The sequence below is a fragment of the Streptococcus sp. 1032 genome, from assembly GCF_013277015.1.
In the GTDB taxonomy this organism is placed as follows: Bacteria; Bacillota; Bacilli; order Lactobacillales; family Streptococcaceae; genus Streptococcus.
In genome coordinates, this window is record NZ_VMMD01000017.1 from 1 (window position 1) to 57671 (window position 57671).

General features: G+C 40.6%; 49 protein-coding genes and 2 pseudogenes (1 of these 51 running past the window's edge). 7 read left to right on the plus strand and 44 right to left on the minus strand.

Annotation, left to right across the window (positions count from 1 at the left end):
• The 5 genes and pseudogenes from HT711_RS11265 to HT711_RS06255 form a co-directional block, all read left to right on the plus strand.
• Positions 1-416 (plus strand): annotated as a pseudogene (locus tag HT711_RS11265) (hypothetical protein); the annotation flags it as partial.
• Between the two features lie 210 nt (positions 417-626).
• Positions 627-1574, plus strand: coding sequence for an Rpn family recombination-promoting nuclease/putative transposase (locus HT711_RS06240; RefSeq protein WP_173234821.1), 948 nt, complete (start codon positions 627-629; stop codon positions 1572-1574).
• A gap of 210 nt (positions 1575-1784) precedes the next feature.
• The gene (locus HT711_RS06245) at positions 1785-2687 is read left to right on the plus strand and encodes an Rpn family recombination-promoting nuclease/putative transposase (RefSeq protein ID WP_173234823.1); all 903 of its coding nucleotides are present in this window, start codon (positions 1785-1787) and stop codon (positions 2685-2687) included.
• A 221-nt stretch (positions 2688-2908) separates the two neighbouring features.
• The gene (locus HT711_RS06250; protein WP_173234270.1) at positions 2909-4627 is read left to right on the plus strand and encodes a phospho-sugar mutase; all 1719 of its coding nucleotides are present in this window, start codon (positions 2909-2911) and stop codon (positions 4625-4627) included.
• A 111-nt stretch (positions 4628-4738) separates the two neighbouring features.
• Positions 4739-5086 (plus strand): thioredoxin, encoded by a 348-nt coding sequence (locus HT711_RS06255; protein WP_173234268.1) that lies wholly within the window; start codon positions 4739-4741, stop codon positions 5084-5086.
• Between the two features lie 275 nt (positions 5087-5361).
• Here HT711_RS06255 and HT711_RS06260 read toward each other — a convergent pair whose 3' ends face one another.
• The 6 genes from HT711_RS06260 to HT711_RS06285 form a co-directional block, all read right to left on the minus strand.
• Positions 5362-6201 (minus strand): amino acid ABC transporter substrate-binding protein, encoded by an 840-nt coding sequence (locus HT711_RS06260; RefSeq protein ID WP_164226888.1) that lies wholly within the window; start codon positions 6199-6201, stop codon positions 5362-5364.
• A 9-nt stretch (positions 6202-6210) separates the two neighbouring features.
• Positions 6211-6840 carry an amino acid ABC transporter ATP-binding protein gene (locus tag HT711_RS06265; RefSeq protein WP_173234266.1) on the minus strand — a complete coding sequence of 210 codons (630 nt, stop codon included), beginning with the start codon at positions 6838-6840 and terminating at the stop codon, positions 6211-6213.
• Between the two features lie 9 nt (positions 6841-6849).
• Positions 6850-7491, minus strand: coding sequence for an amino acid ABC transporter permease (locus HT711_RS06270; protein WP_031222863.1), 642 nt, complete (start codon positions 7489-7491; stop codon positions 6850-6852).
• A gap of 145 nt (positions 7492-7636) precedes the next feature.
• Positions 7637-8866, minus strand: a complete 1230-nt coding sequence (locus tag HT711_RS06275) for a tetratricopeptide repeat protein (protein ID WP_173234264.1) — start codon at positions 8864-8866, stop codon at positions 7637-7639.
• Positions 8856-10022 carry an AI-2E family transporter gene (locus HT711_RS06280; RefSeq protein ID WP_119920095.1) on the minus strand — a complete coding sequence of 389 codons (1167 nt, stop codon included), beginning with the start codon at positions 10020-10022 and terminating at the stop codon, positions 8856-8858. Before HT711_RS06280 ends, HT711_RS06275 begins: the two co-directional genes overlap by 11 nt.
• A gap of 223 nt (positions 10023-10245) precedes the next feature.
• Positions 10246-12222 (minus strand): peptide ABC transporter substrate-binding protein, encoded by a 1977-nt coding sequence (locus HT711_RS06285; RefSeq protein WP_173234262.1) that lies wholly within the window; start codon positions 12220-12222, stop codon positions 10246-10248.
• A 193-nt stretch (positions 12223-12415) separates the two neighbouring features.
• Between HT711_RS06285 and HT711_RS06290 the strand changes: the two genes are divergently transcribed.
• Positions 12416-13429, plus strand: coding sequence for a lactonase family protein (locus HT711_RS06290; protein ID WP_173234260.1), 1014 nt, complete (start codon positions 12416-12418; stop codon positions 13427-13429).
• Between the two features lie 45 nt (positions 13430-13474).
• Here HT711_RS06290 and HT711_RS06295 read toward each other — a convergent pair whose 3' ends face one another.
• The 22 genes from HT711_RS06295 to HT711_RS06400 all read right to left on the minus strand — a co-directional run bounded on the left by HT711_RS06295 (position 13475) and on the right by HT711_RS06400 (position 37881).
• Positions 13475-13894 (minus strand): F0F1 ATP synthase subunit epsilon, encoded by a 420-nt coding sequence (locus tag HT711_RS06295; protein WP_000068041.1) that lies wholly within the window; start codon positions 13892-13894, stop codon positions 13475-13477.
• Between the two features lie 10 nt (positions 13895-13904).
• Positions 13905-15311 (minus strand): F0F1 ATP synthase subunit beta, encoded by a 1407-nt coding sequence (gene atpD, locus HT711_RS06300; protein WP_000094360.1) that lies wholly within the window; start codon positions 15309-15311, stop codon positions 13905-13907.
• A gap of 85 nt (positions 15312-15396) precedes the next feature.
• A complete protein-coding gene (locus HT711_RS06305; protein WP_000301222.1) occupies positions 15397-16275 on the minus strand; it encodes a F0F1 ATP synthase subunit gamma in 879 nt (292 codons plus the stop codon).
• Between the two features lie 15 nt (positions 16276-16290).
• Positions 16291-17796, minus strand: coding sequence for a F0F1 ATP synthase subunit alpha (gene atpA / locus HT711_RS06310; protein ID WP_023941010.1), 1506 nt, complete (start codon positions 17794-17796; stop codon positions 16291-16293).
• A 14-nt stretch (positions 17797-17810) separates the two neighbouring features.
• Positions 17811-18347 carry a F0F1 ATP synthase subunit delta gene (locus HT711_RS06315; protein ID WP_023941011.1) on the minus strand — a complete coding sequence of 179 codons (537 nt, stop codon included), beginning with the start codon at positions 18345-18347 and terminating at the stop codon, positions 17811-17813.
• Complete coding sequence (gene atpF, locus HT711_RS06320) at positions 18347-18841, minus strand: F0F1 ATP synthase subunit B (RefSeq protein ID WP_023941012.1); 495 nt, start codon at positions 18839-18841, stop codon at positions 18347-18349. The genes HT711_RS06315 and atpF overlap by 1 nt, the downstream gene beginning before the upstream one ends.
• Before the next feature lie 13 nt (positions 18842-18854).
• On the minus strand, positions 18855-19571 hold the full coding sequence (gene atpB, locus HT711_RS06325; protein ID WP_000392851.1) for a F0F1 ATP synthase subunit A: 717 nt from the start codon (positions 19569-19571) through the stop codon (positions 18855-18857).
• A gap of 34 nt (positions 19572-19605) precedes the next feature.
• Positions 19606-19806, minus strand: coding sequence for a F0F1 ATP synthase subunit C (locus tag HT711_RS06330; protein WP_001054562.1), 201 nt, complete (start codon positions 19804-19806; stop codon positions 19606-19608).
• A gap of 441 nt (positions 19807-20247) precedes the next feature.
• Positions 20248-20658: a GNAT family N-acetyltransferase gene (locus tag HT711_RS06335; RefSeq protein WP_173249872.1), complete on the minus strand. Its 411-nt coding sequence runs from the start codon at positions 20656-20658 to the stop codon at positions 20248-20250.
• A gap of 99 nt (positions 20659-20757) precedes the next feature.
• Positions 20758-22122: an amino acid permease gene (locus tag HT711_RS06340; RefSeq protein ID WP_173249873.1), complete on the minus strand. Its 1365-nt coding sequence runs from the start codon at positions 22120-22122 to the stop codon at positions 20758-20760.
• A 74-nt stretch (positions 22123-22196) separates the two neighbouring features.
• A complete protein-coding gene (gene greA, locus HT711_RS06345) occupies positions 22197-22679 on the minus strand; it encodes a transcription elongation factor GreA (protein WP_000818760.1) in 483 nt (160 codons plus the stop codon).
• A 61-nt stretch (positions 22680-22740) separates the two neighbouring features.
• Complete coding sequence (gene mltG, locus HT711_RS06350; RefSeq protein ID WP_173249874.1) at positions 22741-24405, minus strand: endolytic transglycosylase MltG; 1665 nt, start codon at positions 24403-24405, stop codon at positions 22741-22743.
• Between the two features lie 123 nt (positions 24406-24528).
• Positions 24529-25086, minus strand: coding sequence for an N-acetyltransferase (locus HT711_RS06355; protein WP_240148990.1), 558 nt, complete (start codon positions 25084-25086; stop codon positions 24529-24531).
• On the minus strand, positions 25083-25544 hold the full coding sequence (locus tag HT711_RS06360; protein WP_173249875.1) for a GNAT family N-acetyltransferase: 462 nt from the start codon (positions 25542-25544) through the stop codon (positions 25083-25085). Before HT711_RS06360 ends, HT711_RS06355 begins: the two co-directional genes overlap by 4 nt.
• Positions 25545-25553: 9 nt before the next feature.
• Positions 25554-26888, minus strand: coding sequence for a UDP-N-acetylmuramate--L-alanine ligase (gene murC / locus HT711_RS06365; RefSeq protein ID WP_173249876.1), 1335 nt, complete (start codon positions 26886-26888; stop codon positions 25554-25556).
• 10 nt (positions 26889-26898) lie between these two features.
• A complete protein-coding gene (locus HT711_RS06370) occupies positions 26899-27516 on the minus strand; it encodes a cystathionine gamma-synthase (RefSeq protein WP_173234244.1) in 618 nt (205 codons plus the stop codon).
• 47 nt (positions 27517-27563) lie between these two features.
• Positions 27564-30662 carry a DEAD/DEAH box helicase gene (locus HT711_RS06375; RefSeq protein ID WP_173234242.1) on the minus strand — a complete coding sequence of 1033 codons (3099 nt, stop codon included), beginning with the start codon at positions 30660-30662 and terminating at the stop codon, positions 27564-27566.
• A gap of 92 nt (positions 30663-30754) precedes the next feature.
• Positions 30755-31921: a MalY/PatB family protein gene (locus tag HT711_RS06380; protein ID WP_173249877.1), complete on the minus strand. Its 1167-nt coding sequence runs from the start codon at positions 31919-31921 to the stop codon at positions 30755-30757.
• Between the two features lie 7 nt (positions 31922-31928).
• Entirely contained in the window at positions 31929-33023 is a 1095-nt protein-coding gene (locus HT711_RS06385) for a cystathionine gamma-synthase (RefSeq protein ID WP_173249878.1), read from the minus strand.
• Positions 33024-33340: 317 nt separating this feature from the next.
• Positions 33341-33796 carry a hypothetical protein gene (locus HT711_RS06390; RefSeq protein ID WP_173249879.1) on the minus strand — a complete coding sequence of 152 codons (456 nt, stop codon included), beginning with the start codon at positions 33794-33796 and terminating at the stop codon, positions 33341-33343.
• 299 nt (positions 33797-34095) lie between these two features.
• Complete coding sequence (locus tag HT711_RS06395; RefSeq protein ID WP_173249880.1) at positions 34096-36054, minus strand: peptide ABC transporter substrate-binding protein; 1959 nt, start codon at positions 36052-36054, stop codon at positions 34096-34098.
• Between the two features lie 204 nt (positions 36055-36258).
• The gene (locus HT711_RS06400) at positions 36259-37881 is read right to left on the minus strand and encodes a polysaccharide biosynthesis protein (protein ID WP_173249881.1); all 1623 of its coding nucleotides are present in this window, start codon (positions 37879-37881) and stop codon (positions 36259-36261) included.
• A gap of 105 nt (positions 37882-37986) precedes the next feature.
• Here HT711_RS06400 and HT711_RS06405 point away from each other — a divergent pair, with 105 nt between their 5' ends.
• The gene (locus tag HT711_RS06405; protein ID WP_173249882.1) at positions 37987-39432 is read left to right on the plus strand and encodes a UDP-N-acetylmuramoyl-L-alanyl-D-glutamate--L-lysine ligase; all 1446 of its coding nucleotides are present in this window, start codon (positions 37987-37989) and stop codon (positions 39430-39432) included.
• 48 nt (positions 39433-39480) lie between these two features.
• Here HT711_RS06405 and HT711_RS06410 read toward each other — a convergent pair whose 3' ends face one another.
• From HT711_RS06410 to HT711_RS06485, 16 genes and pseudogenes are all read right to left on the minus strand, one after another.
• Complete coding sequence (locus tag HT711_RS06410; protein ID WP_000051193.1) at positions 39481-39672, minus strand: CsbD family protein; 192 nt, start codon at positions 39670-39672, stop codon at positions 39481-39483.
• A 99-nt stretch (positions 39673-39771) separates the two neighbouring features.
• Complete coding sequence (locus HT711_RS06415) at positions 39772-40422, minus strand: DUF1803 domain-containing protein (protein WP_164226748.1); 651 nt, start codon at positions 40420-40422, stop codon at positions 39772-39774.
• A pseudogene (locus tag HT711_RS06420) lies at positions 40406-40917 on the minus strand (YiiX/YebB-like N1pC/P60 family cysteine hydrolase). Before HT711_RS06420 ends, HT711_RS06415 begins: the two are co-directional and overlap by 17 nt.
• Before the next feature lie 86 nt (positions 40918-41003).
• Complete coding sequence (locus HT711_RS06425) at positions 41004-41939, minus strand: manganese-dependent inorganic pyrophosphatase (protein ID WP_033685374.1); 936 nt, start codon at positions 41937-41939, stop codon at positions 41004-41006.
• A gap of 85 nt (positions 41940-42024) precedes the next feature.
• Positions 42025-42309, minus strand: a complete 285-nt coding sequence (locus HT711_RS06430) for a GIY-YIG nuclease family protein (protein WP_016398576.1) — start codon at positions 42307-42309, stop codon at positions 42025-42027.
• Complete coding sequence (locus tag HT711_RS06435) at positions 42299-43048, minus strand: tRNA1(Val) (adenine(37)-N6)-methyltransferase (protein ID WP_173249883.1); 750 nt, start codon at positions 43046-43048, stop codon at positions 42299-42301. The genes HT711_RS06430 and HT711_RS06435 overlap by 11 nt, the downstream gene beginning before the upstream one ends.
• A gap of 52 nt (positions 43049-43100) precedes the next feature.
• Complete coding sequence (locus tag HT711_RS06440) at positions 43101-43463, minus strand: S1 RNA-binding domain-containing protein (RefSeq protein WP_023943268.1); 363 nt, start codon at positions 43461-43463, stop codon at positions 43101-43103.
• 1 nt (position 43464) lies between these two features.
• Positions 43465-44865, minus strand: coding sequence for a bifunctional Cof-type HAD-IIB family hydrolase/peptidylprolyl isomerase (locus tag HT711_RS06445; protein WP_173249884.1), 1401 nt, complete (start codon positions 44863-44865; stop codon positions 43465-43467).
• Between the two features lie 82 nt (positions 44866-44947).
• Complete coding sequence (locus HT711_RS06450; protein ID WP_173249885.1) at positions 44948-45451, minus strand: GNAT family N-acetyltransferase; 504 nt, start codon at positions 45449-45451, stop codon at positions 44948-44950.
• Positions 45452-45550: 99 nt separating this feature from the next.
• Positions 45551-45790, minus strand: coding sequence for a 30S ribosomal protein S18 (gene rpsR / locus HT711_RS06455; protein WP_000068664.1), 240 nt, complete (start codon positions 45788-45790; stop codon positions 45551-45553).
• A 31-nt stretch (positions 45791-45821) separates the two neighbouring features.
• The gene (gene ssbA / locus HT711_RS06460) at positions 45822-46292 is read right to left on the minus strand and encodes a single-stranded DNA-binding protein SsbA (RefSeq protein ID WP_000609606.1); all 471 of its coding nucleotides are present in this window, start codon (positions 46290-46292) and stop codon (positions 45822-45824) included.
• Between the two features lie 11 nt (positions 46293-46303).
• The gene (gene rpsF, locus HT711_RS06465; protein ID WP_173249886.1) at positions 46304-46594 is read right to left on the minus strand and encodes a 30S ribosomal protein S6; all 291 of its coding nucleotides are present in this window, start codon (positions 46592-46594) and stop codon (positions 46304-46306) included.
• Positions 46595-46757: 163 nt separating this feature from the next.
• Positions 46758-54473: a Rib/alpha-like domain-containing protein gene (locus tag HT711_RS06470; protein ID WP_173249887.1), complete on the minus strand. Its 7716-nt coding sequence runs from the start codon at positions 54471-54473 to the stop codon at positions 46758-46760.
• 441 nt (positions 54474-54914) lie between these two features.
• Positions 54915-56261 carry an asparagine--tRNA ligase gene (gene asnS, locus HT711_RS06475; protein WP_161683683.1) on the minus strand — a complete coding sequence of 449 codons (1347 nt, stop codon included), beginning with the start codon at positions 56259-56261 and terminating at the stop codon, positions 54915-54917.
• Between the two features lie 15 nt (positions 56262-56276).
• Positions 56277-56642: a VOC family protein gene (locus HT711_RS06480; RefSeq protein ID WP_173249888.1), complete on the minus strand. Its 366-nt coding sequence runs from the start codon at positions 56640-56642 to the stop codon at positions 56277-56279.
• Positions 56635-57671: the 3' portion of a pyridoxal phosphate-dependent aminotransferase gene (locus HT711_RS06485; RefSeq protein ID WP_173249889.1), read on the minus strand. The gene runs 151 nt beyond the window's last position; 1037 of the gene's 1188 nt are visible here — the last part of the coding sequence; the start codon falls outside the window, past its right edge — the gene reads right to left on this strand; it ends in the stop codon at positions 56635-56637. The genes HT711_RS06480 and HT711_RS06485 overlap by 8 nt, the downstream gene beginning before the upstream one ends.

The following is a 57671-nucleotide window of genomic DNA, read 5'->3' on the forward strand; positions in this document are numbered from 1 at the left end:
ACCATCTGGTCAAGATGGCATTCTTGGAATTAAAAAAATACAGAGAAACCAGCAAAGACGAGGTTCGCAAGCCGTGGTTGGAGTTTTTCGGGAACAAACCCTTTACCCAAGAACCCGAGCGAGCCATCAGCCAAGCAGACCAACTGCTGGACTATAAAAGCTGGTCCGAGGAGGACAGGAAAATGTTTAGTCAACTACGTATGCGCGAAGAACAAGCCTTGTTAGCGCAGGACTATGCCTTGGAACAAGCTGAAGAAAAGGGTTTGGAGCGGGGACTAGAGCGTGGGCGAGCTGAAGGCGGTTTCGCAATGTTAGCAAATCTCGTTCACCAGCATCTTTTAACACCTGAGATTGCCAGCCAGCAGTTAGGCATGACTGTGGCTGAGTTTGAGGCACTGTTGAAAGAACATAAGTGAGAAATCTGTAAGCGTTATGCAATCTTAAAACAACCTAAAAAAGATAGCTAAATTTCTTGATGGAAAGAGTTTGGCTATCTTTTTTTACTTAATGTATTGCTATTTTCAGGAAAGTTTGAACTTTTCCCTTTCTTTTCCGAATAAATAGATAGAAGCATAGAATCTAGCAAATTAGATTAAAAAATGTGCTATAATGAAAGGAGAAAGAATATGACCTTACGTCATCCGGGCATTAGCCCAACTAATGACTTGGTTGCTAAAAAGATTTTTAGTAATCCAGAAATCACTTGTCAATTTATTCGCGATATGCTGGATTTACCAGCCAAAAATGTGACCATTTTGGAGGGAAGTAACATTCATGTCTTGCCTTCCCTGCCCTACTCGGCGCAGGATTTCTATACCAGTATAGATGTGTTAGCGGAGTTGGACAATGGCACTCAAGTTATCATTGAGATTCAGGTGCATCATCAGAATTTTTTCATCAATCGCCTGTGGGCTTACCTGTGCAGTCAGGTCAATCAAAACCTTGAAAAAATTCGCCAACGAGAAGGTGATACACACCAGAGCTATAAACACATCGCACCAGTATACGCTATCGCAATTGTGGACAGCAACTACTTCTCAGATGACTTAGCTTTTCATAGCTTTAGCATGCGCGAGGACACGACAGGTGAAGTCTTAACCATCACAAATAACGGTCAAGAAAACCATCTGGTTAAGATGGCTTTCTTAGAACTTAAAAAATACAGAGAAACCAGCAAAGACGAGGTTCGCAAGCCGTGGTTGGAGTTTTTCGGCAACAAGCCCTTTACCCAACAACCAGAGCGAGCCATCAGCCAGGCAGACCAACTGCTGGACTATAAGAGCTGGTCCGAGGAGGACAGGAAGATGTTTAGTCAACTACGTATGCGTGAAGAACAAGCCTTGTTAGCACAGGACTATGCTTTGGAACAAGCTGAGGAAAAGGGCTTGGAGCGTGGTCGCGCAGAGGGGATTGAACAGGGCATCGAAAAAGGTTTAGAACAAGGACTTGAACGTGGAAAACTTTTTGCCTTCCTAGATATGGTCCGCCAAGGTCTTCTGACTTCTGAGGTAGCCAGCCAGCAATTAGGCATGACTGTGGCTGAGTTTGAGGCACTGCTGGAAGAACATAAGTGAGAAATCTGTAAGCGTTATGCAATCTTAAAACAACCTAAAAAAGATAGCTAAATTTCTTGATGGAAAGAGTTTGGCTATCTTTTTTTACTTAATGTATTGCTATTTTCAGGAAAGTTTGAACTTTTCACTCTCTTTTACGAATAAATAGATAGAAGCATCAAATCTAGCAAATTAGATTAAAAAATGTGCTATAATGAAAGGAGAAGAAATATGACTGTACGTCATCCGGGCATTAGCCCAACTAATGATTTGGTTGCTAAGAAAATTTTCAGCAATCCAGAAATCACTTGTCAATTTATCCGCGATATGCTGGACTTGCCAGCAAAAAATGTAACCATTTTGGAAGGAAGCAATATTCACGTCTTGCCTTCCATGCCGTACTCGGCCCAAGATTTCTATACCAGTATAGATGTTTTAGCTGAACTAGACAATGGCACTCAAGTTATCATCGAAATTCAGGTGCATCATCAGAATTTTTTCATCAATCGCCTGTGGGCTTACCTTTGCAGTCAGGTCAATCAAAACCTAGAAAAAATTCGTCAACGAGAAGGTGATACTCATCAGAGCTATAAACACATCGCACCAGTATATGCTATCGCAATTGTGGACAGCAATTACTTTTCAGATGATTTGGCCTTCCATAGTTTTAGCATGCGAGAGGACACGACAGGTGAAGTCTTAACCATCACAAGTAACGGTCAAGAAAACCATCTTGTTAAGATGGCGTTCTTAGAACTTAAAAAATACAGAGAAACCAGCAAAGATAGCGTTCGCAAGCCGTGGTTGGAGTTTTTCGGGAATAAACCCTTTACCCAGCAACCTGAGCGAGCCATCAGTCAAGCAGACCAACTGCTGGACTATAAGAGCTGGTCCGAGGAGGACAGGAAAATGTTTAGTCAACTACGTATGCGAGAAGAACAAGCCTTGTTAGCACAGGACTATGCTTTGGAGCAAGCTGAGGAGAAAGGGTTGGAGAGAGGGCGTGCAGAAGGCGGTTTCGCTATGTTAGCAAATCTAGTTCGCCAACATGTATTAAGCACTGAATTTGCCAGCCAACAGCTGGGTATGTCAGTATCTGAGTTTGAAGCCTTGCTGGAAGATTATCACCAATAAAAGATACTGGGTAAAAGTCTTCTCATAATAAAANNTTTTATTATGAGAAGACTTACTTTTTTTACTGAGATTGAATTTTCCCTAGCCTCAACATCATATAAACCCCAAATTCAATCCGACCTGGTTTGAAAAGATTTTCGAAGCAGATAAGGTTTTACTAAAACTAAAAAAAATGATATAATCAAACTGATTAAATGTTTTAAAAATAAAGGAGAATTTTAATGTCTTACCAAGAAAATTACCAGAAATGGGTTGATTTTGCGGAGCTTCCTGACTATCTTCGTCAAGATTTGGAAAATATGGACGAAAAAACAAAGGAAGATGCCTTCTATACAAATCTTGAATTTGGTACTGCAGGTATGCGTGGTTTGATTGGTGCTGGTACAAACCGCATCAACATCTACGTTGTTCGCCAAGCTACTGAAGGATTGGCTCGTTTGATTGAGTCAAAAGGTGGAAACGAAAAAGAACGCGGTGTCGCAATTGCCTACGATAGCCGTCACTTCTCACCTGAGTTTGCCTTTGAATCTGCAGCAGTTCTTGCTAAACACGGTATCAAATCTTATGTATTTGAAAGCCTTCGTCCAACTCCAGAACTATCATTTGCAGTTCGTCACCTCAACTGTTTCGCAGGTATTATGGTCACAGCCAGCCACAACCCTGCTCCATTTAACGGTTACAAGGTTTACGGTGAAGACGGTGGACAAATGCCTCCACACGACGCAGACGCTTTGACTACTTATATCCGCGCAATCGAAAACCCATTTGCGGTAGAAGTTGCTGATGTGGAAGCTGAAAAAGCTTCTGGCTTGATCGAAGTTATCGGTGAAGCTGTTGACGTAGAATACCTTAAAGAGGTTAAGGACGTAAACATCAACCCAGCCTTGATTGAAGAATTCGGTAAAGACATGAAGATTGTCTACACACCACTTCATGGTACTGGTGAAATGTTGGCTCGTCGTGCTCTTGCCCAAGCAGGATTTGACTCAGTTCAAGTCGTTGAAGCGCAAGCAACTGCTGATCCAGACTTCTCAACTGTAAAATCTCCAAACCCAGAAAGCCAAGCAGCCTTTGCCCTTGCTGAAGAACTTGGTCGTCAAGTTGGTGCAGATGTTCTTGTGGCAACTGACCCTGATGCTGACCGTGTTGGTGTTGAAGTTCTTCAAAAAGATGGTAGCTACCTTAACCTATCAGGTAACCAAATCGGTGCTATCATGGCTAAATACATCTTGGAAGCCCACAAAAATGCTGGAACTCTTCCTGAAAATGCAGCCCTTTGCAAATCTATCGTATCAACTGACTTGGTAACGAAGATTGCTGAAAGCTACGGCGCAACCATGTTCAACGTTTTGACAGGTTTCAAATTTATCGCTGAAAAAATCCAAGAATTCGAAGAAAAACACAACCACACTTACATGATGGGATTTGAAGAAAGCTTCGGTTACTTGATTAAACCATTCGTACGTGATAAAGACGCTATCCAAGCTGTTCTTGTCGTTGCTGAACTTGCTGCCTACTACCGTTCACGTGGTTTAACCCTTGCTGACGGTATCGAAGAAATCTATAAAGAGTATGGCTACTACGCAGAAAAAACTATCTCTGTTACCCTTTCAGGTGTTGATGGTGCTGAACAAATCAAAGCAATTATGGCTAAATTCCGCAACAATGCTCCAAAAGAATGGAACGCAACAGCTATCACTGTCGTAGAAGACTTCAAGGCACAAACTGCTACTGCTGCTGACGGTACTGTTACAAACTTGACAACTCCTCCAAGTGATGTGTTAAAATACACACTTGCTGACGGTTCATGGATTGCCGTTCGCCCTTCAGGGACAGAACCAAAAATCAAGTTCTACATTGCAGTTGTAGGGGAAACAAACGAAGAATCACAAGCTAAGATTACTAATATCGAAGCAGAAATCAATGCTTTTGTAAAATAAAGTCCTATAAAAGATGAGACCAAACAATCTCATCTTTTTTTCGTATCAAATCTAAGCAATTTTAGAAACTTTATGGCATACTAGACTTATCAATGAAAGCGAGGTAATCTCATGGAACAATTTTTAGATAATATCAAAGACCTTGAAGTCACTACAGTTGCGCGTGCGCAAGAAGCTCTTGATAAGAAAGAAACTGCAACCTTCTTCATCGGTCGTAAAACTTGCCCTTACTGCCGTAAATTTGCAGGTACATTGTCAGGTGTCGTAGCTGAAACCAAAGCTCACATTTACTTCATCAACAGTGAAGAACCAAGCCAACTCAATGAGTTGCAAGAATTCCGCTCACGCTATGGAATTCCAACTGTACCAGGCTTCGTTCACATTGCAGATGGACAAATCAATGTCCGTTGCGACTCTTCAATGTCAGCACAAGAAATCAAAGATTTCGCAGGATTGTAAAAAATCAGCTAACAAGTCTTAAAATCACAAAAACGCATAATATAAGGTGCCAGAAACCCTTGATATTATGCGTTTTATTGTTCCTAAAACAGTTGCATCAGCATTTCATTACAGAACATTTTAATTTTGGAAGTCAAATCAATTTTTAACAATGGTTTAAAATCACAGTGGGCTATTTATTCAATTATGCAGATTCAATCGCTATTATCGTTTTCCTAGATTATAAAAAAACTACGTTTTGCTAATCAAAACGCAGTCTCAGCCACTATTTTATATTACTGTCCTTCTTTTACTTCTTTGGTTGCTACATCTTCTCCAAACCATTTTTGGCTGATTTCTTGGAACTTTCCTTCTTGGTATAGTTCGATTAAGGCCTGGTTTAATGCTGTTAATAATCTTTTATCAGCTGGTCTAACTCCGACCGCAAAAGATTCACTTTCAAATCCTGCTGAAAAAACATTATAGTCATTTAATATCCCTTCAGACTGAAGATAATAATTGGCATACACTCGGTCAATTAACAGAGCATCAATCCGGTCATTTTTCAAATCAATCAAGGCCTCATTAAAACTCTGGTACTGATTAGCCTTCTGGTCTTTGACACGATTTTTCAGTAAATCTGGCTGGGCTTCGAAGTCTAAATAACCAGAGGAACCAGCTTGGGCACCCAAGATCTTATCCTTCATATCCTCTACTGAATGAATTTGCTGGCTTTTCTTCGCAACCAGAACTTGCTGATTTTCCATATATGGAATGCTAAAGGCAACCTTCTCTCGGCGTTCATCAGTGGCAGAATAGCCATTCCAGATGGCATCTATAGTTCCATTTTGCAGTTCCGTCTCCTTCATATCCCAGTCAATTGGCTGAAATTGCACCTTAAAACCTAATTTTTCAGAAACTGCTTGTGCTAAGTCAATATCAAAGCCCGTATATTGGCCATTCTTTTCTTCAAAACCCATGGGTACAAAGGTATTGTCAAAACCAATGGTTATACTGCCTTGCTCTTGATACTTATCCCAGTTATCTTGCTTTGGATCACTAGCCTTCTGAGTACAAGCTGTTAAAAAGAGAGTCAGGAGAGAAAACAATACTAAAACAATTTTCTTATTAGTCATCGACACCTCCTACTTAGGCTCAACCTTGAGAATCTGATCTGCGATATTTTCCGCGAACTGCAAATCGTGGGTTACCACAATCTGGGTCATCCCAAGTTCCCTATTTTGCAAGATTAGTTTTTCCACTTCCAAGCGTAATTCTGGATCCAGGGCAGAAGTTGGTTCATCGTAGCCAATGATTTCTGGGTCAATCATCATAGCACGCGCCAAGGCCACCCGCTGCTTTTGCCCACCAGATAATGAAAATGGATAGGCATCTGCGTGTCCTCCTAGTCCTAATTGTTCCAAGAGACCACGCGCCTTCTTCTCAGCCTCTTCCTGCTTCATCCCCATGGTCTTCACAGGCGATAAAGTCAAATTGTCCAGAACTGATAAATGAGGGAACAGTTGAAAATCTTGGAATACAAATCCCAGTAGGTTTCGCTTCTGTAATTCATCCAACTCTAAAGGTTGTCCATTATAAAAGATTTGCCCTGAATCAATGGTTTCAAGACCTGCAAGCATACGTAAGAGGGTCGTCTTACCGCCACCAGAAGGTCCAACGATAGCCAGGATTTGCTTTTCAGGAATACTTAGACTGAAATCAGACAGGATTTGTTTGTCTCCAAATTTCTTATTGATATTTCGTAATTCTAACATGGCAACCTCCTATCTATAATAACTGTACTTCTTCTCAACTTTTTTGGAAATAATTGTCACAATCCCAATTAAAATCAAGTAAATGGCACCTGCCAAGAACATAGGAACCAGACTAGCATCGCGGTTAGCAGCTGTTCGACTAGCCAAGATAAGATCTGAAATTCCTAGAGCATAGACCAGAGAAGTATCCTTTACCAAACTCATAACCTCATTAAAGACACTAGGAAGAACAATCTTGGTCACCTGAGGCAAGATAATATAGCGTACTGTGGCAAAGGGACTAAACTTCAAGACCTTGGCAGCCTCATACTGTCCTCTTGGAATAGTGTCAATTCCTCCACGGAAAATTTCTGCAAAGTAAGCTGCATAGTTGAGAACAAAGGCAATAATGGCAGCAGGAAGGCGGTCTAAACGAATCCCAATACTTGGAAGCACATAATAAATAAAAATCAGTTGCAAGAGTAAGGGGGTGCCACGCATAACCCAGATGTAAATGTTAATCAGATAATGGAGGGGCTTCCAATGGACTTGCAAGGCAAAGGCAATCAAAACGCCCAAAGGAATCGAAAATAGCAAGACCAGTGCAAAGACCTGTACAGTCGTACTCGCACCATTCAGTAAACTCGGTAATATCTCAAATAAATAAGACATACTGCACCTCCTAAAAGTAATTGTTCCTATTATAGCATGAATAAACAAAATAACCAACCATTTTTGCAAAAAAATTCTATCATATACAAATAAAAACCGTAGCTATCAAAAGAGATAAACTACAGTTCTATATGTTTAAACATTCTTACAATCTCTCAAATAGTTCTTGCATTTGCACATCATCTGGAACCAGTTTTAAGTAAGCTTGTGCATTGACTTTTGCTTCCTCAAAGTAGCCCAATTCACGCAAGAGGTAGATATAGTGTTCCAGAAACTCTGGATTGTCCTTCAAATCTCCTGACAACTCTTGGTAATGCTCATAGGCAGTATCCAAATCGTCTATTTCTTGATAGGAACGAGCAATCATCCACTTGGTCAAGAGATTTTCTGGCTCCTCACTTTGCAAGTCTAGAATATCCTCATAACGCTCCTGCTCCAGATAAATAGTTGCTAGACGGAGTAAGATTTCTTCCGTATCCTCAGCATCTTCTTTAGCAGTAAGGAGGTAGTTCTCTGCTCCACTAGCATCATGCAATTCATAAGAAAATTGTGAAGTAGCCAGCAAGAGGCGAGTTTCAAAGGGATTTTTCTCTAAGCCTTGCTTAGCGATACGCAGGGCTTCTTGAACTTGGTGTTCCTTATGTAAGGCCTGGCTATAACCATATTCATAGCCTTCAAAGTCAGGAGAAATGGTATCGATCTGCTTAAAGTAGAGGACGGCCTTTTGGTACTCTTCTTGATCAAAATAAAGACTGGCCAACTCAAAAGCTGTTAGGTCATCGTATTCTAACTCCAAGGCTTTTTCTAAAAACTCTATAGCCGCTTCAAATTTCCCCAACTGTGCATAGGCAAAGCCAATTCGTTGATAGGTGGAAATGCCTGTTTGCTCATAAATCGAGCGATTATCTAACTGAGCATAGCCTTGAATAGCCTCTTGGTAATTTTCCAACTCACTATCCAACTCTGCCAAGCCCAGTATCAAGAGAGGATCCTCTGAGTAGGTCAAGGCTTCCAATAATTTCTCACGCGCCACATCTGTCAAACCCTCCATCTGGTAAAGATCTGCCTTAAGAAGCAAAGCCGACACATACCAGTCACTGTCAGCTTGGATTTCCTCAAGATAAGCAAAGGCTTCCTCTATTTGACCATCCTCGCTAGCAATTGCAGCTAGATTAAGATGAAGCTCTGGGAAATCCTCTACAATTTTCAGGTAAATCTCCTTTGCCTGAGGATAAAAACCAATCCCTTCAAGATAAGTTGCCAACTCATACAGAAGGTCACTTGAATCATTTTCTAAAGCTTCGGCGAAATAGTGCTCTGCCTTGGCTAAATCTTGCTCTTCCAAAGCCTGTAACATCTGTTGACTATTGTTCACTTTTGACTTCCTCTCCCTCTACTTCATATAGACCACTGACTACCTTATACCATTCGAAAATGGCTGAAATGACAACCTTAGCAGAGGCATAAACCGGAATACCAAGTAAAACTCCCCAGATACCAAACATAGATCCTGAAGTTAACAAAACAAAGAGAACATTAATGGGATGGATATTTAATTGACTTCCCAAAATCAATGGAGAGACAAAACGGCCTTCAATAGTTTGTTCTACGATAAAGACAATCACTACTTTCAAAAGCATGACTGGTCCAGCAATCAAGCCCAGAACTAAGGCAGGAAGCATAGCTAGGAAACTACCAAGATAAGGAACCAGATTTAAAATACCAGCAGTAACACCAAGCGTAACCGCATAGCGTAGACCGATAATCTTGAAGAAGATCATAAACATTACCGCAACAATAATAGCCACTGTCACTTGCCCTCGAACATAGTTGGACAACTGTTGATTCACGTCTGACAAAACTTGTCCAACAGGTTCTTTCAATTTTCTTGGCATGAATTGGGTCAAATAGTTACGCAAGCCTTTCCCATCACGCAAGAGATAAAAGAGCATGAAAGGAACGATAATCAAGGCAACAATCACTTGAGATGCCCCGCTAATAAAGGCACTCACCCAGTTGACTGCCTGAGATGAAACCTTACTTGCCCAAACTGTAGCCTGACTAGAGAAGTTTGTCAAAACCTGCTCTAACTGAGGTCTGAAATCATCTGGCAGATGCTGGGCTACCAATCCATTAACAACCCTATCTATATCTTCTAAGTAAACAGGAACGTTTCTTGCAAAGGTCAAAACCTGGCGTTGCAGATTTGGAATGGCGACTGCCAAGCCCCAAATAATAAAGAGAGCAATGATGACAAAGACAATAGTGATAGCTATAACGCGATTGACTTTGTGTTTTTCCATCCAATCAACAATGGGATTCAATAAATAATATAACAAACCAGACAGAATGACTGGTAACATCACAACTGCTAAAAAGTCTAAAACAGGTGAAAATAGAAAACTAATCTTACTTAAAATAAAAAGATTCAGTCCCAATAATAAGGTTACTAAAAATACCGTAATGGCCTTGTTATCTAAAAACCACTTAAAAAACCAAGATAGGCTAAAATGTTTCTCTTTTTGCTCCATAAATACTTCCTTTCTATCGTCCTCTCATTATACCATTTTTGAAGTAAAATAACTCTTTTTTTAAGTGCTTATACTCTTCGAAAATCAAATTCAAACCACGTCAGCTTCGCCTTGCCGTACTCAAGTACAGCCTGCGGCTAGCTTCCTAGTTTGCTCTTTGATTTTCATTGAGTATTACATGGAGACAGCGACATAAAAAATCTCCTCAAAAGAGGAGATTCGATTAGTCTTGAATATGACGGTCTAAGTTCTTCTGATAATCAGCATTTGATTTGGCTTTTTCCTCAGCAAATTTCTTGCGGAAGTCATCCATTTCTTTAGACGTTACAATCTTGTCTTGTAATTTTTGGTACTTGTAGCTGTGTTCACTTGTCTTATCACCTACCCAACCATCTGCACCGCTACCTGGAACTTTCTTCGTTATTAGCATTTGGGCACCATCTGAGTATACAGGAATAACCAAGGCACTATCTGTTAACCAAGCTTGTGCTTTAGCATATTTAGAATAACGTTTTTGCAGATCTGTTTTCTCACCACTAGCATCCGTAATTAACTCTTTAAACTTATCTAAACCAACAGCTTTGATGGCCGGATTATCTGTACCTGGTGCTACACCAAGTGCTCCTAGAAGAGTTGGGCCAGATGTTGGATCAAATACATCTAAATAGGTTGATGGATCTGCATAATCAGGACTCCAACCACTATTTACATTGATATCCCAATCAGTATTGTTAGTCGATGTTGCAAATACTGTCATATTTCCCAATTCATCATCAGAAACTTGTTGAATGTCAATCACTATATTTTCAGAGCCTAAGGCTTCCTCAATGTATTGTTTATAAGATTGGGCTTGACGAATAAAATCTGTCTGAGTAGAGGAAACTGGAAGGTCTAAATGAACGGGGAACTGTACTCCATCGGCTTGAAGTGTTTTCTTGGCAACTTCAAATTTAGCTTTAGCCTTGTCTACATTATGAAGTGAATCTTGTGCATCATCAAGACTGACATCTTTCCATACATCATCTAACTTATCCAATTCTGCCTTAGCTACTTGCCCAAATGACTGCTCTCCAACTTGGACAAATGTTGGAGGGGTAAAACTTGTACGTAATTTACGAGGTGCCACTTCGTCCCCAAATACTTGAGATACTGCAGCCGTACGATCTGCAGCGAAAGCCAAGGATTGACGGAAATCTTTATTCAACAAAGCCTTTTTAGTGGATGATTTTTCCGCATCACTTGTTTTAGCAGTATGGTTATAAGCTACACGATCAATATTAGTAGACATATAGAATACGCCACCTCTTTGTTGACCATATACAATATTATCCTTGTACTTTTCTTTTAGACGTTCATAATTGGCAGAATTTTTAAAGAGAGGTGCCGCTGGATAATGTCCTTCATCAAAGCCACGTCCAAGAGAATCGGCATCCTGACCATCAAAGAAAGACAATTTAATATCATCAATAAAGACATTTTGCTTATCCCAATAGTTTTGATTTTTGGTCATCTCAATGGAAGATTTAGATGTCAATCCTTTTAGGAGATAGGCACCATTATAAAGAATGCTTGTTACATCAGTCGCCTTCCCAAAGTCATCTCCTTTAGAAGCCAAAAAGTCCTCGCTAATTGGGGCAAGAACGCCCATTGTTGTCTTGGAATTCCAGAAAGATTCTGGATGGTTCAAAGTGTAAACAACCGTATAATCATCTGTCGCTTTTACACCAACAGTAGAGAAATCTGTTGTTTTTCCATTGACATAATCGTCCAAACCTTGAACTGAGTCTTGAACCAGATAAAGAGCCTGTGATTTCTTATCAGCTGCGTGCTTCAGACCAGTTACAAAGTCCTGAGCTTTGACTTCACCATACTCTTCGCCTTCATTGGTATACCATTTGACACCCTGACGGATTTTATAGGTATAGGTCAAACCATCTTTTGAAACAGTCCAATCTTCTGCAACTGATGGAATCAGATTCCCATATTGGTCATTTTCAAGTAGACCGTCAATAACATTACCTGTAATCTGTTTAGTGCTGACATTCCCAGAAACTGTATAATCCAGAGTCGTAGGGTCTGTAGAGAAGACATAGGTATAGGTAACAGGTTTAGTAGCATCTTTACCACCTGTTGAACACGCTGCTAGCATAGCCGCCGAGAGTATAGCTACACCAGCTGCTAGAAAAACTCGTTTTTTCATAGTAAGGACTCCTTTAAACATTTTATGAGTTCATTATAGCACTTTTAAGAAGAAAAGTAAGGAAAACAATCTCTTATTATATTTTTCAAAAAACTAATCAATTATTTTTTTAAAGGGCTTACATCTAATTGGATGTCTTTAATTGGCTTGTTTTTGTGATATAATAGTCTTATCTTTATATAGAGGTAACGTTATGAAAGAAACTGTTTATTTTGGAACTTATACACGTCGTACTTCCCAAGGAATTTACAAGGCTGACTTTGATACAGAAACTGGTCAGCTTTCAAACCTAGAACTTTTTGCTACTGAGCCAAGTCCGACCTACCTTGCCTTTGACCAGCACCAACACCTATACACTGTTGGTAGTCAAGATAACAAGGGGGGCATTGCAGCCTATCAAACTGACGGGACTTTATTAAATCACGTCGTTGAAAAAGGAGCTCCCCACTGTTATGTTGCTGTTGATGAAAAGCGTGATTTGGTTTACGCAGCCAACTATCACAAGGGACAAGTCCTTGTTTATAAACGTCAGGAAGATGGTAGTCTTCTACTTAGTGATATGGATCAACACAGTGGCCAAGGTCCACATGAAAATCAAGCTTCCCCCCATGTTCACTTTACAGATTTAACACCTGACCACTATCTAGTGACCTGCGACTTGGGAACGGACCAAGTCATCACCTATGACCTTGATCAAGAAGGGAAATTATCTAAACTCTATACCTACCACAGCCAGCCAGGAGCAGGTTCACGTCACATTATTTTCCATAACCACTATAAAATCGCTTATCTGATTTGTGAACTCAATAGTACTATCGAGGTTTTAATCTACGATGGCGTTGGCGAATTTGAACGCATGCAGGTGATTTCAACTTTACCAGAAGCTTACGAAGGCTTTAATGGAACTGCTGCTATTCGTCTCTCAAAAGATGGTAAATATCTCTACGCTTCTAACCGTGGCCATGATTCTATCGCAGTATATACCATCCTTGCGGACGGTAGCTTAGAATTGCTAGAAATCGTTCCAACACATGGTCAGACTCCGCGGGATTTTGATTTGACACCTGACCAAAAATTTCTCATTGCTGTCCACCAAGACTCTGACAATGCAACTGTCTTTAAACGTAATTGTGACAATGGTCGTCTAGCAGAACTCTCCAACGACTTCCATGTTCCAGAAGCAGTCTGCATCCGTTTTGCTCCTTAAAACACCATAAAAAATGAACTTGGTATTTTCAAGTTCATTTTTTTCTTATAGTCTATTTCCGACATTTATACGGTTAATGGCACGTTGCAGTGCAATCTTCGCACGACGTTCTTGGTCAATCAAGTGTTTGTCTTGTGCTTCTTCAATTGCACGTTCTGCACGAAGTTTGGCACGTTCTGCACGACTGATATCGATATCACGAGCACGTTCTGCAGAGTCAGCGACGATTGTAATCATATCATTGGCAATTTCAATAACACCGCCGTTTACTGCAATCCAGTTCACGTGATCTTCGTCATCAATACGTTTTACCTTTACTTCATCAACTGCTAAAACCGCAATCATATTTTCATGTCGTGGCAAGATCCCCATCTCACCATCCAGAGTTCGAACCGATACATAGCTGGCATGGTGATCATAGACGAGACCATCTGGTGTCACGATCTGGACAGTTAACTGAGCCATAGATCACCTCTTAAAATCCCATTTTTTCAGCTTTTGCAATCACATCTTCGATAGAACCTACACCACGGAAGGCATCTTCTGGCAAGTGGTCGTATTTACCATCAAGGATTTCCTTAAAGCCACGTACAGTTTCAGCAACTGGAACATAAGAACCTGGCTGACCAGTAAATTGTTCTGCAACGTTGAAGTTTTGTGACAAGAAGAACTGGATACGACGGGCACGTGCAACCAAGGTCTTTTCTTCATCAGAAAGCTCATCCATACCAAGGATAGCAATGATATCTTGCAATTCATGGTAACGTTGAAGGACACGCTTTACTTCAGCAGCAACTGCATAGTGCTCTTCTCCAACGATTTCAGGTGCCAAGGCACGTGAGCTTGAAGCAAGTGGGTCAACGGCTGGGTAGATACCCAATTGTACCAACTTACGTTCCAAGTTTGTTGTAGAATCCAAGTGAGCGAAGGCTGTTGCTGGCGCTGGGTCAGTATAGTCATCCGCTGGCACATAGATAGCCTGGATAGAGGTTACAGAACCCTTCTTGGTTGATGTAATACGCTCTTGCAATTGACCCATTTCCGTAGCAAGTGTTGGTTGGTAACCAACGGCTGATGGCATACGACCCAAAAGGGCAGATACTTCAGAACCAGCCTGAGTGAAACGGAAGATATTATCGATAAAGAGAAGCACGTCTTGGCCTTCTACATCACGGAAGTATTCAGCGATTGTCAAGCCAGTAAGGGCAACACGCATACGTGCTCCTGGTGGCTCATTCATCTGACCAAATACCATGGCTGTTTTCTCGATAACGCCTGATTCTTTCATTTCCCAGTAAAGGTCGTTCCCCTCACGAGTACGTTCCCCAACACCAGTAAATACTGAAATACCACCGTGTTCTTGGGCAATGTTGTGAATCAATTCTTGGATTAAGACGGTTTTACCAACTCCGGCACCACCGAAAAGTCCAACCTTACCACCTTTTAGGTAAGGGGCAAGAAGGTCGATAACCTTGATCCCTGTTTCAAGGATTTCAGAAGAGGTAGACAACTCATCAAAAGTTGGAGCTTTTTTATGAATTGGCTGACGCTCTGCATCTTCTGTAAAAGGAGCTTCCAAGTCAATGGTATCTCCCAAAACATTGAAGACACGTCCCAAAGTTTCTTTACCTACTGGTACAGAGATTGGACGACCTGTGTCCAATACTTCCATTCCACGAGTCAACCCATCTGTTGATTCCATGGCGATAGTACGGACCATACCATCTCCCAACTCCAAGGCTACTTCAAGGACGATTTTTGTTTTTCTTTCGTCATTTTTGTAGACGACAAGTGCATTGTTAATCTCAGGAAGTTTTTCCCCTGCTGCAAACAAGACGTCTACAACGGGACCGATAACCTGAGCAATTTTACCTGAACTCATCTCCTTCTCCTATTCTATATAAGATACTGTCGGTTCCTAGCTCAACTAGGTCCTAAGTTCATTTTCATACGAGCTGGACTAAAGCCTATTCTAAGGCACTAGCTCCTGCTACGATTTCTGTAATTTCTTGTGTAATCGCCGCCTGTCTGGCACGGTTATACTGAATTGTCAAATCATTGATGACTTTCTTAGCATTATCTGTCGCTGTTTGCATGGCTGTCATACCAGCAGCATTTTCAGCTGTCTTGGCATCGATAATAGCCCCGTAAATCATACTTTCTGCAAACTGAGGCAACAACTGCTCCAAAATTTCTTCTCGGCTGGTTTCCAATTCAAAAGTCAAGCTGTAGTCTTCATCCGCTTCATTTGGATCCAAGTCAACAATCGGAAGCATTTGTTCCACACGCATTTGACTGGTTAGCGTATTGACATGGTGGTTGTAGCAAACATAGAGTTCATCAAAGAGTTCATTTTGGTACATTTCAACAGTTTTTGAAATAATCTTACGAACTTGATCAAAGCTAGGCTGATCCGCCAAGCCACGTAATTCATAAAGTGGTTGAATACCACGAGCCTTAAAGAAATCAGCTCCCATTCCACCGATACAGATCATTTCAAAACCTGTACCGTCTGGGTGGTATTCTTCTTTCAACTCCATAACGGCTTTCAGAATAGAAGAATTATACCCTCCAACCAAACCGCGATCTGAAGTAATGACGATATAGCCTGTCTTCTTCACAGGACGGCTAATCAGCATGGGATTGGTTGAGCCACCAGCTCCATTACCATGAAGAATATCTGTCAAAAGTTTGCGAACTTTCTGAGCGTAAACTTGGAAGTTGCGAGCAGCTTCTTCAGAGCGACCTAGCTTAGCAGCTGATACCATTTGCATGGCATTAGTGATTTGACTCGTATTTTTTGTTGAGGCGATTTTTGTTTTAATATCATTTAGAGATACTGCCATCTGACACCTCTATTCTTATTGGAAGCTAGATTGATTGAGAAACTCTGTAATCGCAGCATCCAAGACTGCTTCTTCTGGCAAGTCTTTTGTATCACGAATGGTTTCCAAAATATCTGGATGTTGAGCGTCAAAGAAGGCATGGAACTCTTCCTCGAAACGAACAATATCATCTACTGGAACAGTATCCAAGAAACCATGTGTCAAAGCATAGAGAATGGTTACTTGTTTCTCAACAGGTAAGGGTTTGTGAACAGGTTGTTTCAAGACCTCAACGGTACGACGTCCACGGTTCAACTTAGCCTGTGTTGCTGCGTCCAAGTCAGAACCAAACTTAGTGAAAGCTTCCAACTCACGGTATGAAGCAAGGTCGATACGAAGTGTACCAGCAACCTTCTTCATGGCTTTGATTTGTGCAGAACCACCTACACGCGATACAGATGAACCCGCATCGATGGCTGGACGAATACCCGCATTGAAGAGACCATCACCAAGGAAGATTTGTCCATCAGTGATAGAAATCACGTTGGTTGCGATATAGGCAGAGATATCTCCTGCTTGTGTCTCGATAAATGGTAGAGCTGTAATTGATCCACCACCAAGTTCATCAGAAACTTTAGCTGAGCGCTCAAGCAAACGGCTGTGAAGGTAGAAGACATCTCCTGGGAAAGCTTCACGACCTGGAGGACGACGAAGCAAGAGTGACAGTTCACGATAAGCTACCGCTTGTTTTGATAGATCATCGTATACAATCAAAACATGCTTGCCTTGGTACATAAATTCTTCCGCCATGGCAACCCCAGTATAAGGAGCTAGGAAGAGCAATGGAGATGGTTGTGAAGCAGAGGCTGTCACAACGATTGTGTAGTCCAAGGCACCGTACTGACGAAGTGTTTCTACTTGCGTACGAACTGTTGATTCTTTTTGTCCAATTGCGACATAGATACAGATCATATCTTGATCTTTTTGGTTCAAGATTGTATCAATCGCAATGGTTGTTTTCCCTGTCTGACGGTCACCGATAATCAACTCACGTTGACCACGACCAATCGGTACAAGGGCGTCAATAGCTTTCAAACCAGTTTGCAATGGTTCTGAGACTGACTTACGTTGCATGACACCAGGAGCTGGCGCTTCTACTGGACGAGTTTTATCAGTGTGGATTTCTCCCAGACCGTCAACCGGACGACCAAGCGGATCCACAACACGACCAATCAGACTTTCACCTACTGGGACTTCCATGATTTTACCTGTACGGCGGATTGTATCGCCTTCACGAATATCTGTAAAGTCACCTAGGATGATAATACCAACGTCTGTTGACTCCAAGTTTTGAGCCATACCATAAGAGCCGTTTTCAAAGATCAACAACTCTCCACTCATGGCATTGTCAAGGCCATGAGCACGCGCGATACCGTCCCCGATATAGGTTACAACACCTGTTTCAGTCACATCAAAATTGGGTTTGAAATTTTCAATTTGTTGCTTAATTAAAGCGCTGATTTCTTGTGCGTTAATTGCCAAAAGAACACCACTTTCTATTTCAAATTTTCTTTAACAACTTTAAGTTGTTGTTTAATACTCACATCAATTGTCTTGTGATTGGCAAAAATAACAAAACCACCAATGAGACTTTCATCGATTTGTTCTTTTACACTCCTTACTTTCAGAGACATTTTCTTCTCAATCAAAGGGAGCAAACGACTCTTTTGTTCATCAGTTAGAGGATGAGCAGCAGTAATCGTCACTTCAAATCGATTTGTTTCTTTTTCAAGTCGGTCCAAGCAATCTACAAGCACATCATAAAAAAGATTTGCTCTGTGATTGTAGACCAGAACCTGGATAAAGTTTTGTAATAAAGGTGACACAGAGTCTTGGAAAAAAGCAATCGTTTTTTTCTTGTCAGACTCATCTACTGTCACTTTTTTTAAAAAAGAAGGTAAACCTGTTTCTTCAGCAACTTGCTTGATTTGAGTCAAGTCTGAAAAGATACGGGCTTCTTCTCCTTTTTCAAGTACCAATTGGACAAAAGGCATGCTGTATTTTTCAATTACCTTTACTGTTTTCTTGTCCATTAAGCTTCTCCTAGCTGATCGATATACTGATCAATGAGTTCTTTATGGGCATGACCGTCAAGGTTTTGTGAGATGATTTTACCAGCTAGGCTGATGGTCAAATCTGCTACCTCACCCTTAACGCTTTGTAAAGCTTCAGCTTTGTTTTGAGCAATTTCTTGGTTTGCTTTTTCTTTTAAGCGTCCTGCTTCTAGTTTAGCATCTGCTAAGATATTAGCCTTACTTTGCTCAGCTGTTTCCTTTGCATTTTCAATGATTGTCTTAGCTTCTTTACGGCTACCAGCCAATTCATCTTCGCGTTTTTGAGCCAATACTTCTGCTTTTTGACGGGCTTCTTCAGCTCTGTCAATATCTGAAGCAATTTTTTCAGCTCTTTCTTCGAAAATGCCTGTAATATTAGACCATGCAAATTTTTTAATCAAGACTAGCAAAAGAATAAAAGAGCCAGTGATTAAAATAAAATTACCAATCAATTCACCTACTGTTACGTGCATCAGTTACTCCTTTCTATTCCTCTTCAATATTAATCTTATTCCCTAAATACACAGATGTCAAAAGAGTAAAGACATAAGCTTGGATGCAGGAAATAAAGACAGAAAATGCAGTCCAAGCCAAATTAGCTCCAAAGGCTACTGGATACCAATAAATAGCTTGGTGGGAAAGAAGAAGTAACAAACTCGTCATGACCTCTCCTGCAAAGATATTCCCAAAAATCCGCAAAGCCAAAGATAAGAAGTTTGTAAATTCTTCCAAGATATTCATCGGTATGACAAAAACAGGACTCATAAAAGATTTTATACTTTTTTTAAATCCACGACGACGAACGCTTTCTATATGTGTCAACAAAATGACAAGAAAAGATAAGGTTAAGTCATACTGTAAATTAGCGGTTGGCGAACTCCACCAGTTAGTCCCATCGATCGTTTGAAGCTTTGTCATTAAGCCAAGGTTATTGGCAATCACCATGAAAAGAAATAAACAAAGGAAAAAGAGTGAGTAATCTTTCATGTAGCGCGAACCAATGTTAGGTTCTGTAAATCCAATAACAAAGTCATAGACATACTCAAGTACATTTTGCTTTCCTTTGGGTTTCAAGGTCATATTGCGGCTTGCCCAATAAATAAAGACAAAAATAACTCCCACAATCAACAAGGTCATGGCTAACATAGTCAGATTGAAGATAACAGGACCAATAGAGATGATTGGATTAATACTTTCTTCCATCTAAAATCCTCCCTTTTCTTCTCGTTCCATGTATTTATTTGATAATAAATGAGAAGACAAGAGTTACAAAGAAAGTTCCTTCAATAAAGGCAACACCTAAAAACATCAAACTACGAAACTCAGAAAGCATATCTGGTTGGCGTGCTACTGATTTAAACAGTCCATTCATCAATAAACCTTCACCGACAGATACGCCCATACAGGCAATACATAAGCCTAAAAATGTTAAATTCATAACGAATTCTCCTTTAAAATAAAATTTACTTACTTAGTGTAGTCCTAAAATTTCGATTTGTCAACTTTTTTTGCACATTGGAAGCGTTTAATGAAAATTACTTCCATTTTCTTTCGTATTTCACTCTATTCTGAAAAGCTTGTGTATATTTACTGAAGCTAGCAAGTCTTACCTGTAAATTTAATGAAAGCAACACAAAATCCGAGAGGGGAATCTCGGATTAAGGTCAATTTAAAAAGATAGAGAGTGTTAAGTTTAAATATAGGATTTCAAAATATCGACGGCATCGCTTCTTTTCTTAACTTGCTAGGATTTCACATCTAATGTCCCAGCTACGATTGTATTGTCCTCAATATCGTCTAGAAAGATACAATTTATAGGTTATAACCGCTACTTAACTTATGTGCGAGTCTCTCTTTGCCTTATACCTTCATATTCACCTTACAAATCCTTTTGGTAATAATATCTTTGCCCAATGTAGGGATAGTCTTGTAACCTAAAGACTTCCTTGTAGCCATGCCTTTTATAAAAATCTGGAGCCTGAAACTGGTAAGTATTGACAAAAGCAAAACGACAGTTACGATTCTTAGCTTCAGTTTCTGCTTGCTGCAATAGTCTTGAACCGATTCCTTGCCCTCTCAATTCCTCTTTTACAAATAAATACTCGATTTCTAGCCAATTTCCAAAAGTCTCTGCTATCAAACCTGCCAGGAGATTGCCCTTTTCATCTTCTACATAAAGATTAAGTGGCTCACTTTCAGCTTCTTCTCTTTTTGAACGATTATAAGCACGAATCAAATTCCCAATTTCTTGTGCTTTCTGAGACTCCTTGTTTTCCAATCTAAAGTACATCTAAACCTCCTCAAACACTGTTACAGCTTGATTATAGTCCTATTTCAATAGACTGTCAAACTAGAAAAACTCACCAACCTAAGTTGATGAGTCTTTAATCTATTTTCTAAATTTCCACTGGCTGTAAATCCCAAAACCGATAATCCAGATAGCTGAGCCGATTGCTCCTACAAATGTAGACTCTTGTAAAAAGAGGGTTACAAAGACAAAGGCAAAGAAGAGCATGGTTAAAGGATTTAGGAAACGATAATGGGGCATGAGATAGCCATCCGCCATAAAGTCTGGTGACTTGCGATACTTAAGGTGAGCCACCATAATCAAGATATAAATGGCAATATAGACACCTGATGATGAAGCCGTAATCAAGGCAAAAGCATCCGAAACTCCTGGCAAGACGTTGATAAAGGCTGCTAGGGCAATCAAGATTGCTGAAGCGATGATGGCATTTTGTGGCACATTATGGCGAGAAAGAGTATCTGCCTTAATAGCCTTTAGGAAGCGATTTGGCGAATCATGAGCAATCTGATACAAATGGCGCCCTGTTGAATAAAGGGTTGAGTTAAGAGCAGATGCTGCTGATGTCAAAACGACAAAGTTAATCAAGGCTGCCGCCCACTTGACTCCTGCCAATTCAAATACTGTAACAAAAGGAGAATCAGCAGAGGCAAGCTCACGCCATGGAATGATAGCCATGATAGCTAAGAGGGCACCACCGTAGAAAAAGGCGATACGCAAAGGAATTTCCTTAACGGCTTTTGGCAAGACCTGACGTGGATTTTTGGTTTCAGAAGTTGTGACCCCGATAAACTCAATCATGAGGTAGGCAAAGAAAACCATCTGGAAGGCCATGACAAAGTTAACTCCACCATTTGGAAAGAGAGAGAAATTGTCGGCAATATTGGCTAAACTTGCTACTCCATGGGGTGTCTTAAAGCCTGTCAAGACCATAAAGACTCCTGTCGCAATCATGGCTAAAATAGCCACAATCTTGACCATAGCAAACCAAAACTCAACTTCCCCAAAGAGCTTCACCGCAATCAGATTGACTAAAGCTAGAATGGTCAAAAATCCAATCTCAATCATCCAACTTGGCCAGCTAGGGAACCAAAACTGAACGTAGTGAGATATGGCTGTAATTTCCGCCATACCGATAAAGACAACAGATAGCCAGTAGGACCAAACTGAGAAATAGCCCCAGCCCTTACCCAAATGGCGCGTGATAAAGTTGATAAAGGTATGTTGCTCAGGATCCTGATAGAGCATTTCCCCAACTGCACGCATCATGAGGAACATGAAAGCCCCAGTAATCATATAAATCAGTACAATGGAAGGACCTGTTAAGCTGATAGAGCGACCTGCTCCCAAAAAGAGTCCTGTTCCGATTGTTCCCGCAATGGCCATAACCTGCACGTGACGATTGGTCAGACCACGCTCCATCTTATTTTTTTTCTTCTTTGAACTCATATCGTCTCCAATTCAATTTAAAATGGAAAAAGGAGTGAGTGAAGCGCATAGCCTCCCCACTCCTTTTTCTGTTTTTAGGCTGTTTTTTCAACCTTCAAGATTTTTACATCATAGCTACCAACAGGTGTTTCAATGGTTGCTGTGTCACCTGTTTTCTTACCAATCAAGGCTTGTCCAATTGGGCTTTCATTTGAAACCTTACCTGCAAAGGCATCCGCACCCGCTGAACCTACGATAATATAAACTTCTTCTTCGTCCTCACCAATTTCTTGGATAGTGACTGTTTTACCAATCGCTACTTCGTCCTGGGCAACTGCGTCGCTATTGACGATTTCAGCATAGCGGATTTTTGTTTCCAAGCTAGAGATTTGTCCTTCAACAAAGGCTTGTTCATCCTTAGCTGCTTCGTACTCACTGTTTTCTGAAAGGTCACCGTATGAACGGGCAATCTTAATGCGTTCTACCACTTCTGGACGGCGGACCAATTTCAATTCTTCTAATTCTTTTTCAAGTTTTTCCTTTTCCTCAAGGGTCATAGGATATGTTTTTTCTGCCATTTTTCTCAACTTTCTTCTGATGATATTTTCGAAAGAAAATTATGTGAAGTATCACATAATTTTAGTTTGTTTGGTTTAATTTGCTGTTGACATGTTCAGCGACATTGCGGTCGTGGTCTTCTTGATTGTTAGCATAGTAGACCTTGCCTTCTGTGACATCTGCTACAAAGTAGAGGTTATCGCTCTTAGTTTGATTGATGCTTGACTCAATTGCATCCAGACTTGGACTATCGACTGGACCAGGCATGAGACCTACATTTTTATAAACATTATAAGGTGAATCAATGTTGGTATCAATCGCAACATCCTCAGCTAGGCTGATATTTTGCCCCAGTTTTCCTTGGGCATACAAGATTGCAATGTTACTTTGAAGTGGCATATCACGATTCAAACGATTGTAGAATACACCGGCAATGAGCTTACGATCTTCTGTCTTGGCACCTTCTTTTTCGACCAAGGAAGCAATGGTCAACAACTCATTGACAGTCAAGTTTTTAGATTTGATAGTACTATAGTAAGGAGATAGGTTCTTATCCATAGCAGCTAACATCTCATCAATCAAGCTCTCAACAGTTGTGCTTTCCTTGATAGAGTATGTAGCTGGGAAAAGGTATCCTTCCAAACGATAACGCGCACCGCTGTCTTTTGTAGGTAAGCTTTCAAGTAGACTCGGATATTTGGCAACTTCTTGACTGATAAACGTCTCATCTTGAACTTTTGCCAAGAAAGCATCCGCTGTCAAAGGCTCTTTGAAGTCACCTTGCAATTGACCTACCGCTTGTGCAATTTGATCAATCGTATAACCTTCTGGAATTGTCAAAGTCGCAAGGACAGGTTCTTGCGGTTCATCTGTTCCACCTTTTTGCAACTCTTTGAGTAAGTCTTCTGTACTCATACTCTTTTGCAAATTGTAGTAACCTGCTTTCAAGTCGGTATAATTTTTATACTTGGCATAAAAGCTAAAAATCAGACCATGCTTCACCAAACCAGCTTTTTCAAGCGTCGTACCGATTTCTTGAACGTTTGAACCGTCAGGAATTTGAACCGTCACATATTTCTTAGAATTAGCATCAATAGGTAACAAAGAATCTAGCACGTACTGGTAACCAAAGTAACCACCTGCTGAGAGCAAGGCAAGGAATACAAGGAATGAAATCACAAAGGCTTTCACATGTGACTTCTTCTCTTTCTTAGGCTTAACGGGTTTTGCTCCTTCTCTACGGCTACGACGTGGTGTATCGCTGATGATATCCACTGTTTCTGTAGCAGGCGTAGGTGTTTCTGGACCTGCTTGTTCTGCTTTTTTCTCTGCCGTCTTATAGGAAACAGCTACCCTTGTTGGGGTTTCATTGTATTCTCTTTCAAATTTCTTAGGTCTAACAGGACCTGGACCTGGTCTTGATCCACTTTCTTCCGCTGGAGAAGAAGGTACATCTTGACTTGGATGACTTGGAACACCAGGAGTTTCTCTTTGAATCTCATCTGCTGGAGAAGCTGGTACATCTTGACTTGGGTGAGTAGGCACGGTAGGAGCTTTTCTCATAATCTCCTCTACCGTTGACAAGGAATCAGCCATGAGTTCTTCAGCTGAAGGTTCATTTGCAGGAGTGCGAACTACTGCCTTATCTTCTCTCAGAACTTCATCATAGCCTTTTACTTTTTCTAAATCTCTCAGAATCTGCTCTTTAAAGCTTAATTTCTCTTCTTCTCTTGACTTTTCACTCAAAAGTTTTTCCTCCTTGTTGACAATCCATAATATTATATCTTAAAAGTCCAAGAAAAGCAACCTATGATACTTTTCCTAGCTTATTTTTTATACTCAATGAAAATCAAAGAGCAAACTAGGAAGCTAGCCGCAAGCTGTACTTGAGTACGGTAAGGCGACGCTGACGTGGTTTGAATTTGATTTTCGAAGAGTATTAGCTTCCCAGACCATATCATACCATGTTTCCCCTGCAAAGGTTGACTGAGACAAGCCTTCATTGACAAATCCGTGTTTTTCATAGTAGGCGATGAGATAGTCATGACAGGTTAGGTTAATACCTTCTCTCTTATCCTCAAGAGCAACTTCTTTCAAGGCTGTCAGCAATTTCTGACCCAGTCCGAGTCCCTGTGCCTCCTTGGCAATAGAAAGACAGGTCACAGAGATATAACCACCAGTCTCATGACTATAATCTTCTATCTCTTCTGTAAAAGACTGGTCTTGTAGATAGCGGTGAGGGGCAACTGGCCCTTCTATATAACCCATAATCCTTCCCTCTCTTTCTGCAACCAGAAAAGAGGTCTGAATTTCTCGCAAATGTGCCTCAAAAACAGAGCGAGGAATGGCTTCTTCAATCGAGAAATTTTCTAGTTCAATCTCAACGATACGATCCAAATCTTCTAATCTTGCTTGTCTGATCTTCATTGTGCCTCCAGATAAAAGGGATTAAACCAAATCATACTAAAACCCTGGCTAGTTGCATAAAGGGAAGTTTCTTCATCGATAAAACCGTTCATTTCAAAGTAGGAAAGCAGCTCAGAAGGACTCTCCAAACGAATCCCTTTGTAATCCAGCTCAACTGCCACCTCTTTCAAAGCAGCAAGAAGAAGCGTTCCCAAGCCCTGTCTCTGATGGTCAGCCTCAATGACTAAAGAATGCACTTTTAGACATTGCGGATTGTCTGACTGGGGACTTGATAAAATATAGCCTAAAAGTTGGTTTTCATCCCTAGCTAGAAGAAAGGTATCCGCACACTTACGGATACTTTCTTCTAAAATATGGGAAGGTTGCTGCTTGTCAGCTGGAAAAGATGATGCCTGAAGTGCCTCTATCTCAGGCAAATCAGACTGATTTGCCTGAATAATCTTAATTGGAATTTCCATGAGAACTTCCTATTGAACATTGCTTGTCAAATTAGACAAGAGACGCTCGAATGAATACTCATAGGTTTGGATGTCTCCTGCTCCCATAAAGACATAGACAGCATTGTCATGGTCAAGGAGTGGTGAAACATTTTCAACAGCGATCACTTGGTGTTTTTTGTTGATTTTTTGGGCTAGGTCTTCTACCTTAACGTCACCATGATCTACTTCACGAGCTGACCCATAAATTTGCGCTAGGTAAACAGCATCTGCTTGGTTCAAAGCGTGAGCAAATTCGTCCAACAAGGCAATGGTTCTTGTAAAGGTATGGGGTTGGAAGACTGCTACAATTTCCTTGCTTGGGTATTTCTGACGAGCTGCATCCAAGGTCGCAATAATTTCTGTTGGATGGTGGGCAAAGTCATCGATAATCACTGTGTCATTGACAATTTTCTCAGTGAAACGACGCTTAACACCGGCAAATGTTTTCAAGTGCTCACGCACCAAGTTCAAATCAAATCCTGCTGTGTAAAGAAGACCAATAACGGCTGTCGCATTCATGATATTGTGACGACCAAAGGTTGGAATGTGGAATTGCCCCAAGTCTTGTCCACGGAAGTGAACTGTGAAGGTTGAACCAGTTGTCGAACGAAGAAGCTCACTAGCTACAAAGTCATTACCTTCTGCTTCAAAACCATAATAATAAATTGGTGCATCAGACGTAATTTTACGCAATTCTGCATCTTCACCATAGACAAAAAGACCCTTGGTAATTTGTTTAGCATAGTCGTTAAAAGCGTTGAAAACATCCTCGAGACTTGTGAAATAGTCTGGATGGTCAAAGTCAATGTTGGTGATAATAGAGTATTCTGGATGGTAAGGCATAAAGTGGCGTTCATATTCGTCAGATTCAAAGACAAAATATTTGGCATTGGCCGAACCACGACCTGTCCCATCCCCAATCAAGAAGCTAGTGTCTGTGATGTGAGACAAGACATGAGACAACATGCCTGTCGTTGAAGTTTTTCCATGCGCTCCTGCTACTCCCATGCTAACAAAGTCACGCATAAAGCTACCTAGAAATTCATGGTAACGTTTGTAGCTGATACCATTTTGGTCCGCATAGGCGATTTCGACGTTGTTATCTGGACGAAAGGCATTTCCAGCGATAATTTCCATATCACCGTCTAGGTTCTTTTCATCAAAAGGAAGAATGGTAATTCCTGCCTGCTCAAGACCGCGTTGAGTAAAGTAGTACTTTTCAACATCTGATCCCTGTACCTTATGACCCATTTGGTGCAACATCAAGGCCAAGGCACTCATCCCTGATCCCTTAATTCCGATAAAATGATATGTCTTTGACATGTTTCCTCCCCTATTCTGTAATTCTGGTCAGATTCAACTCTTGGGCAACCCGACGTTCTTGTTCTGTTTGTTTACTTTTTTTATTGTAGATTTGGCTCTTCTTTAGAAAATCATAGTTGTTTTTCTTTGGAGCAGGTGCTGCCACTTCTTCATTCTTGGTAGGGATAGAATGAACTTCTTCCGCCAAGATGTACTGAGACTGGGTCAATTTTTGGCTATATTTGACAAATTCACCAGGTTTTTCCTTTTGGAAAGGAGCTGTCGGTTGGTTACCCTGTCTAACAAGGCCTGATTTAGAATGACGTCTCGTACGGCTGAAATCCTGAGTTAGGTAGTTAGCAGAGCGTTTCTTTTTCAAGTCTGCACGCGCTTCTTCACGCGCCACCTCCGCATAGCTCTTTCCTTCTTTTTTAACCCCTAAAGGAGCCTTTTTAGGTTTCTCTACTTGCTTTTCAATCGGTTTGACTGGCGCCTCTTCAGTAATAGGAGCCCATTCTAAATAATTTTTATCTCGATACTCACCCTTGATATTACTGATCAGATCAGACTCATCATAGAGATTCATGACTGGCATTTCAGTCAACATGACCTCGTCATCTGACACCAATGGAAATCGTTCTTGTTTCATTTTCTATTTCCTTTCAACACTTCATTATAGCGTATTGTCTTGATTTTTCAAGTGCTGGCTTCAGAAATTCCCAAAATTTCTCTAATTTCTGCTAGGGTAAGACTACCACGTGACTCTGTTCCATCCAATACTTGTGACACCAGATGTTTCTTCTGTTCTTGGAGTTCCTGAATTTTTTCTTCGATAGTTCCTTTAGTTACCAAGCGATAGACCTCAACCGTTTCTTCCTGTCCCATCCGATGGGCACGACCAATGGCTTGCGCCTCCACCGCAGGATTCCACCAAAGGTCAACCAAAATAACCGTATCAGCACCTGTCAGGTTCAGACCAACCCCACCCGCCTTGAGGGAAATCAGGAAGGCATCTCTTTCCCCTTGGTTAAAGGCTTTGGTCATGTCTTGTCTTTCCTTGGCTGGGGTTGAACCCGTAATTTTAAAGGAAGTCATGCCCAAGTCTGGCAATTCTTGTTCAATTTTCTCCAACATTCCCTTAAACTGCGAGAAAATCAAGACACGGTGTCCGCCGTCTGCCACCTGGACCAGCAGGTCTCGGAGACTATCCAGTTTGCCACTGGCTCCCTGATAATCTTCCATAAAGAGGGCAGGGGTATCACAGATTTGACGCAAGCGCATCAAACCAGACAAGATTTCCACCCGACTTCGCTGAAATTCCTGATCTGAAACTTGAGCTAGACGGTCCCGCATCTGTTGCAACTGGGCTAGGTAGATAGCCTTTTGCTGGTCTTCCAGTTCATTCTTATAAACCACTTCAATCAAGTCTGGCAATTCAGTCAGAACTTCTTCTTTCTTGCGTCGCATCACGAAAGGTTTGATAAACTGAGCCACGCGTTCAGCTGACAATTTCATAAATTCTTTCTTGCTTGGCAAAAGTCCTGGCATGACGATTTGAAAAATAGACCACAGCTCACCTAGATGGTTTTCAATCGGAGTCCCTGACAAGGCAAAGACTGACGGCACCACAAATTGTCTCAAGGTCTGGGCAATCTTGGTCTGGGCGTTCTTCATGACCTGAGCCTCATCTAAGAAAAGGAAGTCAAAGGCCATCCCCTGATAAAGCTCACTGTCCTGACGGAAGGTAGCATAGCTTGTCACAAAGATTTGATGGCTCTCAGCAAGAATCTCTTCACGACTAGCTTTCAAACCATGAACAACAGCCACATCTAACTGTGGGGCAAATTTTTGAAACTCATCTGCCCAGTTGTAAATCAAACCTGACGGAGCTAAAATCAAGACCCGACTTTCTTTTGTCACTTGACTGGTCAAAAAAGCAATGGTCTGAAGGGTTTTCCCCAAACCCATATCATCAGCCAAAATCCCACCAAAACCATAATGATGGAGCATTTGCAGCCAGGCGATTCCCTTTTCCTGATAATCTCGCAAATCGGCCTGAACCTGAGTTGCTTGTCTAGGGAAGTCCTCTGGATGCGTCAAGTCGTGAGCCAGATTCTGGAATTCTTGTGAAAAAGAAACACGGTCTCGCCCTTCAAAAAGATGAGCTAAACTGTAGGCCAAGGATTTCCGAGTCTGCAAGGAGCCATCTTTTAGTTCAAACTGCCCCAGCTCCTGTAGATTTTGACGAATTTTCTTGGTTTCTTCATCAAAAAAGTAGACTTGATTAGACGAATCAATGTAAAAATCTTGATTAGCAACCAAGGCCTGCATGGCTTGGTCAATTTCCTCTTGGGCAATATCTTGAAAATCAAACTGGATTTCCAAGAGACCTCCCTTGGAAGCAATCTGTACTTGAGGGCTTGCTAGGTTATAGAGTTCTTCTAACTTGTCTGATAAATCAACATTCCCGAGTTTTTCAAAGACTGGAATGATTTCGTGGAAAAAATGATAGACAGACTCGGCTTTTAAGGCCTGACGCCAAGATTGAAAATCTGCTTCAAAGCCAGCTACCAAACAGGCTTGGAAAACTCTTTCTTCTAAGTCAGCGTCACTCGAAAATGGCAATTCTTCTAGCTCTTGTCGGCTTGATACCTGCCTATCCCCATAATCAAACTGAATCTCTAAACGAATCCGATTATCTTCTTCCCTGTCAAAGTAAAAAGAGGGCGCAAAAGTTTTGATTTGTAACCGTTCTGGAGCTGAAACCGTCCCCATCTGGCTAAAGAACGTTAGACAGGAAGCTAACTTATCTCGGTCACTGCTATCAAATTGCAGGTGTTTTTTCCCATGTTGATCCACAGGCAGCGCTTTAATTTCCTTTAGAAGTTGCATCTGCTGGTCTGTTAGAAAATAAACCCGTCCTTTATGGAACAGCACAGCTCCCTGATAAAAGGCATTAACTCTTGGACTCTCTCTGATTTCCATTTCAAAATAATCCGAGTATTCTGTTACTGTAAAGGCAAATAGATTGGCATCAGCATGCATATCCTGAAAAAGCAGAGTCTGATAGCTATCCACTTGATGGTCAAATTGAAAATGCGGCAAGGTCATCAGTAAATTCACACCCTGCTCAAAAAAGGTCAGGGGGAAAAAGAGGTGCCGACCTTGGTTTTGGAAAAAGAGGTCTGGAGCCTGTCCTTCCTCCATTAGTCCGCGCAAGAAAGTCAGAAGTTCTTGACTAGCCTCATCAAAGGCTTCCCAAGACAAGGATTCCTCATAAGTTTTGCCAATCATATAAGACTTTCTCTGCTCGACAATCCTTAAAAAGAGTGGAATATCTCGAATGACATAGTATTTTTGGCTATTGATTTGGCCGATTCTCAGAGTCCACAAGATATGATTGGTTCCTGCTTCCACCTGCCCCACAGCCGATAATTCATAGGCTCGGTCTGATTTTGGAGACAAGATTCGATCCAAAAATTTGCCACCCAAGGTCACCTTGGTTTCAACGGCCTCTTTTTCTTCATGACCTTCTTCCAGACTCTGCAAGATTTCCTGACCACGATCATCATTTTTCAGAAAATGCTCCAGCGCTGCCAAGTGGACACAGTAGCCCCTCTTTTGGAAAAAATCGCAGGCACAAAAAACCAAATCATCCTCTAAACTATAGCGCAGTTCTTCTTCTGCCACGCGAGCATAGAGCCGATTGTTCTTTTCCTTGATGATGTCAACCTTACCAGTTTCATAAAGGGCAACGCCTTCGATACGGACTTTCCCCGGAATCAATTTAGCCATATTTTTACCTTTACCTTATCTTTTTATTATACCATATTTTCCCCTATGAAAATAGCCTTCTAAGGATACTTTTCTCCTAGAAGGCTGGATTTTTAAAGTTTAGCAAAAGTCGTCACAATTCGCTGACAAACTTCTTGCAACAGAGATTTAGGCATGGCTACATTGAGGCGGGCATGGAGACTCCCTTCCTCTCCAAAATCCAAACCACGGTTGAGGATAACCTTAGCTTCATTTCTCAACAGCTCTTGCAATCTTTCATCAGTCAGATCATAGGCTGAAAAATCAAGCCAAATCAAGTAGGTTCCTTGCGGTTTCATGACCTTGATTTTAGTCTCTTTTCCAAATAAATCTACCACATAATTGATGTGGTCTTCAAAGACTTGCTTGAGTTCCTCTAGCCAATCCTTCCCATAGCGATAGGCAGCTTCTGTCGCCAAATAGCCCAAGCCTGAAATTTCATGCTGATTATTGGTCAACTGGCGTTTCTGGAAAGCCAGTCTCAACTTAGGATTTTCAATAACTGCATAGGAATTTTTTGTCCCAGCAATATTAAAGGTTTTAGTAGCACTGCTCAAGACAATCGCAAATTCTTTAAAGTCAGGGTTGACAGTATTGAAAGACTGGTGTTTGTGACCAAAGAGGGCCAAATCTTGGTGAATCTCATCTGAAACCAAGAAAACACCATATTTTTGACAGAGTTGACCAATCTTCTCCAACACTTCTTTTTCCCAAACACGTCCACCAGGATTGTGAGGATTGCAGAGAATATAAAGTTTGACATCCTCTTCCACCAAATCCTTTTCAAGTTGGTCAAAGTCAATCTCAAACAGACCATCCTTTTCCACCAAAGAATTGGTAATCAATCTACGATTATTCAACTTGACACTGCGAGCAAAAGGTGGGTAGACAGGTGTGTTAATCAGAACTGCCTCGCCTTCTTTTGTAAAGGCTTGAATAGCTGTTGAGATAGCTGGTACCACACCCTCGATAAAGACAAGAGCCTCTTTGTCAAAGTGGTAACCGTGTTGTGTGGCTTCCCACTTTTGAACTTCCTTAATTAACTCATCACTGGCATAGGTATAGCCATAAACCAGTTGATCCGCATAAGTCTGCACGGCTTGGCGGATTTCAGGCAAGACTACAAAGTCCATATCCGCTATCCAAGCTGGTAGAACTTCACTATCCGTTTCTGTTTCTTTCCATTTATAGGTATGGTGCCCTAAACGGTTGGGCAGGCTTGTAAAATCATATTTTCCCATCTTTGTCTTATCCTTCCAAGGCTTGGTGCAAATCTGCAATCAAATCTCTAGCATCCTCAATCCCAATCGACAAACGCAAGAGGTCATCTGTCAAACCATAGGAATGGCGCACTTCTGCTGGAATATCAGCATGGGTTTGAGTCGTTGGATAAGTAATGAGACTTTCTACCCCACCCAAACTTTCCGCAAAAGAGAAGACCTTGAGACTGTTCAAAATATGTGGAATGCGCGTTTCATCGGCTACTTTAAAGGAAATCATGCCCCCACGACCAGTATAGAGAACTTCCTTAACTGCTGGAGAATCCTTCAAAAAGGCAACCACTTCTTGGGCATTAGCTGTTGAGCGCTCCATACGAAGAGACAAGGTCTTGAGACCACGAATCAATTGATAGCTGTCAAATGGTGACAAGACTGCCCCTGTCGTATTGAGATTGTAGAAAAGCTTCTCGTATAGTTCTAAACTATTGGTCACAACCACTCCAGCCAGGACATCATTGTGGCCTGCCAGATACTTGGTTGCTGAATGGAGAACGATATCTGCTCCATCTTCAATCGGACGTTGGTAGATAGGGCTGTAGAAGGTATTGTCCACCACCACTTTGGCACCCTTAGCATGAGCCAATTTTGCTAGTTTTTCGATATCAAATTCCAACATCAAGGGATTGGTTGGCGTTTCGATATAGAGAACATCCACATCCTTCTCCAACTCGACAATCAATTCTTCTTCTGTGTTGGCATAGGTAAAATGGAAACGACCTTCCTGCTCCACTTGATTGAACCAGCGGAAAGAACCTCCATAAAGGTCACGCACCGCCAAGACCTTACTTCCTACTGGAAAGACGCTAAAGGCCAGTACAATAGCTGACATTCCTGAGCTAGTCGCTAGGGCATAGTCTGCTGACTCAATAGCTGCCAAGACTTCCTCAGCCTTACTGCGAGTTGGGTTTTTGGTGCGTGTATAGTCAAATCCAGTAGATCGACCAAACTCTGGATGCTGATAGGTCGTTGAAAAATGAAGCGGTGTCACCAATGCACCTGTCGCTTCATCTGACTTAATACCCGCCTGGGCCAAAATTGTGTTAATGTGTAATTCCTTGCTCATACAATTCCTCCAAATCTATAGTAACTATTGTACCACTTATTTTCACCAACTCATTTTCTTCTTTTCAAGAGCTAGTTATAGTTTTAAACTATAGACTTATACTCTTCGAAAATATCTTCAAACCACGTCAGCGTCGCCTTGTCGTAGGTATATGTTACTGACTTCGTCAGTTTCATCTACAACCTCAAAACAGTGTTTTGAGCAGCTTGCGGCTAGCTTCCTAGTTTTCTCTTTGATTTTCATTGAGTATTAACTAGTAAAGCTAAAAAGAATCCAGAAAAGTTTCCAGATTCTTTTGTGAAAATGATTGCGAGTGCTTACTTAGACTGAAAGAAATCCTGTTGGGCTAAATAGTCATAATGGTCTTTGTTAAATTGATATTGGCCCACATGCTGACTAATCTGACCGACATCCACGGAAAAAATATAGACTTCATTTTGATAGTTCCAGTTCAACCTAACTGTATTCAAGACTGTCTGATAAGTAAAATCTTTGACTTGATTCCAAGGTATCTCTACGACTTGATTAGAATGATTTTCTATTACATCACTGATGTCCATCAAGTAAATTCCCTTAGGTGTGAATGCCAGAATCTTAGGCTTCACACTCGACTGAACATAGTAGGAACCACCTATAATGAAAAAATCAATAAAGGATTTCAACCATGTCTTTTTCTTGAAAGCCATCAGAAAATTCTTTTGCCCTTCAATGCGACAAGTTGAAAGAAATGATGCAATCTGTTTTTCTGTTGCAAACTCCATAATAGCGCCCATGATGATACCTCCATAACGATTAGTAAATAGGCAAATAAGAACTCTTCACATAAAGAAGAACTTATCATTTGTTGCATTTTATCTTACTTTTCCAGTAGACGACATCCCTCCTATAACATTACCCTAGCATGTGCATACTTCAATCAACATTGGGTAAATTTTCGAACGTAGTTTCTTATATTTATTATAGCATAAATTCAATTAACTACGAGAAAATGTGAGATTTTTCTTCCAAATTTACCATCATTCTATTAAAAAACGACAGCTTCCTTCGAAACCATCGTTTTCTTGAAAAATCCTTATTTCACATGTTTTGCCAATTCTTCTTGGGCTTTTTTATTGGATTCTTCTTTTTCTTTAAACCATTTTTCTTTGGCTTTTTCATATTCGTCTGTTGTGACTGTCTTATCTTGTACTTTAAGGTATTTATAGGATTCAACCCCTTTATTACCAGCCAATGAATAAGGTGCTGAGAAAGGAACTGTTTTTCTCAAGCTAGGCGTTCCACCTAATGAAACATTTGGAATCGCTAGAGAACTATCTATCAACCATGCTTGAATATCAGCATATTTCTCATAACGTTTGGCTGGGTCTTGCTCCTTATTAGCCTCTTCCAACATTTGAGTATAAGTGTCAAGTCCAACTGCCTTAGCCTTGTCATTGGCTTCACCAGGGTCGAGTCCAAGATTTTGTAGAACCCCACCATTCTTGACACTAAAGATATCAAGATAGGTTGATGGATCTAAGTAGTCAGGACTCCAACCACCATTGTAAAGGTCGTAGTCTTTCTGAGTAGCAGTCTGAGCAAGGTAACTTGAGTTATCATAGTCCTCTGTTGATAACTGTTGGATATCAATAACGACGTTCTCCGTACCTAAAGCTGCTTCAATAGATTGCTTCATAGAGCTTACTTCTTGAATCCCCTTCTTAGAAGCTTGGTCAACTGTCGCATCCAAATGAATAGGGAATTGAACTCCCTTAGCTTCTAGCTCTTTCTTGGCCTCAGCAAATTTAGTCTTGGCTTTCTCAGGATTGTAATAAGGGTCTTGACCATCCGCAAAGTTGATACCTTGCCATTCCTTACCATAATTGACCATCTTAGAGGCTACTACTTCACCAAAGTCTTTTCCCTTGATACTTACAAAGGTTGGAGGAACAACCAAGTTACGCAAAATCTTAGTCGCTCCGTCTTCTCCCTGAGTTTGAGCCCCATAGGCTGTACGATCATAGGCAAAGTTAATAGCTTGACGGAAGTTTTTATTAAGAACTGCTTCCTGAGTTGATTTCTTTTCAATGTCGGTCGTCTTAGAAGTAAATTTATAAGCTTGTCTATCTAGGTTAAAATTCCAGTAATAAGACGTAGCAGTCTGCATACTGTAGATGATATCATCTTTGTATTTTTCTTTAATCCCTTCAAAACTTGAACTATTTGGATAGAGACGGGCATAGCTATAGGCTCCGTCTGTAAAGTTACGAACAAGAGCATCTTGGTCACTACCATCATAGTAGGTCAATTTCACATCGTCCACAAAGACATTCTTAGCATCCCAGTAGTTAGGGTTTTTCTTGTATTCGATGACAGATTTTGAAACAAAAGCTTTCATCAAGAAAGGTCCACTGTACAAAATATTAGCAGGGTCTACCTTCCCAAAATCATCCCCTTTTGATTTCAAGAAATCTGCATTGACTGGGAAAAGAATGGTTGAGGTTGTTTTTGAGTTCCAGTAAGGTTCTGGTCGAGCCAAGGTGTATTGAACCGTTTGCTCATCAAGTGCCTTGACTCCGACAGTTGAAAAGTCGCTTGTTTTCCCAGTGATATAGTCATCCAAACCTGCAACAGAATCCTGCACTAGATACAAGGCTTCTGAATTTTTATCAGCTGCATATTGCAAACCGGTTACAAAATCCTGAGCAGTTACAGGTGCATATTCTTCTCCCTCAGAAGTAAACCACTTAGCATCCTTACGAAGTTTGTAGGTATAGGTTAAACCGTCCTTAGAAACAGTCCAATCCTCAGCCAAGGATGGAACATAGTTCCCATATTGGTCATTTTCCATAAGACCATCTACCAGGTTGGTCACAATATCATTTGTTGTTGCACGGTTTTCTGCTAGATAGTTCAAACTAGATGGATCACTTGAGTAAACATAATTGTATGTTTTTGATGCTGTGCTAGAATTTCCACAGGCACTCAATAAAACTCCTGTACCCAGGACAAGACCTGCCAAGGTTAGATATTTGCTCTTAGACTTTTTCATTTCCAGAACCTCCTGATTTAAATATTTGTTTTATTATACAACGTTTAGTTTGTTTAGTCAATGTTTTTTTCCAAAAAAATCGAAAAAGACCTTATCTTCTACTTTTAAAAGATAATTTTAGCTGTTTTGACGCTAAAAAAGGAATAAGTTTCAAGTTCTCCTAAAAGATTGTTCAACTTATTCCTTTTATTTATAAATGCTATCTTACGAAAGATTAAATTTTGCTCGCAGGCGGTCTGCTTGGGCTTTTCCAATCACCTTATCCAACAAACGGGTTCGAAGACTCATGACTCCATAAACTCCTCCTCCCATGGCACCAACAAGAGCTACATAAAAGAAGCTCCACAAACGTCCACTTGGTTGGAAGAAAAATCCTAACAGCCACTGGATGGTTCCTATTAACAGAAACATGACTAGGGTCAGCAAACTGATTAAAATGGTTCGCTTCACAATCACCTTGCGCTTAACACCCGTTACTTTACAAATATCCCGATACATCAAGACGTTAGGAATGATAAGAGCGATGGTTGTTGAAATCAAGGGACCATAACTGTGGAAAAGGGCGATGGTAGGCAGTTGCAAGACCAGCTTGGCAATAGAACCATAGATAAAATAGAGAACGGCCTTGCGGTTGCGGAACATGGCTTGAAGCATGGGGGACAAGACCATGTACAAGCCTAAAATAATAGACTGCAAAACTGCAAAGACAAATAAGCCCATAGCCAAACTGTCTGGCTTGCCATAGAAGACTGTATAAAGAGGTTCTCCTACCATAACCACTCCAACCGTTGCTGGTAGCAAGAACATAAAGAGTAGGGTGAGACTGTCCTGAACGAGACGAGAAGCTGCCTTCAAGTCCCCCTTGACATAGTTTTCTGTCAAAAGCGGCAAGCCTACACTCCCAATCGAAACCCCAACAGAAATCAAAATCATCGTGATTTTATTAGGATTGGCTGAGAAATAAGAAAACATGATAACCAAGTCCTCATTGCTGTAGTTGGTAAACCAGCTCATACTATTGATAAAGGTCAGCTGGTCCAAAATCTGGAAGAGCTGGATGGCAGACCCTGTCAAGATAAAAGGAATGGCTTCCTTAATGGTATCGATCAAAAGATGCTTGCTGTTAATCTTATCCCCTGTTTCAAGGACTCTTTTGAGTAAGCCTTCTTGAGCAAGGAAATAAATCAAAACTGCAAAACTAGCTACCATGCCGACAAAGGCAGCAAAGGTGGATTGGGTAACCGCTACTAGGTAATCTCCTGAACCAAGTTTCATAATGATAAAGGTTGCTAGGAGCATCCAGATAACACGAATGACCTGCTCAGCAATTTGGCTCATGGCATAAGGTTTGAGATTATTCATCCCTTGGAAAAATCCTCGGATAACACTCATAGACGGGAAAATCAAGACTCCCCAAGCCAAGCTTTGCATGATTGGGATCAAGTCTTTGCCCACGCCAGACAAGTCTGCTAGCCAAGGAGCAAAGAGATACAAGACTAAAGCAAAAACCAGGCCTAGTCCTGTCATAAAGCCTAAAAAGCTCCGAATCAGGGCAAAGCTATGCTCCTCTTCTCGCATGGTATTATACTTGGCAACTTGCTTGGCTACCGCAACTGGAATCCCTGCTGTTGAAACCAGCAAGAACCAAGCATAGATATTATAGCCCATGGTGAAGAGACCATTGGCCGTAGCCGCATAAGACCCCATCCAGATATACCAAGGTATAATGTAAATAGCCCCAAGCAGGCGACTGATAAAGTTACTAGCCGTTAGCCAAGCAGTCCCCCGTAACATCTGGGCCTGCTGGTGATTGTTTTCGTGCGACATAGATTCCTCATTCAATTTTGATAACTAGGAAAAACTCCTTATCTTCCATTATAAACTTTTCCTTGTTACTTGTAAATTTGCGACTTTCGGTTTACAATAGAAAGTATGATAAAAATTGAAACCGTATTAGATATATTAAAGAAAGATGGTCTCTTCCGTGAGATTATCGACCAAGGACACTACCACTACAACTACAGTCATGTCGTATTTGACACCATCTGCTATGACAGTCGCATGGCTAAAGAAAAGAGCCTCTTTTTCGTCAAGGGTGCTGCCTTTAAGAAGGAATTTCTGCTTTCAGCAATCTCTCAAGGACTCGGTTGGTATGTAGCTGAAAAGGACTATGAGGTTGGTATTCCTGCCATTATCGTGAACGACATTAAGAAAGCCATGAGTCTGATTGCTATGGAATTTTATGGAAATCCACAGGAAAAACTCAAACTCCTTGCCTTTACTGGTACTAAGGGTAAGACAACAGCAGCCTATTTCGCCTATAACATTTTATCTCAAGGGCATCGCCCTGCAATGTTGTCGACCATGAACACAACTCTAGATGGCAAGACTTTCTTTAAGTCTGCATTGACAACTCCTGAGAGTATTGACCTCTTTGATATGATGCATCAAGCTGTACAAAATAACCGGACCCACCTCATCATGGAAGTCTCCAGTCAAGCCTATCTGGTCAAACGTGTCTATGGTCTAACCTTTGATGTGGGAGTTTTCCTCAATATCAGCCCCGACCATATCGGCCCGATTGAACACCCTAGCTTTGAAGACTACTTCTACCACAAGCGTCTCTTGATGGAAAATAGCCGAGCAGTCATCGTTAACAGTGACATGGACCACTTTTCTGTCTTGAAAGAACAAGTGGCAGATCAAGACCATGATTTCTATGGTAGCCAATCAAATAATCAAATCGAGAATTCCAAAGCCTTTAGCTTTTCAGCTAGTGGGAAACTGGCTGGTGATTATGATATCCAACTGATTGGTCACTTCAACCAAGAAAATGCCGTTGCTGCTGGACTTGCTTGCCTCCGTCTCGGAGCTAGTCTTGAGGACATCAAAAAAGGAATTGCTGCAACCCGCGTTCCTGGTCGTATGGAAGTCCTCACTCAGAAAAATGGAGCCAAGGTCTTCATCGACTATGCCCACAATGGTGATAGTCTCAAAAAACTCATCAATGTGGTTGAAACTCATCAAACTGGAAAAATTGCTCTGGTTCTGGGTTCGACAGGAAACAAGGGAGAAAGTCGTCGTAAGGACTTTGCCCTCCTCCTCAATCAACACCCTGAGATTCAAGTCTTTCTGACTGCTGATGATCCCAACTATGAAGACCCAATGGCCATTGCAGATGAAATTAGTAGCTACATCAATCATCCTGTTGAAAAAATTGCGGATCGCCAAGAAGCCATTAAGGCAGCTATGGCTATCACAAATCACGAATTAGATGCAGTTATTATTGCTGGTAAGGGAGCCGATTGCTACCAAATCGTCCAAGGAAAAAAAGAAGCCTATCCTGGAGATGCCGCCGTAGCAGAAAATTATTTATAAGGATCGTAAAAAAATCAAGGGAAACGAAACCCTTGATTTTTTCTATTTTTATTTAAAAGCGTTTTTCAAACCTTCAACGGCACCTTCTACAGCACCTTTAGCGTCTTCTACAACGTCTTTTGCCTTAGCAACTGTTTTTTCAACAGCTCCTTCAAGTTCTGTCTTGCTGTCTCCAGTAACTTTACCAAAACCTTCTTTGACAGCGCCTGTTGCTTGTTCCAATTTGTTTTCAAGTGACATATGATTGTCTCCTTTAGTTTTATTCCGATATGTGTTATCGGTTACATTAGTATAAACTTATCGATAGATAAAGTCAAACAATGTGCTCAGAAAAAGCAATCACACTAAATAGAAAGTTAATCTTTCCTTATCAAAATCGACAGCCAACTCATACTTTCCATCTTCATTTTGGACAATATAGCCCAAGATGACCAAACTGTCCACAAAGATGTCACGGCGTTTCTGCATAAGCTGGTCTTTTTTGAGAAATTTCAACAAAAAAGTCGTCATGTATTTGAGAGCATACTCAGGATTAACATCCCCCAAAATGGCATAGAGTTCCTGCTGTTTTTCTGTCAAAGGATACTGATGTTTGACCTTGTAGAAATAATTAGACAGGGTCATTTTAGTGCGCGCAAAGTCCGTCTTTTCAACTAAAATAGCAGCATTGGTTTGATTTCGTAATTCCGTCTCAAAACGCTGCTCCAACAAGGCTTGATAGGTCGGACTATCTTCGCTAACAAAAATCTCTTGATCCAGTTCAAGACTATCAAGTGATTCAAGCATAGGAAGATTAAGGTAATAGCGCTTATTTTCCCGTAGAATCCAGCCTGCCTTTATATACTCTTCCATGAGTTTATCAACTGTCACTTCTGGAAATTGAGCCTTGATTTCCCGTAAAATCACATCCTCATGCTGATCCAGATAGCGGATCAGTTCTCCAAAAAATGGCTGTCTCGTCAAACGAGATGGATTAAAAATCTGAATCATGAAGATTCCTTTCTTTACATTTTAACAGAGGCGATGCTGCCAACTGACTGGGATTGGTCCCAGCTTGGTTCAGAGGAACAGGCAGACCTAGTTCTCTGTAATACTCCCTCCAAAAATCACTAATCGCCTGCTCCCCATCCCCAAATTTCATAGGTATGTTTTCAAAAATGGGGAGAATTTCTGCCATGTACTGGGAACAGTAAAAACCAGCTCCATCTGGATAGAAAGAAGCATTGTAGGGTGCTCCTAGATGTTTGCAAGCTCTTTCCTTCACCGAATGGATATCCATTTCTGGGTAAACATAGATGTCGTACAAATGATTGGGCTCAAAGAAGTCTGCTGGTTCTTGACAGACTACACCAAATTTTCCACTAGCATGGTAAATCATCCCATCCAAATAAATGGCAACATGGTTATAGTTGCCTGTGGAAGTCTGGATGGCCTGTCCCATATCTGACTCATCTCTCACAAAATCAAATCACCATTTTCTAACATACTTCACTCCTAGAAAAAAAGGAGCCGAAACTCCCTTCGATATAAGGCAAACTAGCCTTTCCTAATTTGAATTAACACTCAAAATCTTAAGCATTGAAGCTTTCAGTCAATTGAGGTACCACTTGTTTCTTACGTGAAACGGCACCAGCAAGGAAGGCATGATTGTTTTCAAGTTTGAAGTTGAAAGCCGCTTCTACCTTGTCCATATTGGCACCAAGAGCCAAGATTTCTGAGTTTGAGTTGACAATATCTGTAATCATCAAGACAAAGTCAGAGTAGCCGTTTGCTGTGTTGGCAGCTTGCATTGCAGCTTCAATTTCTGCTTGGCGTTCCAATACTTCCGCGATGTCCACTGTGTTTACTTGGGCAACACGGACATTATTTCCATTTAATTCAAAAGTCTTAGCATCGATGTCAATCAATTCTTCGGCAGATTTGCTGGCTAAGTTGGTACCAGCTTTCAGCATAGCCAAACCATACTCTTCCAAGTTGACACCAGCTAATTCAGCCAATTCAGGAGCAATGACTGTATCTGTTGGGTGTGTTGTTGGTGATTTCAAAAGAAGAGTATCTGAAATCAAACCTGAAAGCATCAAACCAGCAATCTCTTTAGGTACAGCTACACCATGTTCTTTGAACATACGATAAACGATTGAAGAAGCTGAACCAACTGGCTCCAAACGCATGTATAGTGGGCTTGCAGTTTCAAAGTTAGCCACACGGTGGTGGTCTACAACACCATAAACTTCTACTTCAGCGATATCTGATACAGATTGTTGGAATTCATTGTGGTCAGTCAAGATAACTTGCTCTGCACCTTCTGCTTTGGCAGAAGTGATGACACGCGGTGCTTCCACACCAAAATAGTTCAAGACAAAGGCTGTTTCTTCATTTGGAGTTCCAAGGGCAACGGCTTCCGTATCCAAACCGTAAGCTTCTTTTGCAAGGTAGGCAAAAGCTACAGATGACCCGATGGCATCTGAGTCTGGATTTTGGTGACCAAATACTAGAATCTTAGACATGATAATACCTCATTTTGTTTATTCTCTTTATTGTAGCATTTTTTTCGATTTTTGACAAAAGTAAGAGGAGTCAAAGGACTCCTCACTACTCTTCAAAATAACTGAGTAAATTTCTATCTTGATTTTCAGATAAAAATCTTTCCTTCTGCGGTCTCTTCTTACGCTTGAGCAGGGCTTCTGCCGACATGGCTTCTTCCTTACTGGCAAAACCTTGAGCATAGATAAGTTTGACTGGCAAGCGTGCTCTTGTATATTTGGCTCCCTTCCCACTATTGTGGACAGTGAGGCGTCTTCTCACATCAGTCGTATACCCTGTATAATAAGAACCATCACGACACTCCAGCACATACATATAAGCCTTATGATCCATAATAAATCTCTTCAAGTTCGGGCGTATAAGAGCCATCATCATTGTGGACAATGAGAGGTGGCAAGACCTTAAAGCCACTTGTCGAGCCATCCTTGATAGCCTCAATCAAAAGCATATTGGCTTCCTTTTCTCTTTTTGGATAAACAAACTGCAGGCGCTTAGGGGCTAGATTATGCCGTTGCAACATATCCAGAATGTCCAAGAGTCGGTCAGGACGATGAACCATGGCCAACCGTCCATTAGACTTGAGAATACTCTGGGCACTACGACAGATTTCCTGCAAATTGGTCGTGATTTCATGGCGCGCCAAGAGATAATGTTCACTCTCGTTCAGGTTTGAATGAGGATCCACCTTAAAATAGGGCGGATTACACAAAATCATATCCACCTTACTTCCCTGTAAACGAGAAGGCATATTTTTCAAATCATCACAGATGACCTCCATCTGCTCCTCTAATCCATTCAAACGGACAGAGCGCTCAGCCATATCCGCCAAACGCTCCTGAATCTCAACAGACAATATCTGTGCTTGAGTACGAGTGCTGGCAAAAAGCCCCACTGCTCCATTCCCAGCGCAGAAATCCACAATCAATCCCTTCTTAGGAAAACGTGGAAAGCGTGACAAGAGAACACTATCCACCGAATAGCTAAAAACCTCTCTATTTTGAATGATTTTAATATCTGTCGAAAAGAGCTGATTAATGCGCTCTCCTGATTTTAATAATTGTTCTTCTTCCATGGTCTTATTATAGCAAATTTATATTAACATTACAAAGAATATAGATTTCTAACTAATTCTTCTGCTTCTTCAAATGTTGGAGGGCTTCCTTGGTCCAAATTGGCATCATTCGTTTGAGAGGCGCAAAGCCGTAGTTAAAACGGTCGCTTGAAAAGCGTCTCCGTCTCGGAAACTGGTGCTTTTCTTCCTCCAAAGTACGGATAGAAAGACTGGCTTTCCCTGTAAATTCATCCAAATCTACCACCTGAACTTGAACCTCTTCATCGACTTTCAAGGCTTCATGAATATTTTCAATAAATCCTGTCCGAATCTCTGAAATGTGAATCAGCCCCGTATCACCCGTCTCTAGCTCAACAAAGGCACCGTAGGGCTGAATCCCTGTAATACGGCCCTTTAGCTTATCACCGATTTTCATCTTAGTCCTCAATTTCAATAGTTTCAATCACAACATCTTCAACTGGTTTGTCCATAGCCCCTGTCTCAACAGCAGCAATGGCATCCAAGACAGCGTAAGATGCTTCATCAGCTAACTGACCAAAAACCGTGTGACGGCGATCTAGGTGTGGTGTCCCACCTTGGTTTGCATAGATTTCCGCAATCGGTTCTGGCCAACCACCACGAGCAATTTCTTTCTTAGAATATGGCAGGTGTTGATTTTGCACGATAAAGAACTGGCTGCCGTTGGTATTTGGACCAGCATTGGCCATAGAAAGGGCACCACGGATATTGTAAAGTTCTTCTGAGAATTCATCTTCAAATGATTCGCCGTAGATTGATTCGCCACCCATACCAGTTCCAGTTGGGTCTCCACCTTGGATCATAAAGTCCTTGATAATACGGTGGAAAATGACTCCATCATAATAACCATCTTTTGATAGAGCTACAAAGTTAGCTACTGTTTTTGGAGCATGTTCAGGGAAGAGCTTGATACGCAAATCACCGTGATTGGTCTTAATAGTCGCAAGAGGACCTTCTACTGTTTCAATGTCTACTTGTGGAAAATGCAATTCTTTTTCTACCATACCAAATCCTTCTAAGGCATCAAAAATGCCATCTTCTTCTAGTGTTTTTGTTATATAATCTGCTTTTTCTTTGATTTTTTCATGAGAAATTCCCATTGCGACGCTGATTCCAGCATAATCAAAGAGTTCTAAGTCGTTGAGTCCATCTCCAAAAACCATGACGTTCTCTGGTTTCAAGCCTAGGTGTTCCACAACCTTTTCCACCCCCGTCGCTTTGGAACCTGAAATCGGCACAATGTCAGACGAATGCTCATGCCAACGAACCATGCGAAGTTTGTCTGAGAGACTATCAGGCAAGTGCAAGTCATCTCCTTTATCTTCAAAAGTCCACATCTGATAGATGTCTTCTTTCTCATGGAAATCAGGGTCCACATCCAAATCGGGATAAATTGGATTGATAGCCTCACTAATCATATCGGTACGGGTCGACAACTTGGCATCATGACTCCCAACCAAACCATACTCAATTCCTTCTTGCTTAGCCCAAGAGATATACTCCTCAACATCTGATTTCTCAATCTGATGCTGATAAATGACCTGACCTTTTTTATCTTCGATATAAGCACCATTTAAGGTTACAAAAAAGTCAGGCTTGAGCTCACGAATTTCTGGCACGACACCAAAAATTCCTCGTCCAGAAGCAATACCTGTCAAGATTCCTTTCTCACGTAATTGCTTAAAAACAGCTGGGATTGAAGACGGAATAAAACCAGTCTTGGAATTTCGCAATGTATCATCAATATCAAAAAAGACGATTTTAATCTTCTTTGCCTTGTATCTTAATTTCGCATCCATCTCACTACCTCTTTCAATCTAACTCTTTCCATTATACCATAAAGTAGAGAAATCCCCTATTTTCACAGAAATTCGCTATCTCTTATTCGAACTTCTTGGATAAGTACAGAACTAAATCATCATTATTTTGAATAGTAGCATTCATTTCCAAGGGTTGATTTCGATACCAAACGCCTGAACCATCTGGAATATAGCCTCGTTTGATGTACAATCTCTGGGCAGGTCCATAGCCTGAGTGCAAACCTACACCCAACGTCACTTTGTCTGAAAAAAACTTAACTCGATTTTCTGCTTCTTCTAGCAGTTGACTCCCAATCCCTTGATTTCGAAAAGGCTCAAACACATTAAAATCTGATAATTCTGGATAGACTTCTGCAAAAGGACCATGTTTAGCAGAGGGCAAAATGGTAACGTAGCCCGCTACAGCACCATCAATCTCTGCAACTAAGACTTCTCTCTCCCCACTTTCCTGTTCCAGAAAATATCTAGCCAAAATTTCCTCTCTACCAGGCCAACCTTGATTCATAAAGCCGTGAGATAAGGATTCAATATCAGACTTAATCATATTTCTAATCGTACAATTCATCTTTGACTTACCCACCTTTACTCTTTCTATTACTATTATAGCACGCCAAGGTCAGAAAAAAACTATCTCGTGAAAAAAAGACCCACCCGGGTCTTTTCTTTAATCTTCGTTTACGAAAGGCATCAAAGCCATTACGCGAGCACGTTTGATAGCTGTTGTTACTTTACGTTGGTTTTTAGCTGAAGTTCCTGTTACACGACGAGGAAGGATTTTCCCACGTTCTGAAACGAAACGGCTAAGAAGCTCAGTATCTTTGTAATCAACATATTCAATTTTGTTTGCTGCGATGTAATCAACTTTTTTACGGCGTTTGAATCCGCCACGACGTTGTTGAGCCATGTTTTTTCTCCTTTATAATTTTAGTTGTCCATTAGAATGGTAAATCATCATCTGAAATATCCAATGGATTTGTTGCTCCAAATGGATTTTCATCACGTGAAAAGTCTGGTACTGAATTTGTAGGTGCTGAATAGTTTGCAGTTGGGGCAGAGTAAGCTCCACCTGTATGACCTTCACGCACACTACGGCTTTCCAACATTTGGAAATTCTCAGCCACGACCTCTGTCACGTAGACACGTTGTCCTTGCTGGTTATCGTAACTACGAGTCTGGATACGACCTGTCACCCCGATAAGTGAGCCTTTTTTAGCCCAGTTAGCAAGGTTTTCAGCCTGTTGACGCCACATAACGACATTGATAAAATCAGCCTCACGTTCGCCATTTTGACTCTTAAATGTACGGTTTACTGCAAGAGTAAAAGTCGCAACTGCTACATTTGATGGGGTATAACGCAACTCAGCGTCACGTGTCATACGCCCTACAAGTACAACATTGTTAATCATAGTTTACCTTCTTACGCGTCAATTTTGACGATCATGTGACGAAGAATGTCAGCGTTGATTTTTGAAAGACGGTCAAACTCTTTAAGAGCTGCATCGTCGTTTGCTTCAACGTTAATGATGTGGTAAAGTCCTTCACGGAAATCTTGGATTTCGTATGCAAGACGACGTTTTTCCCAAGTTTTTGATTCAACAACAGTTGCACCGTTGTCAGTCAAAATAGAGTCAAAACGTGCTACCAAAGCGTTTTTAGCTTCTTCTTCAATGTTTGGACGAATGATATAAAGAATTTCGTATTTAGCCATTGATATGTTCCTCCTTTTGGTCTAATGACCCCAAGACTTTGCAAGGGGTAAGTGAGGTTCGCTCACAATAAACTATTATACTAGAAAAAAATTTTTTACGCAAGTAAAAACACCGAAATAAAAAAAGAAGATGACGAATCATCTTCTCAAAAACTATGAGTTTTTAGTCCTCTTTTTTCTTGCGAGCAAGAAATCCAAATCCACTCAAAGCTCCAAGGAGTCCAAGTGCAGCTAGACTAGCATTAGCTTCTGTACCTGTGTTAGGTAACTCTTTTTGACCTTCAACATATTTAGGTGTTGCTGGTTGGGTAGCTGAATCAGTTGCTACTGATGGTTCAGCTGGTGTTGGAACAGCAGGTTGGCTTGGAGTTGTTGGTTGTTCCGGTTGCACTGGAGCTACTGGTTGTTCTTGATCGATTGGATTTGTCACTTTCTTATAGTGATGTAAGGTATTTCCTTTAGCATCCGTTGTCGAATGACTATATTCATATCCTTCCAACTCTATCGGATTGTGTTTTCCTTCTTTATCTGAAGTAATTCGGTTACCATTTTCATCTAGGTATTCCGTTACAATTTGAACTGTTGAATCACCATTTTGAGCAATGACTCCTCCACCATTTTGTGATTTAGGTGTTACTGTTACTGGTACGTCGACTGTAATAATACGACCATCCGGTAATTTTACTTTCACTTTAACCACTGGTTTTACTACAGGTGTTTCAGTTGTTGGAATTTCTCCTACTTCTACAATTTCCCAACCTTCTGGTAGATCTACTTTCTTCTTAACATCTTCTTCAGTAATTGGTGTTCCCACTCCTACTACAATAGGCGTTACTTTTGGTGTTACTATTACTGGTACATCTACTTCAATTATCTCACCAGTTGGAACTTTAATTTTCACTTTAACGCTTGGTTTTACTCCAGCTGGAATTGTTGTTGGGATTTCTCCTACTTCTACAATTTCCCATCCTGGCTCTTTTGGTAAATCAATATGACCTTTTACATCATCTGGTGTGATTGGAGTTCCTTGTGGTACAACAATTTGTCTTACAGTTGGTGTTACGATTACCGGTACGTCGACTGTAATCTTACGTCCATCTGGTAATTCAATTTCCACTGAAACAACTGGTTTTGTTCCTGGTGTTGTAGTCGTTGGAATTTCGCCCACTTTTGTTACAGTCCATCCTTTTGGCAATTCGATATGTTTCTTAACATCTTCTGACGTTACAGGCGTTCCTACTGAAACTACTACAGGTGTTACTTTCGGCGTTACGATTACTGGGATATTCATCGTTACTCGAATTCCATTTGGCAATTCAACTACAACTGGAATACTTGGTCTTTCACCTGGAACATCTGTTGTAGGTTTATCTCCAATTGAGATAACTTTTACTCCTTTTGGAATGTGTTTTTCAACATCCTCAGCAGTAATTGGATCACCTTGTTTTTTAACAATATCTTCAATAGGTGTTACATTCACTGGTACTTCTACCGTAACTACTTTGTCATTTGGTAATGTAATCGTTACTTTTACTGGATCTTTCTTACCTGGTGTTGTTAAGTCTGGAAGATCTCCTACCTTAACTGTTGCTCCGTCTGGTACTTTAATTTGTTTTAATACATCCTCTGGAGTCAATTTATCTTTTGTAACTGGTGTTTCAATTGGAGTGATTGGTGTTACATTAACCGGTACTTCTACCGTAACTACTTTGCCATTTGGTAATTCCACAGTGACTTTAACTGGATCTTTCTTACCTGGTGTTGTTAAGTCTGGAATGTTTTCTACCTTCGTTACCTTGCCTTCTGCAGGAATCTTGATGCCTTTAGTGTAATCCTCTGATGTTAATGGAGTCTTCGTAACCGGAGTTTCAATTTCCTTCACTGGTGTTACGTTCACTGGGACTTCCACTGTAATTACTTTCCTATTTGGTAATTCTACCGTTACTTTAACTGGATCTTTCTTACCTGGTGTTGTTAAGTCTGGAATGTTCTCAACATTCGTTACCCTGCCTTCTGCAGGAACTTTAACATATTTAGAAATATCCTCTTTTGTTAAAGGTGTATTCGTCACTGGGGTTTCGATTGGTTTTGGTTTAGCTTCCACTACTTTAATGGTTGCTGGAACTTCTACTAATACATTACCATTTTTATCTTTTACTACAACTGTAACTGGTTTATCCCCTGGAGTTGTTCCATCATATGGAGTTGTTTGTCCTTCTGGAACTTTGTATTCAAACGTTGACCCTTCTGGATAGTCACTTGGTGTGATACTATCTTTCGGTTTTGGTTGATTTTCACCTGTAGCATTAATAGGAATTAATTGTTCTTTTCCTTCTACTACTTTAACCTTAGCTGGTACTTCAACAAGTGTGTCATCTCCATCTTTGGCAACAACGACTACATCTTTTTCGCCTGGCGTTGTTGTGTCCACTGGAGTCTTATATCCAAATGTAATTTCATCTGGATATTGTTCAGGATCAATACTCTTAGATGCATCTGGTTGTTTGTTTGATTTATCAACTGGCACATATTGTATCTTCGGTTCTACTACTACAATTGTCGCTGGAATTTCTGTAATTGGTTGTCCATTCAACTTAGCTACTACTGTTACAGGTTTCTCACCTGGTGTTGTTGTATCTACCGGAGTGTTATCTTTATATTCAAATGTTGTTCCAGTTGGGAAATCATTTGGATTAATGTTTTCTTTTGGATCTGGCTGTTTCTTAGCTGGATCTACTGGTACATATTTAGGATAACTTTCTACTACTCGTACTGTAGATGGTACTTCAACTAATACCTTATCCCCTTGTTTCACAACAACAGTAACTTTCTTATCACCTGGTGTAGTTGTATCTACTTCTTCTTTGTACTCAAATGTTGCATCTTTTGGATAATCATCCGTATCAATACTATCTTCAGGTGATGGTTGTTTTTTACCTTCATCAACTGGAACGATTTGTGGGTAACCTTGTACAACTTTCACTTTTGTTGGAACTTCAACAAGTGTATCATCTCCATCTTTCGCAACGACAACCACATCTTTTTCGCCCGGCGTTGTTGTGTCTACAGGTGTCTTGTACTCAAATGTTATTCCATCTGGGTATTGTTCTGGATCAATACTCTTAGAAGCATCTGGTTGCGGTTTACTTGGATCTGCTACTACGTATTGTGTCTTAGGTTCAACGACCATCACTTTTGCTGGGACTTTTGCAATAACTTCATCGCCAATCTTCGCTACAACTACCACATCTTTTTCGCCTGGCCTTGTTGTATCTACAGGAGTTTCATAAGTAAACTCTGTATCTTTAGGGAAGGCTTTAGGATCAATACTTCCTTCAACAGCTGGTTGTTTTTTATCCTTGTCTACTGGCACAAATTGTGGATAGCTTTCTACAACACGTACAGTTGCTGGGACTTCTGCAATAGGATTACCCTCTTTATCTTTTACAATGACATTGACTGTATAATCACCAGGCATTGTGGTATTCACTGGAGTTTTTGGATCATATTCAAATGTTGAACCCTCTGGGTATTCCGTTTTATCAATACTGTTTTCTGGATTTGGTTGTTTATTGTTTTCATCCACTGGAACGATTTGAGGAACTCCCTCTACAACAGTTACTGGAACTTTAACAACGGTTGTTTTTTCTTCCCCATCAACAGTGTACTTCACAGTAACATTTACATCAATATCATCTGACAAATCTGGATTTTCTACATTTTCATCAATACTTACATTTGTAACATTTGCTGGAAGTTTTCCTTTAAATGTACCATCTGCAATAGCTTCTTTCGCCTTAGCAAGAACTTTTTCTTTTGCTTTTTCCTTGTCGCTATCTTTAGCAACAATTAGACCTTTCGGTGTTGGTTTTGGAAGAACTATTACTTTAACTATTACTGGTTCTGTTAAAGTTGCTCCATTTTGATCCGTATAAGTTACTGGTACAGTTACTTCTTTCACACCTGGGTTTGCAGTAATATCTTTTGCTAAATCTGTAGGCTCACCCTTCGTTCCATTTTCACCAGGAGTAACAGCATCTGTAATATCCTTAGTTGTAATTTCATCTCCTTCAAATACAACTTTAGATGTCGGAGTTGAACCAACTACATTTACAGGAACGTCGACGTCAACTGAAATGTCATCAATAACTTTTCCAGTAGCCTTATCTCTATATTTAACAGTTACTGACACTGGAGTTTGTTGCCCATTTTGATCAGTTTTTGGAGTTACAATAGCGTCATCTGTTACAAATGGAGTTACACCATCAGGAACATTTGTTAATCCAGTAATTGCTTTATTAACGTTTGCTCGAATAGCATCGATTAATTTCTCGTTAGGTGTACCATTTAAGACTGTAATGCCTTTTGGTTCTGGTTTTGGTAATACTGTTACAGGGACATTTACAGTTTCATCTCCAGTTGAATATTTAACTGTAGTTGGTACTACTACGTCTGTTGCTCCAACTTTTCCTGTTGTATCTGGTAAATTCGCATCCGTTGGATCTTGTACTGTTCCACCTTTACCTGGTGTAACTGCTTCTTTTACTTTAGCTGGATCTAGTTTTTGACCTTCTACAACGTAGACAGATTTAGTTTCAGAACCTTTAACGTTTACAGTAATTTCAGCATCTTTTGTATATTCAACGCCATCTACTGTGTAAGTTACTGGAACTTTTACTGTCCCTCTTTTTGTTCCTTTTTCTGCAGTCATTGTTGCTAAAACTTTTTCTGTAATCTCACCAACCACTACATCTTTAAAACCTTCTGGTAATTTAGCTTTGAAATCAGCTGATGTTGCTACTTCTGTCGCTTTTGTTTTAGCAACTTCTTTTACTTTATCTACTGAGGCTCCTTTGTGTACTTCTACTTCACCAGTTGCTTTTGGTAAGACAGTTACTGGGACTTCAACAGTTTCATTAATGTTTGTTCCATTTATTTCATGTGTGATAGTTGTAGGAATCTTAAGTCCTGCTTCCCCAGCTTTTCCTGTTGTATTAATCACATCTGCTTCATTAGGATTATTCACCACTCCAGTTTTAGTATTAATTGTTGCTGATGTAACAGAAGATTTCACTTGGTCATCAGTAATCTTGTCTCCTTCGAATACTACTAACTTATTGGTAGTTGATTTCACTACATTTACTTCTATATCTACAGTATTTTTATAATTTTTTCCATCTCGACTATGAACTACTGGCACTTTTATAACACCGGCATTCTCTTTCGCTACGTCAGTAGCAACAACTCCCGTAGACATTCCTTGATCATCTAGAGTAGCCGTAGCATTAGTTTCATCCAGTTTTCTCTTGTATTCTTCTGATTCAATCTTTTCTTTCGCTTTTAATTTAGATAGCTCCTTGATCTTATCTAAACTAGTTCCGACTGGAACAGTGATTTTATCAACATCAGTAAATGAATCGATATACAAGGTCTTTTTATATTTGTAGTTCGGTTCATTTGAATATTTAAGACTTGGAGCATTGACATTTTCTGGAACATCATAAAAATTGGAATCATTATTTCCGTATTTATGGAGAACATTTCCCAAAGTATCATCTCCTGGAAATCCATTTTGACCTGAAACTTCAAAGGTAGAACTACCCACATAATCTGCTGTTGTTTCAAATGGAATTTTAACAATAAAGTCTTTTGAACGTCTATCTCCAGCTAAAATGTCTCTTCTTTTAGAGTTTATCCCAAAACTTAGTTCTGACTTGTTTTTATCAAATCTAAAATTAGTTGTCCAAGTATTGTTTAATTCATAAGCAGCCTGTCCATTAGCTTGGTTTAAATCTAACGTTTTCCCATTGGCATTTAAAGTTCCCAATACTACACCTTTTGGAACTTTAATCGTTACTTGATAGGTGCTTTGGAATTCAGTGATAGATGCTCCACCTAAGTTTCGTATGTTTAAATCAATTGTTCCTGTTTGTTTTTTACCATATATAGCATCATCGGTAAACCCATATTTCCCAGATTTCTTTTCACTAGTGATATTAGTTGAAATATTAACGGCTGGACCTGTAGCAATCCCGATACCTCCAATGATATAACCATCTTCGATAGGGTTATTGCCAAGTGTTTTGTTGGTTTGTCCTGGACTTCCTGCTTCAACAATCACACGAACTTTTGTGGTTCCCTCTGGGATATGGACAGCACGAAGTAAATTTCGCCAACCATTTCCGACACTGCCAGGATTTTGCTCAAACTCCGTTTGTGAATTTCCACTTTTACGCTTCAATTCCGTTAGTTTTTGACCAGTATAAGCATCTACTATTGTTAATTTAACATTTTCTCCTTCTGATGGTAGAGCAAGTGGTCCATAAGCTCCATTATGTAAAACATTCACAAAGAGCAGAGAGTTAGGGTTAACATCCACATCTCGATAAATTCCATTACCTTTCTTCCCTAACTCTAAGTAATAGTCTCTATCAACCCTTCCTAATCCCACTTTTTTCATGTCCTCTGCAGAAATTAACCCAGATAACATACCACCACCTGCATTAGGTCTATTTTGTCCACCAGTGGCTGTTACTTTATCATTATTGCTATATATCTTAGCAGATTTCGGAGTGTAGGTTTGGTTAGGTTTAGGGGTGATATTGGTAGGGGATTCTCCTTTTACTAGAGTCACCTTTTCTGTATTATTTGTTAATTTCCAACCATTTAGCTTGGTGCCATCTGCTGCCTGTTCTCTGGTAAGTTCTAGTTCCTTCCAATGATATGTAGCTGAACCAACATTCGGACTATTAGTATCTGGACCTAATTGTTGATCCCCACTATCTTTTTGTTTACTAATAGCACTAGAGAAGTTCTGTTCACCAAAACCTTCCTTTAAATTTGCAAAAACACCTGTTTCATTATTATTCCCAAATCTAACAGCATTATTATTGATTGGTGCACCCCAATCAACTTTACCTGATTGATAATAACGAAGAGTATCTTTTTGAGCTTTTAGCTTTTGGAGAGCAGCATGCTTTTCTTTTTCAGTTGTTAGACTAGCTATTTCTACGTTATAAATAGTTTCTGACTTAGTCTTAATCGTGTTCAAAAGTTCAACAAATTCTTTATCTATCTCACCCTCTCCCTTTGCTTCCTCAGTAGAGATTTTAGCCGTAAGTTTTGTAATTTCACCTTGTAATTCTTGTTTAGCTTTTGTCAGTTCATCATCTGATACTCTTGCTACATCTGCAAGCGGAGTTTCTTGAGCACCTGTAGCCTCTCTAAACCCACTTTCCCCGTTTCCAGGAATCACTTGTCCATTACGCGAGTCTTGATTATTGTTTGCTTTCTTCTTTTCTGCTTTTGGCATACTTTCAATAACGAAAGCTTTGTTTTTTAATTCTCGCGTAGCTTTATCTACTTCTTCTTGTGTTGCTTTTTCATTTGATAGGAAGGTTTGAGCCTTAGCTAGTTCTTCCTTAGCATTTTCGATTGTTGCGGCAGTCTTTTCAGATACGCCTGCTTTTTCAAGAGCTGATTGCATACGAGCAATAGCAACTCCCAATTTGCTTGTATCAACCTTTGTAACTTCTGACGCTTCAATTGCTGTTTCTGGTTGTGGTTCCACAGTTGCTGGCACCTCTGGAACTGATGCCGCCGGTTCCATTTCTGAGTCTGTCGAACTTTCACTAGCTAGTGTATTGTCATTCACTTTTGAAAGTGAGAGCGATTCACTCTCTCCCTGTACTCCTCCTTCAGCACCTACTTCTGGTCTAGCTGGAACTACTGGAGAATTTGCTTGAACGCTGCCCCCACCTAAGAAAAACAATCCTGTAGCTACAGCTACACTAGCTACCCCAAAACTAACCTTACGAATGCTATAACGTGTAAATTTTTCCACTTGTGAACGAGCATGTACGCCTTTATTCTTAAACATTGCTACACTCCTTTTGTAATGATTATCTGTTAATATGTTTTGAGGAAGCAAATAAAAAGCCCCCCCCTAAAATATCGTAGCATATTTTAAATGGGCTTAATTTATTATACTCTTTTTTTATCTACAAATCAAACATTATGACGTAACTAAAAATCTAAAATTTTCTTCTTATACTCAATGAAAATCAAAGAGCAAACTAGGAAGCTAGCCGCAAGCTGTACTTGAGTACGGTAAGGCGACGCTGACGTGGTTTGAAGAGATTTTCGAAGAGTATTATTTGTTAAAACCTTCAGAAGATTAGCTATGACTCGAACTCTAAGAGCACTAAAGGCTGGGCAAAAACCCGCTTTTGTCTTATTTCAATCCACTATACCTGATAATATTTCCTTTCGCTTCCAGAGATTTCTATGAAAAAAACGCCACATGGGCGTTTTCCTGTTCTTATGGTTTGATACGATGCAACATACGTGGGAATGGGATAGCTTCACGGATGTGTTTTGTTCCTGCTGCGAAGGTGACCATACGCTCGATACCGATACCAAATCCTCCATGTGGAACTGTACCGTATTTACGAAGGTCAAGGTAGAATTCATACTCTGTACGATCCATGCCAAGTTCATCCATCTTAGCAACTAATGCATCGTAGTCTTCCTCACGCATAGACCCACCGATGATTTCTCCATAACCTTCTGGAGCAAGCAAATCTGCACAAAGCACGCGCTCTGGATTTCCAGGAACTGGTTTCATGTAGAAGGCCTTGATAGCTGCTGGGTAGTTCATGACAAATGTTGGCACACCAAAGTGGTTTGAAATCCAAGTTTCATGTGGTGAACCAAAGTCATCACCATGCTCAAGATGTTCATAGTCAGCGTCTTCATCATTTTCATGCTCTTGCAAGAGGTCAATGGCTTGATCGTAAGTGATGCGTTTGAATGGCTCTGCAATGTAGCGTTTCAAGAGTTCTGTATCACGTTCCAAAGTTTCCAAGGCTTGAGGCGCACGGTCAAGAACACCTTGTAGAAGAGCTTTCACATAAGCTTCTTGCAAGTCAAGCGACTCATCATGTGTCAAGTAGGAGTACTCTGCGTCCATCATCCAGAACTCAGTCAAGTGACGGCGCGTTTTTGATTTTTCGGCACGGAATACTGGACCAAAGTCAAAGACACGACCAAGAGCCATAGCGCCTGCTTCTAGGTAAAGCTGACCTGATTGGCTCAAGTAGGCTGGCGTTCCGAAGTAGTCTGTTTCAAAGAGTTCTGTTGAATCTTCTGCCGCGTTTCCTGAAAGGATTGGGCTATCAAACTTCATGAAACCGTTCTTGTCGAAGAACTCATAAGTTGCATAGATAATAGCGTTACGGATTTGCATCACGGCTACTTGCTTACGAGAACGAAGCCACAAGTGACGGTTGTCCATCAAAAAGTCTGTTCCGTGTTCTTTTGGTGTAATTGGGTAGTCTTGAGATTCACCGATCACTTCGATGTCTGTAATATCCAACTCATAACCAAATTTAGAACGTTCGTCTTCTTTAACAATACCTGTCACATAAACAGAAGTTTCTTGGCTCAAGCGTTTGATAACATCAAACTTCTCAAGTCCTACTTCTTCACCAAATTTTTCGACAAAGTTTGGTTTAAAAGCCACACCTTGGAAGAAGGCTGTTCCATCACGCAATTGCAAGAAGGCAATTTTCCCTTTTCCTGATTTGTTGGCAACCCAAGCGCCAATCGTCACTTCCTGACCAACATAGTCTTTTACATCAATAATCGTTACACGTTTTGTCATTATTTTTCCTTTTCTTTTTTATTCTTTATGGCAAACCACTTCTATATTGTTCCCATCTGGGTCAATCATAAAAGCAGCATAGTAAATCGGATGCTCACTGCGATAACCAGGAGCCCCATTATCTCGCCCACCTGCCCCTAAGCCAGCCTCATAACAAGCTTGAACCTCTTCCTTATTTTCTGCTAAGAAAGCAAAGTGAATAGGATCTTGTGTCCCCTGAGCCAGCCAAAAATCACCACCAGGATGAGGGCTATTTGGGGCAAGAAAACTGATTAGAGAAGTGGTCTTAAAAGCCAATTTATAGCCCAAAGGAGCGAGAAATCTCTTATAAAATCCTTCTGAAATTTGTAAATCCTTTACCTTAATTTCAAAATGATCAATCATTCTCACTACCCATAAATGCTTTCAAGCGACTAACTGCCTCTTTAAGCGTATCTAGGTCTGTCGCATAGCTGAGGCGCACATTTTCTGGCGATCCAAAACCTGCTCCTGTAATCAAGGCTAGACCAACTTCTTCAAGAATAGCCGTTGTAAATGCTGTTACATCGCTATAACCTTTCATCTCCATAGCTTTTTTGACATTTGGAAAGAGATAGAAAGCTCCTTGTGGTTTGACAACTTCAAAACCAGGGACTTCACACAAGAGTGGATAGATGGTATTGAGACGTTCTTCAAATGCTTGACGCATAACTTCCACAGAATCTTGCGGTCCAGTTAGGGCTTCGATAGTTGCATATTGTGAAACAGCAGTTAGGTTAGAAGTTGTTTGACCTGTCAATTTGCTCATAGCAGCAATGATTTCTGGGTCACCCACTGCATAACCTACCCGCCAACCTGTCATGGCATAAGCTTTTGATACACCGTTAATGACAATGGTTTGCTTGCGAATGGCTTCTGATAGACTAGAGATTGGTACGAACTCATTCCCGTTATAGACCAAACGACCATAAATATCATCTGCTAGGATGAGAATGTCATGCTCAACTGCCCAATTTCCGATAGCTAGTAATTCTTCACGAGTATAGATCATACCAGTCGGATTAGATGGTGAATTGAGAACCAAAACCTTGGTCTTATCAGTGCGAACTACTTCTAACTGCTCTACAGTTACCTTAAAGTGGTTGTCTTCCTTAGCAGGAACAAAGACGGGAACGCCTTCTGCCATCTTGACCTGATCTCCATAACTAACCCAGTATGGAGTTGGAATAATAACCTCATCTAAAGGATTGATTACAGCCATAAAGAAAGTATAGAGGGAGAACTTGGCACCTGTGGCAAAGGTAACCTCATTACTTGCGACAGAATAGCCATAGTAACGCTCGAAGTAGGTATTCACTGCAGCTTTTAATTCTGGTAGACCTGAAGCTACTGTATAGAAGGAAGCCTGTCCTTCTCGAATAGCTTTAACTGCTG

Bases quoted from the DNA above. Each gene is read 5' to 3' on its own strand.
- HT711_RS06395 (WP_173249880.1), bottom strand. From the start codon at position 36,054: ATGAAAAAGTCTAAGAGCAAATATCTAACCTTGGCAGGTCTTGTCCTG.
- HT711_RS06405 (WP_173249882.1), top strand. From the start codon at position 37,987: ATGATAAAAATTGAAACCGTATTAGATATATTAAAGAAAGATGGTCTC.
- HT711_RS06340 (WP_173249873.1), bottom strand. From the start codon at position 22,122: ATGAGTTCAAAGAAGAAAAAAAATAAGATGGAGCGTGGTCTGACCAAT.
- greA (WP_000818760.1), bottom strand. From the start codon at position 22,679: ATGGCAGAAAAAACATATCCTATGACCCTTGAGGAAAAGGAAAAACTT.
- HT711_RS06450 (WP_173249885.1), bottom strand. From the start codon at position 45,451: ATGAATTGTACGATTAGAAATATGATTAAGTCTGATATTGAATCCTTA.
- ssbA (WP_000609606.1), bottom strand. From the start codon at position 46,292: ATGATTAACAATGTTGTACTTGTAGGGCGTATGACACGTGACGCTGAG.
- HT711_RS06480 (WP_173249888.1), bottom strand. From the start codon at position 56,642: ATGATTGATCATTTTGAAATTAAGGTAAAGGATTTACAAATTTCAGAA.
- atpF (WP_023941012.1), bottom strand. From the start codon at position 18,841: ATGCACGTAACAGTAGGTGAATTGATTGGTAATTTTATTTTAATCACT.
- HT711_RS06370 (WP_173234244.1), bottom strand. From the start codon at position 27,516: ATGAAACAAGAACGATTTCCATTGGTGTCAGATGACGAGGTCATGTTG.
- HT711_RS06290 (WP_173234260.1), top strand. From the start codon at position 12,416: ATGAAAGAAACTGTTTATTTTGGAACTTATACACGTCGTACTTCCCAA.
- HT711_RS06375 (WP_173234242.1), bottom strand. From the start codon at position 30,662: ATGGCTAAATTGATTCCGGGGAAAGTCCGTATCGAAGGCGTTGCCCTT.
- HT711_RS06335 (WP_173249872.1), bottom strand. From the start codon at position 20,658: ATGTACTTTAGATTGGAAAACAAGGAGTCTCAGAAAGCACAAGAAATT.
- HT711_RS06360 (WP_173249875.1), bottom strand. From the start codon at position 25,544: ATGGAAATTCCAATTAAGATTATTCAGGCAAATCAGTCTGATTTGCCT.
- atpD (WP_000094360.1), bottom strand. From the start codon at position 15,311: ATGAGTTCAGGTAAAATTGCTCAGGTTATCGGTCCCGTTGTAGACGTC.
- HT711_RS06315 (WP_023941011.1), bottom strand. From the start codon at position 18,347: ATGGACAAGAAAACAGTAAAGGTAATTGAAAAATACAGCATGCCTTTT.
- HT711_RS06435 (WP_173249883.1), bottom strand. From the start codon at position 43,048: ATGGAAGAAGAACAATTATTAAAATCAGGAGAGCGCATTAATCAGCTC.
- HT711_RS06305 (WP_000301222.1), bottom strand. From the start codon at position 16,275: ATGGCAGTATCTCTAAATGATATTAAAACAAAAATCGCCTCAACAAAA.
- HT711_RS06415 (WP_164226748.1), bottom strand. From the start codon at position 40,422: ATGATTCAGATTTTTAATCCATCTCGTTTGACGAGACAGCCATTTTTT.
- HT711_RS06240 (WP_173234821.1), top strand. From the start codon at position 627: ATGACCTTACGTCATCCGGGCATTAGCCCAACTAATGACTTGGTTGCT.
- HT711_RS06255 (WP_173234268.1), top strand. From the start codon at position 4,739: ATGGAACAATTTTTAGATAATATCAAAGACCTTGAAGTCACTACAGTT.
- HT711_RS06440 (WP_023943268.1), bottom strand. From the start codon at position 43,463: ATGAAAATCGGTGATAAGCTAAAGGGCCGTATTACAGGGATTCAGCCC.
- HT711_RS06400 (WP_173249881.1), bottom strand. From the start codon at position 37,881: ATGTCGCACGAAAACAATCACCAGCAGGCCCAGATGTTACGGGGGACT.
- HT711_RS06280 (WP_119920095.1), bottom strand. From the start codon at position 10,022: ATGGAGCAAAAAGAGAAACATTTTAGCCTATCTTGGTTTTTTAAGTGG.
- rpsR (WP_000068664.1), bottom strand. From the start codon at position 45,790: ATGGCTCAACAACGTCGTGGCGGATTCAAACGCCGTAAAAAAGTTGAT.
- HT711_RS06445 (WP_173249884.1), bottom strand. From the start codon at position 44,865: ATGGATGCGAAATTAAGATACAAGGCAAAGAAGATTAAAATCGTCTTT.
- HT711_RS06270 (WP_031222863.1), bottom strand. From the start codon at position 7,491: ATGTCTTATTTATTTGAGATATTACCGAGTTTACTGAATGGTGCGAGT.
- HT711_RS06250 (WP_173234270.1), top strand. From the start codon at position 2,909: ATGTCTTACCAAGAAAATTACCAGAAATGGGTTGATTTTGCGGAGCTT.
- HT711_RS06285 (WP_173234262.1), bottom strand. From the start codon at position 12,222: ATGAAAAAACGAGTTTTTCTAGCAGCTGGTGTAGCTATACTCTCGGCG.
- HT711_RS06265 (WP_173234266.1), bottom strand. From the start codon at position 6,840: ATGTTAGAATTACGAAATATCAATAAGAAATTTGGAGACAAACAAATC.
- HT711_RS06295 (WP_000068041.1), bottom strand. From the start codon at position 13,894: ATGGCTCAGTTAACTGTCCAGATCGTGACACCAGATGGTCTCGTCTAT.
- HT711_RS06380 (WP_173249877.1), bottom strand. From the start codon at position 31,921: ATGGGAAAATATGATTTTACAAGCCTGCCCAACCGTTTAGGGCACCAT.
- rpsF (WP_173249886.1), bottom strand. From the start codon at position 46,594: ATGGCTAAATACGAAATTCTTTATATCATTCGTCCAAACATTGAAGAA.
- HT711_RS06430 (WP_016398576.1), bottom strand. From the start codon at position 42,309: ATGGATCATAAGGCTTATATGTATGTGCTGGAGTGTCGTGATGGTTCT.
- HT711_RS06260 (WP_164226888.1), bottom strand. From the start codon at position 6,201: ATGACTAATAAGAAAATTGTTTTAGTATTGTTTTCTCTCCTGACTCTC.
- HT711_RS06245 (WP_173234823.1), top strand. From the start codon at position 1,785: ATGACTGTACGTCATCCGGGCATTAGCCCAACTAATGATTTGGTTGCT.
- murC (WP_173249876.1), bottom strand. From the start codon at position 26,888: ATGTCAAAGACATATCATTTTATCGGAATTAAGGGATCAGGGATGAGT.
- atpB (WP_000392851.1), bottom strand. From the start codon at position 19,571: ATGGAAGAAAGTATTAATCCAATCATCTCTATTGGTCCTGTTATCTTC.
- HT711_RS06470 (WP_173249887.1), bottom strand. From the start codon at position 54,473: ATGTTTAAGAATAAAGGCGTACATGCTCGTTCACAAGTGGAAAAATTT.
- HT711_RS06330 (WP_001054562.1), bottom strand. From the start codon at position 19,806: ATGAATTTAACATTTTTAGGCTTATGTATTGCCTGTATGGGCGTATCT.
- HT711_RS06390 (WP_173249879.1), bottom strand. From the start codon at position 33,796: ATGGGCGCTATTATGGAGTTTGCAACAGAAAAACAGATTGCATCATTT.
- HT711_RS06425 (WP_033685374.1), bottom strand. From the start codon at position 41,939: ATGTCTAAGATTCTAGTATTTGGTCACCAAAATCCAGACTCAGATGCC.
- HT711_RS06410 (WP_000051193.1), bottom strand. From the start codon at position 39,672: ATGTCACTTGAAAACAAATTGGAACAAGCAACAGGCGCTGTCAAAGAA.
- HT711_RS06355 (WP_240148990.1), bottom strand. From the start codon at position 25,086: ATGAAGATCAGACAAGCAAGATTAGAAGATTTGGATCGTATCGTTGAG.
- HT711_RS06385 (WP_173249878.1), bottom strand. From the start codon at position 33,023: ATGAGCAAGGAATTACACATTAACACAATTTTGGCCCAGGCGGGTATT.